The sequence below is a fragment of the Xylanibacillus composti genome (assembly GCF_018403685.1).
Classification (GTDB): Bacteria; Bacillota; Bacilli; order Paenibacillales; family K13; genus Xylanibacillus; species Xylanibacillus composti.
In genome coordinates, this window is the sequence record NZ_BOVK01000011.1 from 1 (window position 1) to 57,257 (window position 57,257).

The window sequence follows — 57,257 nt, forward strand, 5'->3', positions numbered from 1 at the left end:
CCACGGGGACTCAAAACCAATCCAAGCTTACCACAACAAAGCGTTCGTTCCAAGATGCAATGTACTCACAGCACAACGGCTATTTCGAGGCCTCTTTTTAGACGGCCTCGATCCACACTGAAAGTGACATTTTCTTAGAAAAGTTAAGGTGACATTTTCACAGACTATTGACAGATCGATTTTTTCCATGAACTCCACGCCTAAACTTCATAAGTAGGGAGCTGATATAGTGGAAGAAATATTGAAGCAAGTGGGAGCAAGGATTCGAAGCCTTCGCAAAGAAAAAGGAATGTCGCAGGAAGATTTAGCTGAATTGATTGACACATCGCATTCATACATAGGTTACGTGGAGCGGGGCGAGCAGAACATTACTCTGCTCACACTGGAGAAGATCGCCACTGCGCTTGGAGTGGAAGCGAAAGAACTACTGGCATATCAGGGTTTACCCTACGACCAGCGCGTATTGGAAGCGATTAAGTTACTTGATGGGAAAAGCGAAGAGGACTTGAAGCGGGCAGTCATTGTGCTTAAGCAGCTTTACAATTAGCATTGTCAGCATATCCAGTAAGTCTCTGAACTAGGGAATGTTTTCGCTCAACACGAAAAGCTGCTCTAAGCCGAATCTGACTTATTGAGCAGCTTTCTTCGCAATGCAGTCGATAGACGGATTCAGACCCGCGCATATCATCCCAAGCACTTCAGATACACCTACCATTAATTAATGGTAGAAAAGTAATAAATACTAGGCGAATACAACGCCAGCGGCCACATTTATTACCCACTTACCATTAATAGTGGAAGTCAGCTTCATAGATAATAGTAAAAGGGTAAATAATCGCGGACAATGGGACGAATTGGTTCAATTTGAATGAGGTTGATACTATTAATTAATAGTACAACTACCAATAATGCTCCTGAATGAGGCAATAAGTTGAAATCCGATTTATGGCCCACGGGCTGGACTCGCAGTCCCACGACTAGTCGATTACGACGCATTTATCGGCCGGTCCCGTCTGCGTGCCATTCACATCCGCACTTCGAGCTCTCTTCCAATCTTTATGCAAGTAGCCGGCAGGCCCGCCGCTCCCTCGCAGCTTCACTATCCGGCAGGCCACATTGACCCGCCGGGATGCGGGCAGGTCCGCGCCGCCAGCTTGGCGCGGACCTTCACGATGCAGCCGCAAAATCTGCATGTGTGCGATTCGATCAGATCGGGACAGTGCGAGCAGGCCTCCAACCGGGCCTTGTACTGCTCGTCGTCCACGCAGTCGAACCCGACCGCCATCTTATCCAGCATACGCTGGATTTGCTCCTCGCTCACCCGAATGTCCCGCTCGCAGCCCTTGCAGCCGTTCGTTGCTCTCCCCATACCGGGCACCGCCTTATGGCTGGAGCTCCAGCACAACGACCGACATCGCCGGCAGTTGGACGCGCAGCCGATCCCCGTCAATCTCCCACGCATCGAATTCCGCAGGACTCACGTTGTCAGGCTGTTCGAACGTATTGTGCGCCTGCATCTCCGAAGCAGTCAGCACGCGGCCCGTCATCGTTCCAAGCCCGGCAAGACCTCTGATCACCAGGTCCACAGAGGCACCGTCGCCCGGATCAATATTGCACAAGCTGACGTGCACGCGGCCCCCGGCTTGCTTGGAGGCAGAAGCGGAAACCTTCGGCAAGCGTTTGCCGCCGAATTGATAGCTGTCCGATTCGATCGAGACAGCCAGCGCCTCCGCATCCTGATGCACCTTGAACATCTCGAATACGTGATAGGTCGGAGTCAGGAGCATCTGTGATCCTTCAGTCAGAACCATCGCCTGCAGCACATTGACCATCTGGGCAATATTGGCCATATGCACTCTGTCGCAATGCTTGTGGAAAATATGGAAGTGCAGCGCGGCCACTAATGCGTCGCGCAGCGTGTTTTGCTGATACAGGAATCCCGGGTTGGTGCCTGGCTCAACGAGGAACCACGTGCCCCATTCATCAACGATCAGCCCTACCCGCTTCTCCGGATCGTATTGATCCATGATCGCCGTGTGGCGGGTAATCAGCGTATCCATGTAGAGCGACTTTTCCATCGTTTCGAACCAGTCGGACTCGTCAAAGGCTGTCGCTGATTTCTTCTGCGCGAAGCTTCCCGGCACCGTATAGTTGTGCAGACTGACGCCGTCCATCAGATGCGCGGCTTCCCGCATCAGCACCTCCATCCAATGGTAGTCGTCCACGTTCGGACCGCCGGCAATCTTGTACAGCTTGTTGTCTCCGTAATTGCGGACATACGTCTGGTAGCGGCGGTACTCGTCGGTATAGTACTCCGCACGCATATTGCCGCCGCAGCCCCAATTCTCATTGCCGACGCCGAAATATTTCAGCTTCCAAGGCTTCTCCCGGCCGTTCTCCCTGCGCCAATTGGCCATCGGCGATTCCCCGTCGAAGGTCATATACTCGACCCATTCCGACATTTCCTGGACGGTGCCGCTGCCCAAATTGCCGCATATGTAAGGCTCTGCTCCCAACAGCTCGCACAGGTCGAAAAACTCATGCGTGCCAAAGTGATTATTCTCGACCACGCCGCCCCAATGGGTGTTGACCATGCGCTTGCGGCTCTCCTTCGGCCCTACCCCATCCTTCCAGTGATACTCATCGGCGAAGCAGCCTCCTGGCCAGCGCAGCACCGGAATTTGAAGCTTCTTCAAAGCGGCAACAACATCGTTGCGAATGCCCTTCGTATTCGGGATCGGTGAATCCTCCCCTACCCACAGCCCTTCATAGATGCAGCGCCCCAAGTGCTCGGCGAACTGTCCGTAAATATGCTTGCTGATTTTCCCTTCCACGATATCCGTGTTGACAATAATGTTGTTGTGCATCGCTTTCCCTCCTGGTCATTATGTATGAGACGGTAGAATTACGTGAAAGTATATCTTGAAATCGCTTGCGCCGTCAACGCGTGCCGATCATCCAACTCAAAGAGAATACTCATCATGAACTGGCCTAACCAGAAAAACATTGCCCATCCCCGCCAATCCCGGTACTTTGGAGAGGAAATACACACCTGAGTGATGGTGGAATGAAATCAATCAATACGGATTGCTCAAGGTATTCAAAGTGAATGCCACCGGCAGCTATATTGACGGCCAGAGAATCTCCGATGTCAAGCTGGACGATCTGGATATCCGCCGCAAACAATGGCAGTTTCGGCTTGTCGTGCTGGAGGACGCCAAGCATGTCGGCGGCCTGACCTTGTTCGGTTCCGGATTTGGCAACTACAATCAGGATATTCATTTCAAGCTCTGCATCACTGCTACCTTGTATGGACCATTTCTCCGATACTGATACATCTTCCATGAATCAAGGGTAGGAAGGTAACAATTTTCTGCGAAAACGGCACATTTGATCTTACTTATTACCCTTTTACCATTAATTGAGGAAGTCAGCTTCATTATTAATAGTAAGAGGGTAAATAATCGTGGGAATTTCATACGCAAATAGAACATGTAATGAGGAAGCTACCAATAATTAATGATACTTGTACCATAATTTGCATTATTCATCCTTTTCCAATGCGCCGCACTGGCCCGCAAGTTACATAATCCCGCCAGGCCAGCCTGGCTCCGTTCTGCATCTTGCTCAAAGCAAACGTCAGGTTTCAATGGCGAAACCTGACGCCTCTCCTGCAGAAACTCGATTTATCTCGTTACTGGAGATCTTCCTCTCGCTGCGCGCTTACGCTTGGCCCGCTTCCTGCGGTGTCTGACAACCATGTATCCCCATAACTGTGATAGAATCAAGAGCTTGTTCCGGCGATACGGCTAATGCTGATTGAAATAATCCAGGAGCCTTCGAGCCAAGTCATCGTTCGCAAGCGGATTGCGGTGCGTATTCTCCAGATAAATGTATTTTTCCGTCCAGGGCATAAGATACTCCTTGTACCACAAGAACATGTCGGGATGGTCTTCCTGCATGCGGAGATATCGCCACAGCTCTCCACTGTTCCATCGTATTGCGAATATTCGTCAGTCAATCCGCCCGGTAAAAATACTTCGACTTGCCATACTCGGCCTCTGTTAACGCCTTCAACCCCTTTTCGTACTGCCACAGCGATTTCGGAAGACTGCGAAGCATACCGGACGATAAGGTCGGCGTCTTCATCGACACCGTAATGCATGCGAGGCCTGCGCCGAGAACGCTTTCATAATCGCGTACGACCATACGAAGAGCATGGCCGATAGCCGATGACGGTTCTGCGCAAACAGCTACCGTCGATAGCTTGGTAAAGGCAAGGGTGTCCGAATGCGCAGATTGCAAATTAGCCTCCGACTTTGACTTCGACTTCGGCATAGTTATACCCCCGAATAAGCCATAAAGCCTCCGTCAACCGGAACGGTAACACCCGTCACAAACCCCGACATGCTTTCGTCCGCGAGCCAGACCAGTGTTCCCAACAGGTCTCCCGGCTCGCCGAACCGCCTCATCGGCGTGTGTGCCATGATTTTTTCCGAGCGTGCTGTCAGAGAACCGTCCTCGTTCGTAAGCAGTGTCCGGTTCTGCTCGGTCAAGAAGAACCCCGGCGCAATGGCGTTGACCCGGATGCCTGCCGGAGCCATATGAACCGCCATCCACTGTGTAAAGTTGTTGATGGCTGCCTTGGCCGCACTGTAAGCCGGCACTTTCGTCATCGGACTATATGCGCTCATGGAAGAAATATTGATTACCGTCCCTCCCGGCTTGTTCACCATCTGTCTCGCGAACAATTGCGTAGGCACTAGTGTGCCGATAAAATTCACATCGAAGACAGAACCGAAATCTTCTTTGGCCATATCGAAAAAAGACAATGCATGCGGATCGCTGACATCTTCCGGACGAAACGTCTCCGCTGTTGTGCTTGCCTTCGGATGATTGCCCCCCGCCCCATTGACCAGTATGTCGCATGGACCGAAATGGGAGGCAATGTGCTCGCTTGCGCGTTGGACCTGCTCAACGTCCAGCACATCGCACGCCACAGCGACTGCCTCGCCCCCATTGTCGCGAATGGATTGGGCTACGGCTTCTCCCTTCTCGGCTGTGCGGTTGACTACCGCAACCTTGACGCCGTGTCGGCCAAGCTCGCGTGCCATCGCGCCGCACAAGATGCCCCCGCCTCCTGTGACCACCGCAACCTTCCCTCTAAGCTGTTCATGAATTGGTATCATTGCGACCCGCTCCCTCTGGTTTGTTCTAATGAATCCCAAATTCCCCACAAATACATAATCCCCATTGCCCGATCATAAAGTCCATACCCGGGTCGGCAGTGCTCATCCCAAATTTGTCTGCCATGATCGGGACGGGCATATCCCTTGAACTGAATGTCATGCAGCGCTTTGACAACGCCGCAGATGTCAACTGTGCCATCGCGCATGCGATGGGATGTCTCGATGAAATCGCCATTGTCATAGACCTTGATATTGCGGATATGCACGAATGGGATGCGATCGGCAAACTCATGAATCATCCCGACGATATCCTCGCCGCGGTTCGCCGAGAGCGAGCCGGTGCACAGTGTCAAGCCGTTGTACGGACTGTCTACCAGCTTCAGGATGCGCCGAATGCTGTCACGCGAATTGACAATGCGCGGCAGTCCGAACAGCGGCCACGGCGGATCGTCCGGATGAATGGCCATTCGAATATCGCATTCCTCCGCTACCGGAATGACCCGCTCGAGGAAATAGCGCAGGTTGTCCCGAAGCCGGTCAGCGGTCATGCCGCGGTACGCTTCGAACATCTGGGAAATATGGGCGAGCCGCTCCGGCTCCCAGCCTGGCATGGAAAACGCCGGATTCTCGTTAATGCGACGAATGAGCTCCTCTGGCTGTATGCCTTCCAATGCTTGTTTATCCAGGAACATCGCCGTCGATCCGTCCTCCATGCGCTTGTGCAGATCCGTACGCACCCAATCGAAGATCGGCATGAAATTGTAACAGATCGTCTTCACCCCGACAGCGGCCAATTTCCGAATCGTCCGGATATAACGATCGATATACAGATCTCTGGAAGGCAGACCAAGCTTAATATCATCGTGAATGTTTACGCTCTCTACTACATCCAGATGGAAGCCGAAGGCATCCGCTTGATTTTTGATTTTCTCGATCTCCTCCTGCGGCCATTCTTCCCCGGCCGGCAAGTGATGCAGCGCCCAAACGATCCCTTCCACGCCAGGAATTTGCCTGATCTGCGGCAGTGTTACTGTGTCATTGCCGGTACCGAACCAGCGAAACACCATTCTCATGCATCTTCTCTCCTAACCTACCTAATTTGTAGATCACTGGCGTCCGCCTATGCATGCCGACGCTCCAGTTGCACCGTTAGTTTTGGGCAAAGCCAGTCTCCCGCTTAGTCGCAGAAATAATGAGGATATTCGGCACGCAGCTGCGGGAGATGGATGTCCAGCTTGCGCAAGTGGTCGGCCAGCATAGATGCGGTTTTCGTTTCGTCCCTCGCCCGAATGCTGTCCAGAAGCTGTTCATGCTCATCAATGATCTGATCCATCTGATGAATCGCCGTCAATGACAGAAAACGGGCGCGATTCATATGCGCACGCATCTGGTGAATGATTTGCAGCAGCGTTTCGTTCCCTGTCATGCGCATAACCGTTTCGTGAAACGTCTCATCCAGGGTCAACAGGCCCGCTGCATCATGCTGCTCTGCCGCAGCCCGCTGCCTTTCGAGCAAATCGATCAGCTTAGGCTCATACGCGACTGCGGCTTGCTCGCTCCACTCCCGGGCAGCAAACTGGAACGCTCCCGATTCCAGATGCTCGCGAACGAATCTCGCTTCTGACACCTTCTGAACGGAGATCAGCGAGATTCTCGTTCCGCGCTGCGGCAAGACGTCAATGAGAGACTCGTTGGCCAGCAGCCGAAATGCTTCCCTGACTGGCGTACGGCTCACTTGCAGCGAATCGGCAACCTCGTTCTCATAGATCATCTGCCCCGGCTCCAGCTGCAGGTGAACAATTTGCTCCCGAAGCTGTTCGTAAATATGATCGCCAAGCGTCTTGCGCGGAGCGGGGAGCAGGACCGAAGCTTTGCGCTTGCCGGTCGTTGCTCCCGCGGACTTGACGGGATTCGGGCCGCCTTCAGGGGGCAACGGCTCATCCATCTGTCATCCCTGCCTTTCAGTAAATTCGGTTTGGCCCTGGTTCATCCTATTCTAGTATACTTGTATACATGTTAATCGATAAAGAAGGGGTTTGACAAGTATAAGAAATGCCCCTTACAGCGATTCGTTATTTACGCTTTGGCGTATACTGCAAACAGGGCTGTCCGGATGCGCGAAGGACAGCTGCGGTCGGCCACTCCCGGCTCTTGAAGCCGTAGGCTTTGCAGCCGCGCGGAAAGCGGGCGTCCCATGTTACATAATAATAAGCGCAATATGTACAGTTGGGCCTCTCAGCGCTCGCCTCAGCCATAAGTCCCGATCTCCTTTCCACAGCGGCAGCGCATTGCTTCCTAGCATAGTCAGCTTGGGCTGCAGCTCCGATTCCCCTGTTGCCTGTGTGCTCTATGGTTCTTGGAATAAAAGATTCTCATAGACCTTCATCCAGCGAAAAGCCGGCAGGCATAGGACCCGCCGGCTGAATCAAGCTCTTACAATCCGTACGTATCAGTTACGGATTCCTGAGTGGTGCTCCATTGATGAAGCACGCCAGCCGTTTCCGCAATTGCCGCTTCAAGCGCCTCTGTGCTGCCCTGGAACGGATGAACCGTGTTGAAGGTGTGGTTGCCGCCTGCTATTCGAATCCAGCGGATGCTCGGATTGCGCTCTACGAGTCGAGCGTTGCCCTCCTGCAAGCGCTTATGATCTTCCGTGCCTTGGATCAGAGCGATCGGTACTTGAGCAGTCGTAATGCGCTCGACAATCGCGAAGCGCTCGCGGTTCGCCTCCAAGTCCTCCAAAATGACGGGATCAAGCGGCAGCTGTTGGCCGGTGCGGGCATTCGTTACGTAGGCGCGTTTGCCTTCGCGCATCGCTGCCTTCTGCTCCTCTGTGAGCAGGTCGACATGGACCGTGCTGTTCCAGCCGATCACTCCGTCTACTTCATCCGGGCGGTCAAGCGCGAAGATAAGGCTGACAGCCCCGCCGCGGCTGTGCCCGAGCAAATATAAAGGCAATTCCGTATCCGGCCCCCGCCCATTAATCGGCAATGTGCCTGAACGGATCCGCGCCGTCACTTCTGCCAAATCCTCCAAATCCTTCGTATAAGTGTCCGAGGCAAATAAGTCCAGCTCCGTAAAGTTAACCAAATCCTCACCAATTCCGTTATGGGAAAAGTTGAAGCTTACCACATCGAAGTTCTCGGCCAATCGTTCTGCCGCATAGGGAAACATGCCCCAATCCTTGAAGCCCTTGTAGCCGTGGCAAATGACAATCGTTCCTTCCGCTTGGCGGCGGGACGGAAACAAGTCGCCCCGGATGACCCGGTTTTTCTCCCATACTAACTGAAACGCTTGTGCCATGCTTTTCCCTCCCGAAATCTCGGATTTCCGCACCTTCATCAGGCAACAGGAGCCTAAGTCTTATAAAAAAACTTGAAAGATTGAGGTACTTCTTTATTCTATCGGTAATTTCGTCATAAAAGCAACCTTTCAAACGCTTCGTCCGTCTATGAAATCGAGAACATGCGCATGAACACAGCAAAAAGAAAGGTGGAATGGAAAAGATGAAAACCGTCATTGTAAGAAGAACTGTCCTTGTTTTGCTTGCCTTCTCCTTGATGATGGGCGGCAGCGTATTTGCCTTTTCGGACCTGCCCCAAGGAGAGAGCCGACAAAAACTGGAGGAGCTGAAACGAATGGGCATTATCAGCGGAACGGGTGACGGCCGCTTCCAGCCTGATGGCGAGCTAACCAATGCGCAAGCCATTGCCATGCTGATCAAAGGCTTTGATCTGTCGTGGGCCCGCGTGCAATTCGAGCAAGGCAAAGAAGTTTCCTATGACAATGTTGCAGCGGATGCCTGGTATGCAGAAAGCTTCGAGCTTGCCGCTCATTATGGCTTCGAGCTGCCTAGCGACATCGATCCGAATGCAGTGATTAGCAAAGCCGCCTATGTCCACTACCTGCACCGGGCATTGGAGCTGCAAGGGCCATTCCCGGTTACAAAGATGTATTTCATGATTGAGGATGAGGACGATATCGAGGAAGCCTACAAGAACAGCATCCAGATCATGCTGAACGCACGCCTCATCTCACTCGACGAGAAGCAGCATTTTTATCCGACTCAGCCTATTACCCGTCTGGAAGCCGCAGTTCTGCTCTATGACAGCTTGTCGCTCGTGCGCGAACGCCAGGAGTTCGAAGACAGCCTGCAGCAGCCGGAAGAAGGAGAGGAGCCAACCCTCCCAATTGTCCAAGAGCCGGTGGAAGAGAAGCCGCTGAGCATTGAGGATGATGCAAGCCATACCATCGTGCCGGTCAATGAGGAAGTCAACAAAGTGATCGTCGATTGGGGAACGAAGCCTCATCCTGGCTATGGTATCGCCATTGCAGGCATTGTATTCGAGGGAGACAAGGCCATCATTCAGTATGACCGTCTCTATCCAGACCCGGACAGCATGTATCCGCAGGTTATCGCCTATCCGAAAGCAGAAACGTTTGTGTCCAGCGCCTATACAATTGAGCTTGAAGAAGTCAATACGGAAGATTAATCATTGGATACACCATTTGCCATCGGAACATCCGACAGGCAGCGTATAACAGAAGAACCCCTCCCGTACTTTTGCGGGGAGGGGTTCCTTCCGTTCATGCCGAAAGCAGCTTCTCCAGATGCTTTTCAATCTGCTGACGATGGTGACGGTCATGACCGGTGAAATCCTCCATCAAGAGCAGCAGCGTCTGCTCGCTTGTATTGATGAGGAAAGTTCGCTGAAATTCCTCTTCACTCTTGTTCTGCAAATACGAGATGATCTGGCTTCGAATTTCTATGGACTCTGCGATCAGCGTTTGGATAGAGGCTTCTTCACGCGCATATTGCGCCGCTATCCCGTTCACCATTTCGAAATCGCTGAATTCCGGGCATTCGATAGCAGCGCCTTCAGATACATTGGGGAATATATCGTGCAGCAGCACGCGGTCCCAATACAATAAGTGGCCGATAATCTCTGCGCACGTCCACTTGCCCGGTCCGACAGGCGTCCGAAAAGCTTGTTCGTCCAAGCTGCTCAATCCCTCCAGCCAAGGGATATATTGTTCGTATTGTTGGATAAGTTCTTGTTTAGTCACTTGCACCCCGATCACTCCAGCCTGCTTTTCGCAGCAATATTGTTCTGTGTCTGTCCCCCAGTAGCCAAGTGCCGGAAACCAAAACCGCCCCTTCACACGAAAAAAAGCTCCTAAACACGCCGGTCGCCGTTTCGGCAAGCGGCGCATTTCTATCTGTTATTTATTAGGGTAATACAGCCCGGCGCTATCCGTCAACGCCAAATTGCCGGGATTTTCGCAATGACACGCCATCGGCGGAAGCCTGTTCCAGAAAGGAACAATCCCCCGGTTAATCCGACAAAATATTGCAAATGACGATATGGTCAAACGGTAAGAGAACTAGTGCAAGCTCTGTTGCCTGGGATGTCATGAGAACGAAAAAACCCCACCGCAAGCTTAACGCCTGCAGTGGGGAGTTATGTTGAGACTTACCCATGCTTCCTCTCAAGGGTGATGGGTGATGGGCCCTGAGGGACTCGAACCCCCGACCAATCGGTTATGAGCCGACCGCTCTAACCAACTGAGCTAAAGGCCCCCGACGCACTTGTGAAGCAAGTATTGCGGGGGCAGGATTTGAACCTGCGACCTTCGGGTTATGAGCCCGACGAGCTACCGGACTGCTCCACCCCGCGTCGTATCAAAGCCGGCGAATGAGGTTTCCTTCGAATCAGAATCCCATTTCGGCGACAAAGATAACTATACACCATCAGGGCAGAGAAAGTCAAGTATTTTTTCTCCTAGTGGTCACAGGCTGTAGCGAACACCGAAACGACCGCGCTTGGACCGGAAAATTTCCACTTCCTCCGGACATTCGTAGCCGTAGATCCACCAATCCTCTTGCATGCGCTTGGCCAAGCAGCCAGCTTGAAATTTGCTGTCATACAGACGCATCCAATAGATCCATCTCATGTCTGTTCACCTCGAAGCGGAGTTCTATCCGTTAGCGTACCCCATTCCGCTTCGGATTAGACACACTTGCGAAGCTAACTGGCATTCTCCTCCGCTTTGCTCGCGGCGGCCTCGCGCTCTTCCAAGTCGCGCGTATGATGCGCTATGCGGCTTGAAGCAGATGCCGCGATGCTTGCGACCAGATCATCCAGGAAGGTATGAACCCCCTTGCCGATCTTCGTATCGAGCTTCTTGATAATGCCTACTTTGTGTTTGTCGAGATGACCGAACGTGGTGACCCCAATGCTGCCATAACCCAGAACGGAGCCGAGCGCCAATGTCTCGTCACAGCCGAACAGGCTTTCATCTGTCTCGATGATCGATTGCAGCGGCTCGGAGAGCATGCCTTTCTCCGCCAGGATATCCAGTTCTATGCCAACAAGCAGCGCATGCTGCATTTCTCTCTTCTCAAGCACTTTATTGACGGAATGCACACAAGTCTCTATTGTGAGATCGTCACTGTATGGAGATTGCATCTCATGCACAATATAAGCGATATCTTCGACTGTTACCCCTCTGGCTGCCAGTTTCTCCATGACAGCATTCTTCACTTCCGTACTGTGTACTCTGCGCTTCATCCTGATCGCTCCCTTCCTCATCTACCTGCAAGCTAATTATAACATGGAAAGACTATGAATACGGCATGTGGGGGAAAATAGCAATGCTCCCTTGCCATATTATGGAGCAAGGGAGCACCACTTCAGAGGAGAGCTTGCCTAGAACGGCATAACCTCTACCCCGCCTGAGTTATCCATACTTTCTCTCATGCGCTGCAGCGCTTGCTCACCTTCAACCGCCCATTCCTGCAGAGCCTGGCGAATGTCTTTGTCGCCATCTATTACTTCTTGGAATTTGCGGGAACCGAGATCCTGGATTTCCCAATAATTCGGAACCCTGCGCCAGATATCGTTGTTTACCGTGCTTGGCGCCGGCATCAGATGAAAGAAAGCTTCAATGTTGTAATTTTCGCCAGGATGCGGCTTGATGTACGATTTGCGCGAAACCATGTTATAGGAGCTGCGCGCCTTCAGCTCCGCCCATTCCGGACCGTTGATAAACTTGATAAAATCCCATGCATCCTCGGAGTTTTGCGCATTGGCGGTGATGCCCATAATCGGGTCCATATACATCGAACCGCCCACGTTGCCGACTTCCGGATGAATCGGGAGTGTCACGACATCCCAGTCAATGGCATTATAGCCTTCGATCGTATCGGCATTGCGATTTGCATCGATCAGTTCGTTCAAATTGCCATAGCTCATCGGAACCATCGCTACGCGGCCCATGAGGAAGTTGTTGCCTTCGAATGGAGACGGAGTCCGCGGTTGACTGTAATCCGGAGCGTCCGGCACAATTTTTTTCGTTTTCAAGTCCAGCATGGTTTGCCATACGCGCTCCCAACCATCCGAATCTACCATCAGCCGCTCGTAATTCTCATCGAACAAGCTGAGCTGAAGCGGATCGGTGTACAGGCTCATTTCATACATGAGACTATCCCCATACGAATAGGTGCTGAAGGAGAACCCGTATTTGCGCTCCTGCCCTTCTCCGTAAGACACCCGCTCTGCCAGCGCGAACACCTCATCCCAACTCATGCCGTCTGTCGGGAATTCCACACCGCGCTCTGTGAACAGCTGCTTGTTGTACACCAATGCCGAAGAGGAGAATGTCGGCGCCAGCGCATAGAGCTGGTTGTTGCCGAGACTCTTGAGACCGTCGATCACCGCCGGCACAAAATCGCTGGTATCGAACTGGTCGTTCTGGATGTAAGAGTCCAGCGGCGACAGCAGATTTTCGTCGATCAGCATGCCAAGCTCGTCGTAACTCACCATGACAATATCCGGAGGGTTAGGCCCTTCAATCAGCTTCTTCATTTCTTCCACGGGATCCGGCTCATTATCCGGATTGTAAGGATCGCTGGAATAGCGGCGAGAACTGTAGTCAATCGCATGAACAAATTCGATATCTATGTTGTCATGAGTAAATTCATACAAGTCCGTGTATTGCGTCTTTAAGTAGTCGGATTGACTGCTGTCCCCGTACATGACGGCTATGCGCAGTACACGTGTTTCGTTGCTCTCTGTGGCATTCCCGCCCGTACAAGCAGCCAGAATAGAAAGCAAGAGTGACAGCGCAATGGCAACCGTCGCAATCTTGCGGGCTCCTCTTCTATTAGTTGTCGTCATTCGTATTCCCCTCCAATAGTTTGGGAGAGCGGATCAAAATCTTCTCTCCGTCAAATTCCATTGATGCCTTGTTGTCAATCTGAAGCGCGGCCAGGAAATCCTTCGGTACTTGCAGTCGGCCTGCACGGTCGACGACCACATATTCCTCATGCACATCCTGCATTTTATGATTGCCCGGTGCGCTTAAATCCAGATTCGGGTTGCGCTTGACAAATTCGGTGCTGGTCAATCCGTCCCGGATGGCTACAACGCGATCCACCTTGCTGGCCAATGACAGGTCATGGGTAACGATTACGATCGTTACGCCCAGTTCCCGATTCATGCGTCGGAAAATATCCATGATCATGTCGCAGGTTTGCGTATCGACTGAGCCTGTGGGCTCGTCGGCCAGCAGCATCTGCGGGCGGTTCGCAAGCGAGATTGCAATGGCCACACGCTGCTGCTCTCCGCCGGAAAGCTGATGCAGCTTGTTGTGCATCCGATGGCCCAAGCCTACCCACTCCAGCAGCTGCCTGGCATATTGCTTGTCATAGTTGCCGCTTAACAGCATCGGCATCTCGACATTTTCAATCGCGGTCAAATACGGCAGCAAATTACGGGCATTGTTCTGCCAGATGAAGCCCACGGTCTTGCGCTTGTATTCAACCAATTGCTCGTCGGTGATCTTCAGCAAATTCCATTCGCCGACGCGCACCTGACCGGCAGAAGGGCGGTCCAGACCGCCCAAAATGTTCAGCAAGGTAGACTTGCCGCTGCCGCTGTTGCCAATGATGGCCATCATTTCGCCTTTTTTCACCTGAATATTCAAGCCTTGAAGGGCGACTACCTCGATGTTGTCGCTTTTGAAAATCTTCACTAATCCTTCGCATTCGATCATGGTCATCGCTCCTCTCCCATTTTAACCGCCTGATGCACACGCAGTCTGCGAATATGCATAAACAAGAGAGCGGCGCCGGTCAGCATCATGAAGGCTACGACAATATAGATGTTCATCGTATCCTGCGAATTGAACACGACCTGGAATGGCGGCACCTGCCTTCTGGCATCCTCGGTGGTCTGCAAGAATGGCAGATACAAATAACTGGCCGCTTTGCCAATCAGCACGCCGAGAATAATGGACAGCCCGGCGGTGAACACCTGCTCCAGCAAGAGCATGCCGGTCAGCTGACGCCGTGACAAGCCCATGGCGCGAAGCACCCCGAACTGAACCAAGCGGCTGGAAAGATTAAAGAACCAGTACAGCAAATAACCGATGAAGGATACGAGTACCGAAACCAGGAAGCCCAAGCTCAAAATCCCGAATACGCCTCCGCGCGACGGGAGCCGCTGCTGCTGGGCGAGCTCGATCCGAACATCCTTGATATTCGTCAGCTCAATGTCCTTCTCCACCAGTTCCTCCAGCATAGGCGTCAGAAGCGCGCCATCCTGCATCTTGATCCACACTTCGTAAGGAATCAAAGGAATTTGATCGTACACATAATCCAGATTCACTATGAAAAATGGCTCGTTCTGCGGGTAGAGAGAAGGCCAGTAGGGAATCGTTCCGACTACGACGAATTCAATCGCCTGCTGCTCCACCGCAATCGTCATAATATCGCCTGGCTCCAACAGGTGCCTCTCCGCGAAATTTTGCGGAATCAGCACAGCCTGCTCATACATGCCAAGCAGATTCAAGTATATGTTCTGATGATGGGGAAGCAGATTACTGTCCCGGAACCAGCCAACCTTCGCGAAATCGACGTTGTCTACTCCCATCAGCACACCTTGCCCGGCTGTCCGGCCGCTTACTACGGCATTGCCTTTCGTTTTGAGAACGCGGGCTGCGCTCTCCACGCCAACGGCTTCCTTGAAGATTTCAAACGGCGGTTCTGCGAAACGAATCGTAGGCGGCGGTCCGCTCGGTGCACCCGGACTTCCAGGCGGCTGCTGTCCGCCACCGCCACCGCCGCCGCTTCCTCCATCCTCACCGTTGCCCCCGGAAGGCGGCGGTTGCCGCGGCTGCACTTCGGCGAATCCTTCCCAGACAGGCTGCAGCACGACGTCCGTACCGTACTCGTAAAGCGTGCGTTCTGTCGAGTTCAAATCAATCGTCCGCGCCGACGAAGAGTTGTATACCCCGAGACCGAGTGTCAGAATCAACAACAGCATCAAGGGATAGTACGCTTTGGCCGAGCGCGACAGCTGCGTCAGGGTCAAGTAAGCCGGTAGCGGCAGGAACCAGCGCCCCAGCAAATTGACTAACCGCAGAAGCCATGGGAACAATCTTAAGAAGAACAGCCCCAATGAGAATATCGTCAATGCCGGGACGAAAAACAGCAAGGGCTGAACTTGCAGCTGGTCGCTGCTCAATCCGGCCTGCGATGTAAGGATCTGGCGTTCATTGAACAAATACCAGCCGTAACCGGACAAAGCGATCAGCAGAACGTCCAGATACCAGCGCATCCACAGCGGTTTGCGGTCCGAACGGGCCATTTGCTGGCGCAATCCGACTATGGAGCTGCGCGCATAAATAATTGCCGGAATCAGGCTTGCAGCCAGCGCGATGACAACTGCTGCCACACCGTACAAAATGATCGACATGTCCACATCGACAGGGATCGACTTGCGATCCACGAACGAGAGGAATCCGTTCGAGGAGCCAATGCTCTTAGCCATGAACCAGCCAAGCATCGGCCCGATGACAAGGGCGACTCCTCCAAGTATCAAGCCTTCCAGCGTATAAATCCAGATGATCTGTCTGGTGCTCGCACCGCGACTTCGCAAGACGGCGATATCGCTGCGCTGGCGCTCCAGTGTCTGACGGGAATTCATCGTTATGTAATAGAACACCATAGCGATCATCGGAACGGCTAGCGTGAACAGCAAAGTCTGCAGTTGAAGACTTAGCCGCTTGAAGTCTTGCAGCATGTCCTTGAAGGACAGATCCACCCGCGTGTTGCGGAGCAGCTGGTACACATCAATATTCATGCGATCAAGCGTCCGCGTCAGCGGAGTCAATTGACTTGTCTGGATATCTCTCAAATCAAAATTATAATACCAGAGTCCCGTATCCAGCGGAATGTTCATCTCTTGCATGAGCTGATCCTTCATCACCTTCTCGCTGATCAGGAACGCATTCATGTAGCCGTCCAAGCCCTGGAACCAGTACGCGTCATACGGCGATTCCGGATCCTTCGGCTCGAACGATCCGACAACCTTTACTTTTAATGGAGCCTGGCCCGGCGCATTGACGGGATAGTAGAATTCGTCTCCAACCCGGAAATAGTTCCGGTACATGGACTCATCCAGTACAATCGCCTCAATGACTCCATCCTCAATCTGGTCGCTGTACATGACACCGTTGTTCACTTCAATCCGGTCTTCGAGCCCGGTAAGCGACATCAGTGACATTTGTCTGCGAATGCTGGCATCCACCTGCTCGGTGTCTACTGGAGATATCCGGCTGTTGCGCAGCTGTGTCAAGCTGACATAGTTGTGAACCGGAAATCCGATGTCGGCACTCACTTTTTCTTCAATGTACTGGTCGACGGCCTCGTAGGACTCCATATCAGGCGAATCCGAACCGACGGTTTGATAACGGAATAGTAGAGAGCCCGCAGGCAATCCCGCATTGCGCTCCTGCAGCGACTCCGAGACGACCCGCTTCAACGAGCCGTTGGCATACATCGGGATGCTCGTGGTGAATGCTACCGCCAGCACTAGCGCGCCAAGGGTGCTTAGCGTCAGCCAGCGGTTGTTCCACATCTTGCGGAACAAAAAGCGTATCATCGGCAATTTCATTATTTGCCCACTACTTTCTGTCCCGGCTCCAGGCCTTTCACGATTTGGACCTGCGTAGATGTTTGCAGGCCAACTTCCACATCGACCTCGCGTTTCGTTCCATCCTCTTCCACTACTTGCACATACGTGCGTCCCCCGTAAGTGCGAAGCGTAGACGGCGGGATGACCACCGCATTCTCCCTGCGATCGGTTACAACCGACACGCTAAGCGGCGTTCCCCGCTGAATTTCTGAAGGCAAGCCCTCGACCGTCACAAGCAAATAATCGTCTATCGACTCCTGATTTTGCTGATTCGGCGGATTGTACGGGTTATACCGTCCGCCGCCGCTATTGTTGTTGTCCTGGTTTTGAACCGGCAAGCGCTGCACGGTGCCCGTGAATGTGCCGTTCGCATTGATGTCGACCGTTGCCGGCAGGCCCGGCGCTATCTTCTTCAGATCCTCTACGCTCAGCTTCGCCGCTACCGTCAACTGGGTCAAGTCGGCAATCAAGGCGACTTCATCATAGGCTTGAATGGTCTGACCTTTTTGAGCGGAGACCGAAACGATTGTGCCTGTGAATGGCGCGCGCAGCTTGGCTGCCTCAATATCCTCCCGCAGCTTGACGATATCTTGACGCTCAATCTCGAAATCTATGACAGCTTGCTCATACTCTTCCTCTGTCATTTCGTTGCGGTTGCGCAGCGTCTGCTTCATCTCCAGCTCCCGCCGCTTGAACTGCAGCTCCTTCTGTCTAAGCTGATCGGTCAGTTCCTTGACCTCCAGTTCGGCAATAAGGTCGCCTTCTGTGACTGTATCCCCTGTGCTGACGTATATTTCCTTGATGCGCAATTGTCCGGACAAGGCTGTTTCAGGGAAAAATACGGTCTCTTCTTTCATGGACATAATCTTGCCAATACCGCTGACTTTCTGCTCCAATGTGCTCGTTGTTACTTCATATTCCGGCTTTTGTGAGATTCTAGGCGCCGTGATGTTCGGAATTTCCTCCTCCACCGTCTCGTCGGGCAGCAAGGCACAGCCGCTGGCCAACACTGTTGCCGCAGTTAAAACAGCAGTCGCTCTGATGAGCCGGCCGCGCTTACCCCGAGATAAATTTCCCGTCCACCATTTCGTAAACATGATCAGCTACCTCCAATATTGTCGGATCGTGTGTCGTCATACAGATCGTCATTTGTTCGGTCTGGATGATATCCTGGAACACATTCATGACTTGCGCCCCCATCTGCGAATCCAGCTCTGCCGTGGGCTCATCCGCCAGAATGAGCGACGGACGGTGAGCAATCGCCTTCGCAATGGCTACGCGTTGCTGTTCGCCCCCGGACATTTCATACGGGCGATGATGCATGCGCTTGCCGAGACCGACCAGCTCCAGACAGTGCTTCACCCGCTCCTTCCATTGCGATCGGGGCACGCCTGCCATGCGCAAGGACAGCTCCACATTCTCCCATGCGGACAAAAGCGGCATCAAGGCAAAGCTTTGGAAGATGAAGCCAATTTCCTTCCGCCGAATCTGAGTGCGCCGATCGTCGCTCCATGTATGGATCGGACGATCGCGGAAGATGATCTCGCCCTTGGTCGGCAAATCCAGCCCGCCGATCAGATTCAACAGCGTCGTTTTGCCCGAACCCGATCGACCTTTCAGCATAACAAGCTGCCGCTCCCGCAGCTCCATATGTATTCCCTTAAGCACGTGCAGCTGTTGTCCGCCGACGGGAAAGCTTCGCTCCACGCCCTTCACGAGCAGGATCGGTTCGCTGCTGGCCGTTGTTGCAGGGGCCGCCGCTGCCTTGACGCTGCTTTCCGCGCTGTCTCCTTCCGCCTCAGCCGTTTCGCCTGCTGCTGCCTGGCCGCCAACTGCCTGTTCAGCCGGCTGCGCAGCCTTCCCTTTTTTCCAGAACCAGGCCATGGCCATTCCCCCCCCCTTGCTTCGTATGTTTAACTGATATATAGACGCATTCGAACCCGAAAAGGTTACAAGATTATGAGAAAAAATGAGAATTTCGTCATGCTTCTTGCTTAATCCGCCGTCAATTTCAATGGAATCCGCTTCAGAAACAAAAACAAAGCCGCCGAATGAAGAGCGGCAGCTTCACAGACTATTCTCTGAGAAAGATTCCGTTACTTTCCTGTTTCCTCGCGCCAGCGGCTCAGCATGTCCAGATCCTCCGATTGAATCTTCCCCGATGCGAGCGCCTCCTGACATAACACCGTATAATTGCTTAGCGTGTGAAGAGGAATGCCTGCATCCGCGAATCCTCGTTCCGCCTTCGCAAACTGATACGTAAAGATCGCCACGACTGCGAGCACATTGGCGCCGGCTTCCCGTGCCGCTTCAGCCGCTTTGATTGAGCTGCCCCCTGTTGAGATCAGATCCTCAATCACGATAGTCTTCTGTCCCGGCTTCAGCAAGCCCTCGATCTGATTTTGCCGACCGTGTCCCTTCGCTTTGTCGCGAATATAGATCATGGGCAGCCCGAGCTTGTCGGCCACCCACGCGGCATGCGGAATGCCGGCCGTAGCTGTCCCCGCAATGACTTCCGCATCCGGGTAATGATCGCGGATAACCTGACAGAAGCCGTCTGCGACAGCGCTGCGCACTTCCGGATAAGAAAGCGTCAGACGATTGTCGCAGTAGATGGGCGATTGGATTCCCGATGTCCAGGTGAACGGTTCGTTCGGACGAAGATGAACAGCCCCGATATCCAATAAAGAACGGGCAATGGAAGACGACAAAGCAGAAAGTTCTGTCATAAATGGTTCAACTCCTTCAATATTTGTGCCATCGCGGCCCGCGGGTCCGGCTGGGCCGTAATCGGCCGACCGATAACCATGTAGTCTGAGCCGCCGCCGAGCGCTTGGGCAGGGGTCATGATGCGCGCCTGATCATCCACGCTGGTTCCTGCCGGGCGAATGCCCGGAGTCACCGTAACGAAGGAAGCCCCGCAGGCCTCCTTGACCTTTGCCGCCTCCCATGGGGACGAAACGACGCCGTCCAGGCCCGCTTCCTTCGCCAATCTCGCGTAGCGGATAACGGCATCCTCTACCGAGCCGGGAATGCCGATCTCTTCGTTCATTGTAACGGCATCCGTGCTCGTCAACTGGGTGACGGCAATGACCAGCGGCCGCTCATGGCCTGCGGAATTCGCCGAAGCAGCCCCTTCCAGCGCCGCTTCCATCATTTTCTTCCCTCCGGCGGCATGCACGTTGATCATGTCCGCTCCGACGACAGCGAGGCTCCTGGCACCGCCTTTGACCGTATTGGGGATATCGTGCATCTTCAGATCGACAAAAACCCGATACCCGTCCCGCTTCAACCGTTCTACGAAGGAAGGGCCTTCGGCAAAGTACAGCTGCATGCCCACCTTCATGTAGCAGGGAATGCCCTTCAGGGCGGAAAGCAGGGCTTCCGCTTCCGATGCGCTTCCGTAGTCGAGCGCTACCATGATGCGGCTTGCGGCATCGTTTTCCGTCCCGGCGCCTGCTAGGCCCCGAGGTGTTCGGCTAGTATCCGTCATTCGTTCCCATCGACTCCTTCCATTCATCCGATTTCGCCAAGCCAACTCGCACTTATGTAAGGAGTGCCCTACTCCCGGGCCGCTTGCAGCCGACATGCGGCTTCGAGCGGCGCCGCGGAGACAGGGCACCCGCCACGCTTATTGGAATACCGGCATCGGCCGGGTAGAGAAATTGATCGTTTGCAATACGGTGAGCAGAGCATTGACCGTATCCAGCGAAGTCATGCAGACAATGCCGTTTTCCACCGCCTCCCGGCGAATCCGGAAGCCGTCACGCTGCGGCGTCTTGCCCTTGGTCAGCGTATTCACCACGATTTGCGCGCCGCCTGTGCGGATCATATCGAGAATGTTCGGCGAGCCTTCGCTCAGCTTGTTGACGCGCGTCACGAACATGCCCGCTTCCTCCAGCGCCTTCGCTGTGCCGCCTGTTGCGACCAGCTTGAAGCCCATATTGTAGAAGCCGCGCAAGATGCCGACAGCCTCCTCCTTGTCCTTGTCCGCAACCGTTGCAATTATCGTGCCCGAAGTTGGAATCTTCATGCCGGCGCCGATTAATCCTTTGTAAAGCGCCTTGGCGTAGCTGGTATCGCGTCCCATAACCTCGCCAGTGGACTTCATCTCCGGTCCGAGCGTTGTATCCACTCGACGCAGCTTGGCGAAGGAGAACACGGGAACCTTCACGGATACGTATGAATCCTCCCGCCACAGCCCTTCGCTGTAACCGAGATCCTTCAGCTTCTGGCCCAGAATCAAGCGGGTGGCGACATTCGCCATCGGCACATTCGTCACCTTGCTCAAGAACGGTACGGTACGGGACGAGCGCGGATTCACCTCGATCACGTATGCCTGTCCCTGGAATACAACGAATTGGATATTCACCAAACCGACCGTTTTCAGCTTCTTTGCAATATCGATCGTTATATTCACGATCTGTTCCTTGATTTCTGGCGAAATCGACTGCGGCGGATAGACCGCAATCGAGTCGCCGGAATGGACGCCTGCACGCTCTACGTGCTCCATGATGCCCGGAATCAGGACAGTCTCGCCGTCGCAGATGGCATCGACCTCCAGCTCCTTGCCGAGCATATAACGGTCGATCAGCACCGGATGCTCCGGGTTGATCTTGACCGCCTGCTCCATGTAGTTCAGCAGCTCTTCGTCAGAGTATACAATTTCCATCGCGCGCCCGCCAAGCACATAGGATGGGCGAACGAGCACCGGATAGCCCAGCTTGCTGGCAGTGCCTACTGCCTCGTCTACACTGGTCACGGTGCTTCCCGGCGGCTGGGCGATATTCAGGCTGCTCAGCAGCGCTTCAAATTTCTTGCGGTCCTCCGCCTGGTCAATGCTCTCCAGGCTGGTGCCAAGAATCGTAACGCCTGCGTTGGCAAGCGGGGCCGCCAGGTTGATCGCAGTTTGGCCGCCGAACTGGACAATGACGCCGATCGGCTGCTCCTGCTCGATAATGTTCATCACATCTTCAAAGAACAGCGGCTCGAAATACAGGCGGTCCGACGTATTGAAGTCGGTCGAAACCGTCTCCGGATTGTTGTTCACGATGATAGCTTCGTAGCCAGCATCCTGAATCGCCCACACCGCATGCACGGTGGAGTAATCGAACTCGATCCCCTGCCCGATGCGAATCGGTCCCGATCCTAGAACGAGCACCTTCTTCTTCTCGGTCTCCTGCACCTCATTCTCTGTTTCATAAGTCGAATAGTAGTACGGTGTCGACGCTTCGAACTCGGCCGCGCAGGTGTCAACCATCTTGTAAACCGGTTTGATGTCGTATCCCAGCCGCGTGCTGCGCACTGCAAGCTCTGTCGTAAGCGAAAGGTCCGCATTCGCGGCTTGGCGAATTTCGGCAATCGCTCTGTCCGTGAACCCTTTGCGCTTCGCCTCCAACAGCACCTCAGCAGCAAGCGTTGGCGCAAGCAGCTGCTCTTCGAAACGGATCATGCCTTCAAACTTGTGAAGGAACCACCAGTCAATTTTCGTGATTTCATACAGCTGAGGCACGCTGTAGCCGCGGCGGAACGCTTCCGCGAGCAGGAACAACCGCTCGTCATCCGCTTTCGCCAACCGGGCTTCCAACGTCTCCCGGTCCAATTCCTCCGTGCCTTTCAAATACAAGCGGTGCACGCCGATTTCCAATGAGCGAATCGCCTTGTGAATCGATTCTTCAAACGTGCGGCCGATCGCCATCACTTCCCCGGTCGCTTTCATCTGGGTACCCAGCTTGCGGTTGGCGGAAGTGAATTTATCGAATGGCCAGCGCGGAATTTTGCTGACAATATAGTCAAGTGTAGGCTCGAACATCGCATAGGTTTGGCCGGTTACCGGATTGATCAACTCATCGAGCGTATACCCGATTGCAATCTTCGCGGCCATCTTCGCGATCGGATAGCCGGTAGCCTTCGATGCCAATGCCGAGGAACGGCTGACCCGCGGGTTCACTTCGATGACATAATATTGGAAACTTTGCGGATCGAGCGCCAGCTGCACATTGCAGCCGCCCTCGATCTTGAGCGCGCTGATAATATCAAGCGAAGCGGTGCGCAGCATCTGGTACTCGCGATCTGACAACGTCTGGCTTGGAGCCACCACGATGCTGTCGCCGGTATGCACGCCGACCGGATCGATATTCTCCATGTTGCACACCACAATACAGTTGTCGTTCGCATCCCGCATAACTTCGTATTCAATCTCTTTCATGCCTGCAATGCTCTTCTCAACCAGACATTGGCCGATCGGGCTGTAGCGAATGCCGGAGGATACGAATTCAATCAATTCCTCCTCATTTTGCGCAATGCCGCCGCCTGTGCCGCCAAGCGTGTAAGCCGGGCGAATGATAATCGGATAGCCGATCTCGCGCGCGAATTCCACTGCCTCCGGTACGGTCGTTACAATCGTGCTTTCCGGTATCGGCTGGTTCAGCTCGTTCATCAAGTCGCGGAACAAATCGCGGTCTTCCGCTTTTTCAATCGCGTCGAGCTGTGTCCCGAGAAGCTTCACATTCTCGCGCTCCAGCACGCCGGCCTTCGCCAGCTCCACCGCCATGTTCAGTCCAGTTTGACCGCCAAGCGTAGGCAGCAAGCCGTCCGGACGCTCCTGGCGAATAACCTGAGTGACAAAATCGAGCGAGATCGGTTCAATGTATACTTTGTCCGCGATGTTCGTATCCGTCATAATGGTAGCCGGATTGCTGTTGATCAGGACGACCTCGATTCCTTCTTCCTTCAAGGCCTGGCACGCTTGGGTGCCCGCATAATCGAACTCGGCCGCCTGGCCGATGACAATCGGACCGGAGCCAATCACGAGAATTTTTTTCAGGCTGTTATTTTTGGGCATATTCAAGCTCTCCTTCCCTTGAACGTTTCGCTTGCGCCGCTTCGGCAAAAACCGCTTGGCGGGCTGTGGCCGGATGGTCGCGCTTGTGGGTGCGAATCATTTCCAGAAACTCATCGAACAAATAGCTCGAATCGAACGGTCCGGGAGCCGCTTCCGGATGGTATTGCACGGAGAAGGCTGGCAGCGTTTTATGCTTTAGCCCCTCGATTGTCTTGTCGTTGTTGTTGATATGCGTTATCTTCAGATCGGTCTTTTCTACGGAAGCCTCCAGCACCGTGTAGCCGTGGTTCTGGGAGGTGATGTAGCAGCGTCCGCTTTCCAGATCCAGAACTGGGTGGTTGCCGCCGCGATGGCCGAACTTCAGCTTTTCCGTATCGGCGCCGCAAGCCAGCGCGAACAGCTGGTGTCCGAGGCAGATGCCGAAGATCGGAAATTCGCCCAGCAGCTGGCGAATCATCTCGACAGCGTGCGGCACATCCTTCGGGTCGCCAGGGCCATTGGACAGCAGTATGCCATCCGGGCGAAGGCGTCGAATCTGGTCTGCATCTGTGTCGTGCGGCACAACCACGACGTCGCACCCGCGCTTCGTCAAGTCGCGAAGGATACCGCTCTTCGATCCGAAGTCGACGAGAACAATCCGCTCCTGTCTGCCGGAAACGGCGAATACCGATTTCGTCGAAACCCGGCTTACCTGGTCACGCAGCAAAGCAGAACCTGTCAGCCTTTCCTGCAGCGCTTCAATCGGATCGTTCGCGGTTGTCAAGATGCCCTTCATCGTTCCGTGATGGCGGATTTTGCGGGTCAGCATGCGCGTGTCCACGCCGCTGATTCCCGGAATGCCGTATTCCTTCAACAGCGCATCCAGCGTATATTCCGCACGCCAGTTGCTTGGCAGCTCTTCGTGCTCGCGGACAACAAAGCCGTGAATGTACGGGCGGATCGCTTCGAAATCATCGCGTGCGATCCCGTAGTTGCCGATCAAGGGATAGGTCATCGTCACGATTTGGCCGCAGTAGGAAGGATCGGACAATACTTCCTGATAGCCGGTAATTCCTGTATTAAAAACGACTTCACCAGTCGATTCCTGTTCACTGCCGAATGCTTTGCCCGTAAATAATGTTCCGTCTTCTAATAGCAGTCTTGCCTGCATGCTTCTCACTCCTATTCGTTGGATTCCCGCCATACTACTTTGCCGTCTACCATTGTCCAAACCGGCCAGCCGTTCAGCTTCCAGCCGGTGAAGGGGGTGTTTCTTCCCTTCGAGGCGAACAGCTCCGGATTCACTTCGCGCTCAACATCCAGATCAATGATTGTCACGTCAGCCGCTGCTCCCGGCTTCAGTCTGCCTGCGTGCAGGCCGAATGCATCCGCCGGCTTCACGGTCATGCGATCCAGCAAGAACCCTAGCGTCCAGCGTCCGCTCTTCACAAATTTCGTATACAGCAGCGGGAAGGCTGTTTCCAATCCGACGATGCCGAACGGGGCAAGATCCATGCCTTTTGCCTTCTCTTCCTCGCTGTGCGGAGCATGGTCGGTAACGATCATGTCGATCGTGCCGTCCTCCAGCGCTTCAATCATCGCTTTGACATCCCGCGGCGAGCGCAGCGGCGGATTCATCTTCCAGTTCGCATCCATGCCCGGTATGTCCTCATCAGACAGCAACAGATGGTGCGGACACACTTCTGCGGTCACTTTAACGCCCACTTGCTTCGCTTGACGGATCAGCCGCACCGATTGCTCGGTGCTGACATGGCACACATGGTAGTGAACGCCAGTTGCTTCCGCCAGCAGCACATCGCGTCCGACATGAATCGCTTCGGATTCGTTCGGAATGCCTTTCAGCCCGTGCTTCCGGGCGAAAGCCCCGTCTGTTACGGAGGCGCCCTCCACTAGCGTATCGTCCTCGCAGTGCGCAACGATCGGGAGCCCCAGGCTGGCTGCCAGCCTCATGGCGTCCTTCATCATTTGCGCATTTTGAACGCCAACGCCGTCATCCGTAAAGCCGATCGCTCCTGCCTGCTTCAGAGCGGAGAAATCGGTCAGCTCGCGACCGAGCTCATTTTTTGTAATGCATCCATAAGACAGCACCTTGGCCAATCCTGCCGCTTTCGCTTGGGAGTAGACGAACTCCAGCGTCTCCGGCTTGTCAATCACCGGTCTGGTATTCGGCATGCAGGCGATCGTCGTGAAGCCGCCTTTGACCGCCGACCTGGCTCCTGTTGCAATGGTTTCCTTATGCTCGAAGCCCGGCTCGCGCAAATGCACATGCATGTCGATCAGCCCCGCCGTCACAAGCTTGCCTGCCGCCTCTGTCACTTCATGGCCAGCCGTATCAGGCAGATCGCTTTCCGCCACAATGCGCGACACCTTGCCGTTATCGATGAAGACATGCTGTTTCGTTATTTGTTTGCTTTCAGGGTCGTACACGTTCCCGTTCAAAATCCAGTGCCCCATGCCGTACCTCCTGTACTTGGTATTAGTATGATAAACGCCCACCAAATGCGCTTGTTCCAGCCATGAGTTTCGTCAAGTTAAGGCTCTTTCGATAACAGCCATCCGAATGGGAACCCCGTTCGCGATCTGTTCGAAGATCCGCGATTGCGGATGCTCTACAACGGAATCGTCAATTTCTACTCCCCGATTCACTGGCGCGGGATGCATGATAAGCGCATGCGGCTGAAGTCGCCCGGCGCGCTCCTCTGTCAGACCATAGTGCTCGCGGTACGCTTCCGCCGAGGTAATCATGCCGGACTCGTGCCGCTCCAGCTGTACCCGCAGCATCATCACGACGTCCGCTCTGAGCGCTTCGTCTATGCTGACATACGGAGCGTATTCGGCCAGTTCCGGCGCCTGCATATTGTCCGGCGCGCAAAACTTCACGCTTGCACCGAGCGTCCGCAGCGCCCATAAGTTGGAGCGGGCGACTCTGCTGTGCTTGATATCGCCGATAATCGAAACGGTCAATCCCTGCAGATGGCCGAAGTGCTTGCGCATCGTATAGAGATCCAGCAGCGCCTGCGTCGGATGCTCGTTGTTGCCATCACCCGCATTAATAAGCGGCACCTTGATCTTGGCGGCCAGTTCCGGCAGGACCCCCGACGGCTTGAGCCGGATGATGCCTGCATCGATGCCCATCGATTCGAGCGTCTTGACGGTATCGTAGATCGATTCTCCCTTTTGCACGCTGGATACGGCGGCCGAGAAGTTCAGCACTTCCGCCCCCAGGCGCTTTTCGGCCACTTCGAAGGAAAAACGGGTTCTCGTGCTGTTCTCAAAGAACATATTGGCCACAAATCGGTCCCGGCACAGGTTCGATACCTTCACCGGATGTTCTTCCCAGTAAGCGGCCCTGTCCAGAATCGCGCTTATCTCTGCAGCGCTTAAGTTTCTCAGCCCCAGCAGGTGGCGATCGGACGCTGTTTTCATCATGGTCATGCTCCTTCCCCCCTGCTTTTGATTATCAGTACCTGATCTTGTTGATCGACTTCCGTCAAGTGCACCTCAATTTGCTCTTCGCTGGAGGTAGGAACGTTCTTGCCGATGAAATCCGGGCGAATCGGAAGCTCTCTGTGTCCCCGGTCGACCAATACAGCCAGCTGGATCATGCGCGGCCGTCCCGATCCCATCAGCGCATCCATAGCGGCTCTGACAGTCCGCCCCGTGTACAGCACATCATCGAAAACAATCACTTTCTTGTCATGAACCTGCAGCTGCTCCAGCTGCGGCATCTCGCGGCGGCTTGCTGCCACATCATCTCGGAAGGGAGTGATATCCAGCTCGCCTACCGCAATGTCCATGCCTTCGATCTCCTGAATCCGCTTGGCGATTCTTCTTGCCAAGTAGATGCCGCGCGTGCGAATCCCGACCAGAACGCAGCCGTCTACCCCCTTGTTCTTCTCCAGGATCTCGTGGGCTATTCGGGTGAGCGCTCTGCGAATTGCCGTCTCGTCCATGATCGTCACTTGCTCGTTCATGATAGGCCCCTCCTTTTTTACCCGCAAACGTGAATCCAAGCCTTCGAAGCGGATTCCTGATCCAGAGCATCGGCCCGGAAAATGCCACAAAAAAAACTCCTGCCCAAAGGACAAGGAGTCGGCGTGCCGAATGTGTGCAGAGATAACCCGTAACGCGATACCATCACGCCATCAGGTTCTTTGCATCCAATATTTCAGTTCGGTCACCTTTCCAGCCTCACGGGACTGTCATTAAAGGTTCAAGCTATTTAAGAGAATTATGCCACTTTCGACAAAAGAAGTCAACTTCTTTTTTCTGCGCAAAGATCGCGTGTCAGCCAGGCATTGGATATGGTAAGATGAACTTGGCCGACGGTCGCTATCATGCGCGAAAGCGATCCGCAACGGCCGCGCAACAAGCGCGGGAAGAGAACAAATGAGGTGTTTAAATATGAAAGCCAAACTGGAACAACACATACGTCAGGAAGTACGCGAAATCGAAATATCCGGTATCCGCAAAATGGCCAATCGCGTTGCCCAATACGATCAGGTGCTGTCATTGACGCTCGGCCAGCCTGACTTCCCGACGCCGGCCCATATCTTGGAGGCAGCCAAGCAGGCGATGGATGCCGGACATACTGTCTATACGCCGAATGCCGGCATGCCGGCATTGCGTCAGGCGGCTGCTTCGTTCCTTCAAGACAAGTACGGCCTTGCCTACGATCCCGACAGCGAGTGTATCGTCACAACAGGGGCCAGCGAGGCGCTTGACATCGCGCTGCGCACCATTCTGACGCCCGGCTCCGAAGTGGTGCTGCCAGCGCCGGTATACCCCGGATACGAGCCGATTATCCGAATGTGCGGCGCCGTGCCGGTCCATGCCGATATAACCGGCAGCGGCTTCAAGCTGACAGCAGAGGTGCTGGAGCCGCTGCTCACAGAACGGACACGCTGCGTGATCTTGGCTTCTCCGTCCAACCCTACCGGCTGTTTGCTAACCGAAGAGGAGTTGAAGGAGCTTGCCGGGCTATTGGACAATCGCGACATATTCGTGCTTTCAGACGAGATTTACAGCGAGCTGGTGTTCGACGGAACCCATGCGTCCATTGCGGCAATCCCTTCCATGCGCGAGCGGACAATCGTAATCAATGGCCTGTCCAAATCGCACTCCATGACAGGATGGCGTATCGGATTCACATTCGCGCCGGCCTATCTGACGAAGCATATGGTCAAGGTGCATCAATACAATGTCACCTGCGCCAGCTCAATTAGCCAGCATGCCGCGCTGGCGGCCGTAACGACCGGGCGCAATGATGCCGCTCCGATGCGGGAAGCATACCGGGAGCGAAGGGATTATGTGTATGAACGGTTAATCCAGATGGGTATCGATACGATCAAGCCGCAAGGAGCGTTCTACATCTTCCCGTCCATCGCGAAGTTCGGCCTGGATGCCGAGTCCTTCGCGTACAGACTGTTGGATGAACAGCATGTGGCGGTCGTCCCGGGTAACGCATTTAACCCGTTCGGCGACGGTTTCATACGCATCTCCTATGCGAGCGGACTGGAGACGCTTGAAACGGCACTCGATCGCCTTGCAGCTTTTATTCAGAAACTATAACCGTCCGCTTTACGTTTCGTGCCCCAATCGTTTCGAATGAGAAACAATTGGGGCACATGCATATAGGGGATTTGCCATCCCAAGCCTTCAATTGTGAATAGCGCCTGCCGATTGGCGATATTATGACTCTGCCTTTCCCCCGCTGGCGGACTTGGCGGACAAATACCGGGTTACGAGTGAAATCGCCACGTCAATCGCATCCTCGCTCGGCTCTATCTTGCTGTGATGCAGACCATATGGCGTATCGACACCCAGCCAGAACATGAAGCCGGGGATTTCCTTCAGAAAGTAGCCAAAGTCTTCGCCCGTCATTGCTTCCCTGCATGCAATCAATTCAGCCGATCCGCTCTCCCGCACCCAATTCATGAATTGGACCGTCTCCTCGCGGGAATTGTAGACTTGATGATAATTGGAGCCATAGTCCAGCTCCGTGCGAACGCCATAACCGGCTTCGAGCCCGCGCAGCATGGCTTCGACCCGCGCCTTCACTTCATCCATCGCCTGTTCGGAAAGCGTGCGAATGGTACCCTCCAGACGCACTCGCTCGGCGATGACATTTTGCCGGACGCCCCCCGTAATCTTGCCCAGCGTCACGACAGCCGAATCCAGCGGGTTCACATTGCGCGACACGATGGATTGGAGCTGCATAATCAAGCTGGCCGCCGCCACCATCGCATCGTTCGCCTGATGCGGGAATGCCGCATGGCCACCTGTGCCGATGACGTCTATAAAAAGCTCTGACGTGTTGGCGAACAAGATGCCCGGACGAGTCGCCACTGTGCCGACCGGATATTCCGGAGCAATATGCAGCGCCATAATGAAATCGGGGCGCCACGCGGCGAATTGTTCGCTCGCCATCATAGGCGCGGCCCCTCCTGGGCCTTCCTCCGCCGGCTGAAACACGACGAGCACATCGTCCTCCAGCGGGTGATTCGCGAAGTGCTCCGCCACACCGAGCGCGACCGTCGTGTGGATGTCATGGCCGCATGCATGCATAAATCCGGGATGCTGCGAGCGGAAGGAATACGAGGTCTCTTCTTCGATCGGCAGTCCGTCTATATCGGCGCGGTAGGCCAGGATTTGCCTGTCGCCGCTTCGGGTTCCGCGAATTCGTGCCAGCACGCCCGTTCGCCATGTTTGCACCTCGAGATGCTCTTGGGGCAATTTGCCGAGAAAATCCAGCACGAACGCTTGTGTCTTGAATTCTTCAAAGCCAGGCTCCGGAATTTGATGCAGCTTTCTGCGTATGTCAATATAGGCGCTTCCCATGCTATGTCCTCCCCATCGTAAATTGCATAACTCTATCCCCCTGAATAATAGCGCCGGATCGCCTCGCGAAAGCTTACAAGAAGCTTACATGAGAAAGGGCCGCTTTCTTCTGATAAGAGAGCGGCCCGCGTATAGGATTCCACAATATATAACCTTGTGCACAGGGTCAGCCATGGATGCCCTGTCCATTGCGCAATCCATACCAGCACATTACTTCAAGTTGCGCAGGCCTTCGATGAGCATCGTCTTGGACTTTGTCTTGTCATCAACGGTCTTAATCACCTTCGCCGGTATGCCTGCAACAACCGAATTCTCAGGCACATCCTCGATCACCACAGCGCCGGCTGCAACAACAGAGCCCTTGCCAATGCGCACGCCTTCCAGCACTACGGCGTTGGCGCCAATGACAACATCATCTTCAACCGTGACAGGCTGCGCGGAAGGCGGTTCAATGACACCCGCCAACACAGCGCCGGCGCCGATGTGACACATCTTGCCGACCTGCACTCGGCCGCCTAGCGTGGCGTTCATATCGATCATGGTGCCTTCGCCGATATTGCAGCCGATATTGATGACCGCCCCCATCATGATGACCGCATTGTCACCGATTTCCACCTTGTCGCGAATGATGGCACCCGGCTCGATACGCGCGTTAATGCCCTTCATGTCAAGCAACGGGATAGCCGAGTTGCGGCGGTCCGATTCAATTTCCACCTGTTGTACGGAGGAGCCTGCGGCTTCCAGCAGCGCCTGTACTTCAGCCCAATCGCCCATCAGCACGCCGCCGCCGCCGAAGTCGAATACCTTGACTTTATCCGATTGCGGTACGGTCCCTGTGTAGTATACCTTGACCGGTGTTGTTTTTTTGCTGTTCTTGATTAAATTAATGACTTCCATCGTTTGGTCCATTGTGTGATCCATTGCTATGTACTCCTCCTCATCAAACATGATACCTGCATTATACCTTACCCGTCACCCGGTTCTCAATATGTGAAGCAATTGCTCCATGTCCCCAGGCATGTCCGCCTGAAATTCCAAATACTCTCCGCTGACAGGATGCTTGAAGCCCAGGACGGCTGCATGCAGCGCCTGACCGTCCATTTTCAGCCCTTTGCTGCGCCCGTATACCGGATCGCCGACAAGCGGATGACCGATAAACTTCATATGTACGCGAATCTGATGGGTTCTCCCTGTCTCCAGCTGAAGCTCCAGCAGCGCGTATTCGGCGAACTGCTCGGCAACGACGAAATGTGTCACGGCATGCTTCGCGTTTTTTTCCGTTACCCGATACAGCTTGCGGTCTTCACTGGATCGGCCGATCGGCGCGTCTATGGTCCCTTCCTTGTGCGGCAATACGCCGTGCACGATCGCATAATATTTGCGGACGACCGAGTGCTCCTTCAATTGAGCGGACAGCGAGGCATGCGCCTGATCATTCTTGGCCACCATAATCAAGCCGGAGGTGTCCTTGTCAATCCGGTGAACGATGCCGGGCCGCATTACGCCTCCAATGCCGGACAAATCCTTGCAATGATGAAGCAAGGCATTGACCAGTGTGCCGCGAGGATGTCCGTACGACGGATGAACCACCATGCCGCGCGGCTTGTTCACAACGATCACATCGCTGTCTTCATAGGCGATTTGCAGCGGAATGTTCTCCGGCTCCGCTTCTATTCCCTCAGGCTCCGGCACGACGACCTCAATCACGTCACCCGGCGCAAGCTTGTAGTTGCTCTTGACCGGCTGACCATGAACGGTAACGGCCCCTTCTTTAATCCATTGCTGTACCTGTGAACGCGAAGTGCGATCATCGAGTCTCGAAGCGATGATCTTGTCGATGCGCTCGCCCGCTTCTTCCTCTGCTGCATCCCAGGCATAGCTTTCCAGTTCTTGCTCATCCATCGTGCTTCAGTTCCTTTCCTTCATTGCGCCATTCCAATATCGCGTCAACGAAAATAAGGGCAACGCCCACCACAATCGCTGCATCCGCGACGTTGAATATCGGATACGTATAATCCACAGCTTTCCCAAGCAGATCAAACATAAATCGGAATTGGAAAAAGTCAACGACTTCCCCTGCCAGCAGCCGATCAATAAAGTTGCCCAGCGCGCCGCCCAATACAAGCGACAAGGCAATCGGCAGAAGCCGCTTTCCTTGCGAAACGCTCTTCAGCATATACCAGATCACGCCAGCTACAATGATGACCGTCGCGATCAGAAAAAACCATCGCTGATCCTGTAATATGCCGAACGCAGCGCCTCTGTTGCGGTGAGAAGTTAGAGAAAAGAAATCGCCAATGACCGAAATCCGCTCCCCAATCACCATCGTCTCCTTGATGATCCATTTCGTCAGCTGATCTATGGCAAATATGAACGCTGCGATTATCCATACCCATTTTTTCACTACCGGTCGCCTCCTGTTCCATCGCCCATTGTATCACAGCCTGTTCAGCTTCGTCCACGTCCCTCGCCATAGAAGGCTTGCGATGGCTTGCATACAAGGAATTACCGCTGTAAAAAATCCGTCCGGCGAGAAAGCTATCCATGAGGATCGAAAGGAGCTGAGCTTACAATGCCCCACTTGACGAGACAACAGATCGAGCATTTGCGCAGCGAGCTGAACAGGGAATTGCGCGAGGCCGAGAATCTGCTGACCAGCAGCGACCATTTCGGGATGGGACATGCTCAGAACATTTCCCAAGAGCTGTCTGCTTACGATAATCATCCCGGCGATATGGCAAGCGAACTGTACGAACGGGAAAAAGATCTTGCCCTGAACGAGCATGCAGAACTGCATCGGATCGCCGTCTTGGAGTCGCTGGAACGCATGGATGCCGGCACATACGGAACTTGCGTTGCATGCGGAAAGAAGATCCCTTATGAACGTTTGCAGGCAGTGCCGTCAACGCGGTTCTGCGTGCAGCACGCCGAAGATGAAGCCTCGCTGCGAAGACCGGTAGAAGAAACTTTCCTGCAGCCGCCGTTCGGCCGTACCAGCCTCGATGAGCGCGAAGACCAAACCCAATTCGACGGCGAGGACGCCTGGCAAATCGTATCGGAATGGGGTACCTCGACAAGCCCCGCCCTGGCGGAAAATCGCAATATGGGCGATTACGATGAAGCCGAATTTGAAGAAACGGACCATGACGGCTATGTGGAAGCGATTGAAAGCTTCCTGGCTACGGATATTACAGGCCGCCATATCACGGTTGTACGCAATGCCGAGTATCGGTCCTATATGGAGAATCAAGAGGGCGACCACGATTTGGAGGCCGATATGCAGGCGGATGAGTTGTCCTAATAATACCCTCTTCGCCCTTCGAGCTGATGCTGAACAATTTCAATGATGTCTGCAATATAATCGCCGACGATCGGAATGTTCAGCGCACCCAGCGCGCGCAAAAAATAAAGAAGTGAAATCATAAAAACCGTAAAGCCGATGGCTACGCCAACGCCTCTGGCGATTCCTGCGAGCAGGTTGCGAAACAGCAGCCTGCCGGGGCGATTCATCAGCTCCACATAATCGGCAATTTCGGTCTTTTCCAATTGAATCGCCATTTTTTCGACACGCGCCTCTATGGCGGCTAATGTTGCTGTCCAAGGCTTTTCGGAATCCGAGTGATTCATCATACTCCCCCCAAGAAGCAGAGAACGAGCTTGAAGGCTCAAGCTCGTTTTCGTTCTTGTATGCTAATATATCCCGGAAAGGCCTTGTTCATTAGCACCATCCGTACCTTTTCTTACAGCTGGTCCACGACAGACGCGCAGCGGCTGCACAAGGTTGGGTGATTGGCGTTGGTGCCGACCTCCTTGGTTACGATCCAGCAGCGCTCGCACTTCTCGCCCTTGGCCGTCAAGACGTGGACAGCCAGACCGTCCAGCTTCATCGCCTCTGCCGGGGCTTCCTCGTTCGCTTCGTGCAGATGGACCCGGGAAACAATGAACAACGTATCGAGCCGCTCGAACGAGCCAAGCAGTTCTGCCGTCTCCTTGGAAGATGGGTATATACAGAGCGAGGCGCCGAGCGAATTCCCGATAGTCTTGTCCTTGCGCGCCTGCTCCAGTGCTTTCAGCACTTCATCGCGTATATCGATGAACGACGACCAACGGGCTTCCAGCTGTTCGTCGCGCCATGCGCTATGCACTTCCGGCAGGCTTGCCAGCTGTACGCTGATTTCCTCCGCACCGGGAACGACCCGCCACACTTCATCGGCTGTATGAGGCAGAATCGGAGCAATCAGCTTCGTGATCGCAAGCAGTGCTTCGTAGAGTACAGTCTGCACTTCCTTGCGTTCCGCAGCATTCGGCGCGCTTGCGTACAGGCAATCCTTCTGAATATCCAGATAGAACGCGCTCATCTCTACCGCGCAGAAATGATGAACCGCCTGGTACACCATGTGAAACTCGTACCGCTCATATGCCTGGATGACCCGTTCAATCATGCTTGCCAGACGCGCTAGTGCATAGCGGTTCAGCTCGCTCATATCCCGGTAATCGACCTGATCCTTCGCCGGATCAAATCCGGTCAGATTGCCTAGCAAAAAGCGGAGCGTGTTGCGGATTTTCCGATACACTTCAGAAGTCTGGGACAAGATATTGTCCGAGATGCGCTGGTCCGCCTGATAATCCGTAGAAGCGACCCACAGACGCAAAATATCCGCTCCCAGCTGATTGCACACCTTGTTCGGATCAATCGTATTGCCGAGCGACTTGGACATTTTGCGGCCTTCTCCATCCAGAGTGAAGCCGTGGCTGAGAATGCCTTTGTACGGTGCCTGGCCCGTAATGGCCACGCTTGTGATCAAGGAAGAGTTGTACCAGCCCCGATATTGGTCGGAACCTTCCAGATATAGGTCCGCAGGCCACTGCAGCTCCTCGCGAGTTTCCAGCACCGCCTTGTGGCTGGAACCGGAGTCAAACCAGACGTCCATGATATCCGTTTCCTTGCGGAATTCGTTGTGTCCGCAGGAAGCGCACACCGTGCCAGTCGGCAGCAGCTCATGCTCCTCCCGAATGAACCAGGCTCCCGAACCCTCCTGCTCGAACAGCTTCGCCACATGCTCAATGGTCTCGTCATTGACGAGCGGCTCCTGGCAGCTTCTGCAGTACATAATCGGAATCGGCACACCCCATGCGCGCTGGCGGGATATGCACCAATCGCCGCGGTCCGCGATCATATTGTGGAGACGCACTTCGCCCCAATGCGGTGTCCACTTGATCTTCTTGATCTCGTCGAGCATTTGCTGGCGGAACGCCTCCACACTGGCAAACCACTGCTCGGTGGCCCGGTAGATGACCGGCTTCTTCGTACGCCAGTCATGCGCGTATTGGTGGTCGATAAAGCCGAGCTTCAGCAAATGACCGCTTTCCTCTAGCATCTCCGTAATTTGCTTGTTCGCCTTGTCATAGAAGATGCCCTCGAAGCCCGGCGCTTCCGCTGTGAACTTGCCCTGATCGTCAACCGGGCACAGAACGCCAAGCTTGTACTTTGCACCGATCTCAAAGTCTTCCTCCCCGTGTCCGGGCGCCGTGTGCACGCAGCCAGTACCGGCATCCAGCGTCACATGCTCGCCGACCATTACCAAGGAATCGCGGTCATAGAACGGATGACGGCAAAGAACGCCCTCCAGCTCGGCCCCTTTCACCTTGCCAACCACTTCCGGTTGCTCCCAGCCGATCTCTTTTGCCGCTGTTTCCAGCAAGCCTTCAGCCAACACATATGTCTTGCCGTCTTTCTTGACGAGCACATACTCGTAATCCGGATGAACGGAGATGCCCAGGTTCGCCGGCAGCGTCCAAGGAGTTGTCGTCCAGATTACCAGTGCCGCATCGGCAGGCAGCTTGCCCTTGCCGTCCCGCACGTCAAACGCCACGTAGATCGAAGGAGAGCGCTTCTCCTTATATTCAATTTCCGCTTCTGCCAGTGCGCTTTCCGATGACGGAGACCAATACACTGGCTTTAGGCCCTTGTAGATATATCCCTTCTTCACCATCTCGCCAAAGACGCGAATTTGCTGCGCCTCATACTTCGGTTCCAGTGTGATGTAAGGGTTATCGAAGTCCCCCCGAATACTGAGTCTCTTGAATTGCTCCTTCTGTCTGGCTACCCAATCCAGCGCATACTGCTTGCAGGCTTCGCGAAATTCGGCAACGGACATCTTCTTGCGGTCTGCCTTGCCGCTGTTGGCAATCGCTTGTTCAATCGGCAAGCCGTGCGTATCCCAGCCTGGCACATAAGGCGCATCGTATCCCTGCATCGTCTTGAAGCGGATAATCATGTCTTTCAAAATTTTGTTCAAGGCGTGCCCGATATGAATGTCGCCATTCGCATACGGCGGTCCATCATGCAAAATAAACTTGGGCTTGCCTTTCTGATTCTCCTGCACCTTCTCATAAATGTTGATTTCTTCCCACCATGCCTGCATGTCCGGCTCCGCTTTCGGCAAATTTCCGCGCATAGGGAAATCCGTTTGCGGCAGGTTAAGCGTCTTGCTGTAGTCCATCTTCTCCATCTTCCTCTTCCTTTCCTGTCGGAGTTCCTGTCTTGAAACAACAAAAAAAAACCCTCATCCCATAGGGACGAGAGGCTGCTCGCGGTACCACCCTATTGATCGAGGCTCTGGCGTCTTGTGCGCCTTGCCTGCTGCAAGCCACAACGCTAACGCTGCTGCGAAGCCTTCAATCACTCTGACATGGATAACGGCATGACCCGGCTGCCCTTACTCCGTGACGGGCACGTTTCAAGGCGACACTCCTGGGTGATCTTCCATGACCCGCTTCTCATCAGGCTTCCACCAATCCCTGACTCGCTGTGGCGGCTGCAGCCATGTACTCGTCCCAGTCATCGCTTTCCTTCGAAATCCCAGACGCTGCAATTTTGCAAACATCTTTCTATTAGTGCAGTATACCTTATGCCAACTGACAGAGTCAATGCTGGATAAAAGCGCGATAAGCCCCTGGCTTCTACAAGGAACGGACGCTCCCTCCGTCCGTTGCCGTCATTACATCAGAGTCAATGCATCAGAGCCAATGCATCAGGGCAAATGAACAGCTGAGCAACGGCGCGCGAAATTACAGCTGCGCTTTTAGATCGGTGATGCATGGGGACGCATCTCTTCCGCAGACGGATTCAATCCGGCCTGAAGCGGTCGAATGAAAACAAGCCAAAGCCTGCCTGGTCGTTCACACTCTCATGGAACTCACAGACGTCCTTACGTCGCCTGCTTCCGTTAGACGATCCTCGAATGTGAAGAGAACTCCCGATGCTTTCCCGGAGCCGGAGCGCAACCGATGCCAAATCGGCTCTCGCCTTCAAAAGTATCCCGGAAAACAAAAAAAAAAAGAAACCGTCTCGCCCGGTCAAGCCAGGAACAGACAGTTTCCCTCCTTATTCATTCACTGCATGCGGCTTGTCAAGCGGCGGCTTCTCCAGCGTGTCCCAGCCGTCTTCCTTAAGCATCTCGATCTGTGCTTCCAGGAGCGAACGGAAGCGAGTCCGGTAAATCGAAGCCTGCTTCTTCAGCTCTTCCATGTCCATCGCAATTTTTCGAGATTTCGCCAGCGCATCGTTAATGATGCGGTCTGCGTTCTTCTCCGCTTCTTTAATGATCAGCTGCGCTTCTTTCTTCGCGTTGTTCTTCACTTCGTCTGCCGTTTCCTGGGCGACAATGATCGTCTTGCTCAGCGTATCTTCAATTGTGGAGAAATGGTCCAGCTTCTCTTGAAGCGTTGCCACTTTCTCCTTCAGATCGTTGTTGTCGCGAATCAGCACCTCGAAATCCTTGATTACCTGATCCAGAAACTCGTTGACCTCGTCTTCATCGTAACCACGGAATCCGCGCGCGAATTCTTTATTGTGAATGTCCAATGGCGTAAGCGGCATTGGGGCACCTCCTGATCAAACTTGTTTTGGCTATGTTCTACCATTCGACAGGGTTAACTAAATTCCTGCAACCTTATACATATTTTCCGATTTTCACACGCATTCTGCCGCTTTTGGTCACGCCGTCAATCGACAGCACCTGGAACCGCCCGAAGCCCTTCAGCGAAACCACGTCCCCTTCTCGAAGCTGCACAGAAGGATTCTCCTCCACCTTCCAATTGACCTTGCAGCGACCTGCCTTAATCGGCTGCAGCACCTTTGCCCGGCTGACGCGAACGACATCACTTACAATGCCGTCCAGCCGCAGGGAAGCGACGGACAGGCTAAGCTCCTCGAGCTTCGTATCCACAGGCGCCAGCTGCTCGAGCGGAATTCGGTCCGCGGTAACGCTCAGCCGATGAACCTGATTCAGGTGAATGCGGATATAATCCGCCATCTCTTCCGCACAGAGCAGATGACAGCGGTCCGCGTGAAGATGAATGTCGCCAAGCTTGTCCCGCTTGATACCGAGTCCAAGCACTGCCCCGAGCACATCGCCATGATCAAGCTGGTCAAATTGCGGCTCAGGCGAAGCAATCGCCATGAGCGCAATGCCGAAATCGTCCTGCGTCGGCTGACGATAATCCTGCGCGATCCATGCACGCTTGCGCTCCGCCCGCTCCGCTCCGCCGAAAAAATCGACCGCAACATCGACGTTGCGGTTCGCCAGCGCAAGCACAATTTGAATTTGCCGAGGGTCCAAAAAGTCCGTCCGGACCGTTTCATGCCGATCTCCGGCACGCTCCACCCACTCCTGTACACGATCTACAAAGTGGCGCTCGTCCGGGTGGAAGTGCTCGTAAATCGCATCGTTCGACTTGCTGCTCATAGGAACATGCTCAAAATAGCAAATACACCGTATTGGATAAAGAACAGGGCAAACAGCGCCACAATCGGGGAAATGTCAATCATGCCGCCGATCGGAGGAATAACCTTGCGAAAAGGCGCAAGGTAGGGCTCGACAAATCTGCCCAACAATTCGCCAATAAAGCTTTCTCTCGCACTTGGTATCCAGGACAGCAAGATATAGCCGATGATCATATAGCGGTATATCTGAAACAATGTGTCAACTAAACCATATATGGAACCCAAACTGCTATCACCTCGTATTTGTATGTTCTGTCTGGTCTGCCAGCATTTCTGTTATGGCACCGTGGATTTCAACGTTGTCCGGCGTACACAAGAAAATATTTGATCCCACCTTGGAAATAGAACCGCTCAAAGCATAAACCGTCCCGCTTAAAAAATCGACAATTCTCAGAGCGATATCCGGCCGAACGCGCTGCAAATTAACCACACAGGGCCGACGCGAACGCAAGTGATCCGCGATCTCCTGCGTTTCCTCGTAGGAACGGGGCTCGCTCAGGACCAGACGAATGTTTTTTTGTGAATGTATGCTTACCACATTCCCTTTATTCTTCCTCTGTTCCTGCGGATACTCGTCTATCTCCTCTTCCTCCACAATTCGTTCACGGCGTACAACCTCTTCCTCCTCAGCCAGCCCTAAAAAATTCATGAATTTGTTCATGACGCCCATCCTTTCCCCTCCTTTGCATCTGCGCGCCGATTCGCTAATCCCTCGGTCGCTCTCGTCGGCTATTCTCTGCCTACCAGTATGCTGCCCAACCGAATCCAAGTAGCCCCTTCCTCAATGGCTATCTCGAAATCATTGGACATGCCCATGGACAATTCAGTCAATGGCTCGCGGGTCGCCGCTCGTCCGTTCAGCTCGTCGCGCAGCTCCCGCAATCCGCGAAAGACCGGACGCGTCTCTTCCGGATTCGCTTCATAGGGAGCCATCGTCATCAATCCCACTACATCCAGGTTGCGAAGCGAAGCAATTTCCCGCATAAAGGGCTCAACCTCCTCCGGCTGCAGCCCGTACTTGCTCTCTTCTCCGGATACATTCACTTGAACAAAACATCGCACGGTCATGTCCCCGGCTTCCGCCCGCTTGTCCAATTCCTTGGCCAGCGAGAGGCGGTCCAATGAATGGATGTATGTAAATCGTCCGATGACTTCCTTCACTTTGTTCGTCTGCAGATGTCCGATAAAATGCCAGGTCCCTCTGTCGCCCAGCGCCTCCCACTTGTCTCTCGCATCCTGCCAGCGGTTTTCGCCAATATGTGCGAGACCGCAGTCCAACACTTGTCTGGCAGTTTCCAGCGACACATACTTCGTCACAGCGATGAGGTTCACATCCGCGCTACTGCGGCCGGATCTGGCACATGCCTGTTCGACAAGCCCGGAAACGTGTTCGACTCGATTTTGCAAATTCAACGCTAGTCTGCCACCTCTTCCTTCAAGCCGATCCAGCTCACCATGCGGCCAGTTTTGCCTTTTTCCTTGCGATGGGAGTAAAACAAGTCTGTGCGACAGCTGGTGCAGTATCGGCTTATTTCGATACTTGTCGGCTGAATTCCTGCTTTTATCATAATCTGTCGGTTGATTTCTTTCAAGTCGGCGACATAACGGCCGTCATTCCCGGCCTTTAATCCGACGCCAGGATTCTCCCATTCCATCTTGCTATCCGCCACAGCTGCCTCCCCTGCCAAGGCTGCAGCCAGCCGGGACGCCACTTCGCCGTCAATCTCGTAGCAACAGCCGCCGATGGACGGCCCAATCGCTGCATATAGCGACTCCGGCGCGCAGTCGAATTGATCCTGCAGGACGCGAATGGTTTCTTCTGCGATACGCAGCGCTGTGCCCTTCCAGCCCGCATGTGCCAGCGCTACTGTCCTGCTGGCAGGGTGAACGAAATAAAGGGGCACGCAGTCCGCATAAAAAGAAGCCAGCATGACGCCCGGCACATTGGTTACCAGCGCATCGGCATCCGGGATTGCGTCGGACCGGTCATTCCTGCCCTTGCCTCTGTCCCCGGCACGAACCAGATAAACGTTCGAGCCGTGAACCTGTTCCGCACATGTCCAGTCCTCGAATGCAAAGCCCGCTAGGGAAGCGATAATCCGGCGGTTGGTTCGGACATGTCCGGCATCGTCACCCACATGCAAGCCTCCATTCAAGCTGTCATAAGGGGCTTCGCTGACGCCTCCGATTCTCGTAGTAAATCCTGCGCGGATCTCCGGAAACTGTCTGCGCCAAGACTCTATCGTAAGCATGGCAGCAGCTTGTCCGTTCTCCATCCGGATAAAAGGCTCCATCTCCATCATTCGACTCCCTTCTTTCCCAGTGTATCATAGAAAGGGGCGTGGGGCACGGATCATAACGCAGGTCACTATTCCCTAGTTATGATCGCGTGGACACGGATCATCATATTGGTTCATGCTCCCTAGTTATGATCGCTTGGACTCGGATCATCATATTGGTCCGTGCTCCCTTATTATGATCACTTGGACTCGGATCATCATATTGGTCCGTGCTCCCTTATTATGATCGCGCCTCGTCCCCTCACTTATTGGTTCGTTTTGTAAGCCCGGTATACGTCCGTCCCTGTCTCATGCTCCTCCGGGTTTCTGTACATGCGCGAATCGTCGAGCTTGACGAGCACGACATCCATTCCGATTTTGACAATGCTGCGCCACGGAATCACAACCTCGCTCGCACTGCCAAAAAGCCCGAAAAATTTGCCGGTGCTCGGCACCACTATCGATTCGATCCGCCCTTGCCTCAAGTCGAGCTCCAAGTCGGATATTTGCCCCAGTTTTTTTCCGTCCACGATATTGATGACGTCCTTCGTCTGAAAATCAGATATTTTCATGCCGAATCACCACACGGTTAAAGTAAGTGCTACTCTTACTATATGTGCCCGCCCAGCAAAAGTGTCATGAAAATATCCTGCCTCAAGTATTCAAGCTCCGCAGTTAATCCCCGCACCTTGCCAGAGCCTAAGGAGCTGCCCCGTACAACTGAGCTTACTGGCGAATTTTGCCCCTGTTACGTTGCCATGTTCCCTCTGTAAGGATATGCGGTCAGTGAGAGTCGGTAACAGGCGATTAATGATACTCCTTCGCTAAATTAATAGTAGTTCTTTACCTTCTTTAGCGCGATCATCTCCGTTTTTCAGCGATTTATTACCCATTTACCAATAAGTATGAAGCACACTTCCACTAAGTATGGCAGTTAAGTAATAAATAAGCGGAATCCGTCCGAGAACAAGAGAAACTATGAGTTTCCTACCACAAATAAATGATATTGGGTAATAACCAGGCTCGCTCATTCCGGCAACGCGGGGAAATACGAATTCGAACGCCCCCTAAATAAAAAAACAACCAGACTTAGCCGCCTAAGTCTGGTTCGCTGTTCTTTCCCTGCATCAAGTTGTCGTTTTTACATGCTTCTGCATCTGATTGATTGCGGATTTTTCAAGTCTCGATACCTGCGCTTGCGAGATGCCGATCTCATCCGCTACCTCCATCTGCGTCTTGCCTTCAAAGAAGCGCATGGATAAAATCATCTTCTCCCGATTGCCCAGCTTGGTCATCGCTTCGCGCAGCGCTATCTCTTCAATCCAGCTAATATCCTTGTTTTTGTCGTCGCTAATCTGATCCATCACGTAGATCGGGTCGCCGCCGTCATGATAGATCGGCTCAAACAAGGAAACCGGGTCTTGAATGGCGTCCAATGCAAATACGACGTCCTCCTTAGGCACATTCAGCGCTTCGGATATTTCCAGAATCGTTGGTTCCCTGGAATGCTTGTTCGTCAAGTTGTCTCTTACCTGCAGCGCTTTATAAGCAATGTCGCGCAGCGAGCGCGATACGCGGATGGGGTTGTTGTCCCGCAGGTAACGGCGGATTTCACCGATAATCATCGGTACTGCATATGTAGAGAACCGCACGTTTTGGCTTAAATCAAAGTTGTCAATGGCTTTCATTAACCCAATGCACCCAACCTGGAACAGGTCGTCTACATATTCGCCCCTGTTGTTAAATCGCTGGATGACACTGAGGACGAGGCGCAGGTTGCCATTTACAAGTTTTTCTCGCGCTGCCGACTCATTGTGGGTCTGCAGGTCCACGAATAATTCACGCATCTCCGCATTCGTTAGCACCGGCAGCTTGGAAGTATCCACTCCGCAGATTTCGACTTTGTTTCGGGTCATTATGTGATTACCTCCCATGGAGAAACATTACTGTACAGTATCTCCTTGGGATGGTGTTTTATTCTTGCCGCATGGTCCCGGCCCAAGCTTGCAAAACCGCGTAGCCGCGGGCTTTTTTCACTTCTGCCTCGCTGCGGATGAAAACGCTGTCTGCCAAGCCGCACGCGGCCTGCAAGCACCTTCAGACCATTTTGTTAAATTCTTTTCGCAACCGCTTAATTATTCTTTTCTCCAACCGCGAAATATAGGATTGGGAAATGCCAAGCATATCAGCCACATCCTTCTGCGTCTTTTCCTCTCCGTCCTGCAAGCCGAAGCGCAGCTCCATAATCGTGCGTTCGCGCTCTGAAAGCTTATCCAGCGCCTTCAGCAGCAGCTTGCGGTCAACCTGCTCTTCAATATTGCGATAGATGATGTCATTTTCCGTCCCCAGTACGTCGGACAATAGAAGCTCATTGCCGTCCCAATCGATGTTCAGCGGCTCGTCAAACGAAACCTCTGTACGAATTTTGTTGTTGCGGCGCAAATACATGAGGATCTCATTCTCAATGCAGCGCGATGCGTAAGTAGCCAGCTTGATTTTCTTTTGCGGGTCGAATGTATTGACAGCCTTGATCAGACCGATAGCCCCGATGGATACCAAATCTTCGATATTGATGCCCGTGTTTTCAAATTTGCGTGCGATGTATACGACCAGCCGTAAATTTCGCTCGATCAACATGGCGCGAATGGCAGCGTCCCCAGATGGGAGCTTCTCCAGCAAATATTCTTCTTCTTCGCGACTGAGTGGAGGCGGAAGCGCTTCACTGCCGCCGATATAATAAATTTCTTCACTTTTCAGACCGAGCAAAAACAGCAGCCGGTAGTAAAAAAGTTGCATGACCAGTTTCCATTTCACATACATCGCTTCGAATAACCTCCTGCTATGATTTGCTTTGTCCGGCGCCTTGCATCGCAACTACGCCTGCTCGCCCTGAGGCCGGCTGATCCGCCTGCCGGGCCATATCCGGATGGATAATGGCATGGTAAGTGCCGTCGGAGCTGATTGCTTCTCCCTTCAGCCCAACCAGTGCCTTCGTTGTCGTCATCGGCACTGCGTCTTCAAGCACGACTGTCACGTGATCCGGCTTGATAGCCAGCATAAAACGGGTGCCCGCCTGAATCCCCCGGTAAGGAACAAAACGGATCCGAGACTGCAGCATCTGGCGGAACGCTTCATCCTCTTGGTTCTGGCACGGGCTCCCTGCATTCCCGGGCGGCGGCTCTTCTTCATCCAAGATGCTATCCGCCTTGCCGTTCCTTACGGCTTCGAGCCACGATGAGGGCAAAAGCCCCTGCCATAAATCGGCCTGCATGACCATGACCGGCGTTCTCGTCAACGGTTCGTACAGGCGATTTCCGGTGTCGATCAGACCTCTGCAGCGGATCGTCCTTCCCCCGACACGCACTTCCACATCCGCTTGAAATTGCGAGATTCGTTCACTCTGACTCGCTGTTGCGACTACAGTGCGAAACAGCCAAATGCTAGCCGGAATGCCGAAAATAATGAGTGCGAGGCCAACCTGCAAAGTAAATTGCAAGCCGCCTGATTGGGCAAATGCCAAGCTGCGGAGTACCTCTACGGAATCCAGCAGCATATAGTGCACAGCAAATAAAGTGCCGGCTGCCGCAAAATGCACCACATAAAAAGCGGCCAAATTGCGTACATAATGCTGTAGGCTTCCAAATCCGAAGGCGATCCACACCATCATTAACGACACACAGGTTTTCACCAGAAAAGTGAACAGCACTTGAGCGCCCGGCATAAACAGCACCAAGACATAAGCCGCGCCTAGCGCTGATGCTGCCGCCATGCGCCACAGTTTCAGATGAACGCGGCGGGTCCATGCGGTCGCCTGAATCAGCGCCGCATCGATGACGAAGTTGCTCAGGAAAACGAGATCGATATAAACGGTCACGATCTCTTCCCCTTTCCTTGCTGCGGCGGCCGCGCCTCCACAGAGCACGCAAAAGCTCTCGGCAAGCATGGCCCGCAGCGGATTGAGGAGCTTGCCTTACATTGCTCCTGCTGTGATTCCCAGTATAGTTAATCCATATTCCAAAGTCTGTCTAAACTTGACTGTCGATCCGTTCTTTTTTTGTCGAGAAGCCATCCACAAAATTTGAAATCCTTCCGAAACCCGACCACTTGTCCACGCAAAAAAGAGGAGCCGTCGCGATAGTCGAACGCTTCGACAATCGGGACAGCTCCCCTTCTATTCTGGTTTATTGTTATGTTTTATTTTTATTCCGGGTTTTTCTTGCGATTGCGCAGGAACGTTGGGATATCCAACTGATCGTTCTGAAATTGCGTGCCAAAAGGCTTCAGATTACCGAGCTTCGATTCCGCATTTCCCGCGGAGGATGCCGGCCTGCGGGCAGGCTGGGACTCATCTCCCTTGCGATGCTCGAAACCAGTAGCGATCACGGTTACCTTGATCGCATCCTTCAGATCATCGTCGATAATCGCGCCGAAGATCATGTTTACTTCCGGATCAGCGGCAGCCGTTACCAGCTCAACCGCTTCGTTCACTTCGAACAGGCTCAGGTTGGAGCCGCCTGTAATATTCATGATGACCCCGCGTGCGCCGTCGATTGATGTTTCCAACAGCGGACTCATAATCGCTTTCTTCGCAGCCTCCGCAGCGCGATTCTCGCCCGTGCTTTCGCCAATGCCCATCAGGGCGGAGCCCCGTTCGGACATGATCGTCTTCACATCAGCGAAGTCGAGGTTGATCAGTCCTGGAACGGCGATCAGGTCAGAAATGCCCTGTACGGCCTGACGCAGTACGTTATCCGCTTCGCGGAACGCCTCCAGCATCGGTGTCTTCTTGTCGACGATTTCCAGCAAGCGGTCGTTCGGGATAATGATCAGCGTATCGACCTTCTCGCGCAGCGACTCAATGCCCTGCTCTGCCTGCGTCGCACGCTTGCGTCCCTCGAAGGAGAATGGACGGGTCACAACTCCGACCGTCAAAGCGCCAACCTCTCTCGCAACTTCGGCGATGACTGCCGCCGCACCTGTTCCAGTGCCGCCGCCCATGCCAGCAGTGACAAACACCATGTCCGAGCCCTGCAGCGCTTCAGCAATCAATTCTCTAGACTCTTCTGCCGCTTTCTTGCCAATCTCCGGATTGGCGCCAGCGCCCAAACCTCTTGTCAGCTTTTCGCCCAGCTGCAGCTTTGTACCCGCTTTGGCCATATTTAGCGCTTGCGCATCTGTGTTGACCGTTATAAATTCTACGCCCTTCAAACCAAAGTCGATCATCCGGTTAACTGCGTTACTGCCGCCGCCGCCGACGCCTATGACTTTTATTTGGGCAAGTTGGTTCGATTCTACGTCAAATTCTAACATAATAACCTGCTTCCCCCTTAGATAAACTCTTTAAACCAGTTCTTGAGTTTTTGGAAAAACCCTTGCTTTTCTGAGCTAGACGTCCCAATCTTATTGGCGACCGATTTTTTGCTGTACCTTGGCGAGGAACCCTTCGTGTACTTCGTTACATATTGAATTATGCCTACTCCGTTAATATAGGCCGGGTCTCTAACCCCGATAAAATCAGGCACAGCCACTCTCACAGGCGCTTGCAGCTCCTCTTGTCCTATCGTGACAACTCCGGGCATGGATACAGTACCGCCCGTCAGCACGTAGCCGCCGGCTAGATCTTTAACCCCGAGACGTTGAACTTCGTTATGAATCAAATGGAATATTTCTTGTACGCGGGGTTCGATGATATTCGCCAGATCGACCTGGGTGTACTCCTTGTCCGAATTGCTGCCGATTCGGCTCACTTTGAAGGTCTGTTCCGGATCAGCATCCGCCACAATCGCGCATCCGTATTTCAGCTTGATCTTCTCGGCAACGTCTGTCTGCGTGCGCAAGCCGATCGAAATATCGTTGGTGATAAATTCTCCGCCGATTGGCAGCGTAGAAGTTGCGGTCAAGTTACCTTGATCAAAAATGGAGATGGTTGTAGCACCGGCTCCGATATCGACAAGCACTGTACCCATAGTCCGCTCATCCTTGGAGAGTGCCAGCTGACTGGAAGCAAGCGAGTTCAGAATCAAGCCGGAAACGCCCAATCCGGCCTTCTCCACACAGCGTACCAGATTATGTACCGCAGTTTTTGCTCCCGTTACAATCGTGGCTTCTACTTCCAGGCGGACCCCTATCATGCCTCGCGGATCATGAATTTCTTCCAAACCGTCCACCACATACTGTTTCGGTACGACTCCAATGATTTCACGCTCAGGCGGCAAGGCAATGACTCTGGCTGCTTGCAGCACCCGCTCAATGTCCTCCTGGCCAATCTCCCGATTCTCATTAGAAACCGCCACGACACCGTGGCTGGATTGCAGCGCAATGTGGTTGCCGCTTATCCCCACATGCACTTCCGATATGGAAACGCCAACCATCCTTTCCGCGTGGTCGACTGCGCTACGTATGGACTGGACGGTCTGGTCTATGTCGACAATCGCGCCTTTGCGAATGCCTTCAGAATCAGCGGATCCAACTCCGATAATGTTCATCGCCCCGTTGTTGATCTCGCCGATAATTACTCTTACTTTGGACGAACCAATATCCAAACTGACTAAGATGTCGTTGCCGTTCAACCTGTGGCACCTCCCGTTTCAAACATCGATCAGGAACACATATATCAAATCTTCTAAAACATATTCCACACGCTTAATAGTTTCCCTCTTTTTTCTACAATCTTTTTCGATTATTGACAATTTACGCACGTTTGCAAGAGCATGAGAGAACCATGAACGTACGGGCTCATGCCATAAACACAATTCTATCAAAAAAACGGACGATTTAGTAGTCTCTTTTCAAAATGGATTGCATTTTGGTTCCAAAGATGCACATTCTCTATGGCTGCCCGCTTTCCTCGCCAGCTTCCAGCCCTGTTTCCAAAGCTTCCGAAGTGATCGCCTCCAGCATCGTGATTCTTGCTCTCTCCGTCCCCTTCGCCCTGAGCTCATGGACAACACCGGTCAAGAATGGGAGCTTCTCTTCCAGCTTTTCAATCGTCGTGATCACCTCATGGCCGCTCCGCGTATAGAGCAAAATCCGGTCAGGATATGAGTTGCTCGGGCTCGGCAATATTTCGGACACATCCAGCAGCGTCTCCACAGGAAGTGCCGCCAGAGCAGCAGTCAACTCTTTTTTGAGTTCCGGCTCCCCTTGCCAGCCGCTTAATACTGGCTTGTCCAAGTGAGCGGGACTGCTTTGAACCGTCAAATGCTCGATCGCATAGCCATTCGCCAGAATAGCCGCCCATTGTCCGTCTGAAAGCCGTTCATTGGCCACATGCGGATGCTCCTCGACAATGATTTCGATTTTGCCCGGGAATGTTTTTCTCACTTCTGCATCCGCTACAGCGTCCAGTTTTTTGATTCGCTGTGACATGTTGGCCGCGCTGACCGCGAGAAACTGGTCTCCCTCGGCCACTTCCGCCGCTTGGACAATGTCCGTTTCCGTCGTGAAGGACGTGCCGGAAATTTCAATGATGGTGATTTTGCTAAGGGAGGAATGAAAAAATAGCACAATGAATAAAATAATAAAAAAGAGAAATAGAACGACCAGCAATCGCTTGGATCCTTTGCTTCGCGACTTCTTCTCTCTCAGAATTGGGATATTCCTTTCCATTATATTCCCCCTTGCTCACCGGCATTGTCCGGCTCAGAATGGTCAGATCGAAAAGCGCCAGGCCGATGCTACCGGCACACGGCTTGTCTTTCGTTCGCGAGATCCGCAGCAGAAGCGACCGTTGTCATTAGGCCCATATAACGCCCGGACAACCCCTTCCGGAGAAACGCGAGCATTTCCCGGAAGGAGATAGGCGTCGAATGATTAAGAGGAATGCTTGACCGCGGGTGCCTCCACAAAGCGCTCGATGCTGGCGCCAAGATGCTGGAAGATGCGTTCTATTCTATCATAACCTCGGTCAATATGATGAATCTGCTCCACGACAGTCGTTCCTGTTGCTGCCAGTCCGGCAATGACCAATGCTGCGCCTGCGCGCAAATCGGTCGCCTCAACCGTTGCCCCATACAGCCTCCGTACGCCGCGGATGAACGCGGTATTCATGTCCACACGTATATCAGCACCCATACGCACCAATTCATCTACATGCTTGAATCTGCCTTCAAACACCGTTTCCTTCATCATGCTGAAACCGTCCGCTAAGGATAACAATACCATAATTTGCGCCTGCATATCGGTGGGAAAGGATGGATATGGCGCCGTGACAATTCGTTCAATCGCTTTCGGCCTTGCTGCATTGTTCACGGAAATGCTGCTTCCCTCCACCTGCAGACTCACGCCAGCTCTTCGCAATACATGGATGACCGCGTGAAGATGAGCAGGGTTCACATTTTCCAGTGTGACGCTGCCCTTGGTTGCTGCTGCGGCAACCAGCAAGGTGCCAGCTACAATCCGATCCGGGATGATGGGATAACGGCATGGCTTCAATGACTCAACGCCTTTGATTGTAATCGTGTCTGTTCCCGAGCCAAGCACATTTGCGCCCATCGCATTCAAATAATGCTGAAGATCCACAATTTCCGGTTCTCTGGCTGCATTGCGCAAGGTAGTGATCCCTTCCGCTGTTGCCGCAGCCATCATAATATTCTCCGTCGCTCCGACACTGGGAATATCCAGCATGATGTCCGCGCCTCTCAGACGATCCGCCTTGCAGACAATCGTATCGCCGTCCTCCGATATTTCCGCCCCCAGCGCTTCCAGCCCGCGCAGATGCAAATCGATCTTGCGCAATCCGATTGCACAGCCTCCCGGCTCATACACGCGAACCTGCCCAAATCGGGCGAGCAGCGGCCCCATCAAAAAAATAGACGAACGCATCTTGCTCATCAGATGCTCCGGGATGTGGAATTCCCTGGCGCCGTCCGTATTCAGCACCACTTTATCCTCGCGGAAGTCCGCATCGCAGCCCAGCGCCTCCAAGATTTGCAGCATGACTCGGATATCCAGGAGATTCGGAACATTCTCGATGACATGAATGCCTTTTGCCAAAATACTTGCAGCCAGAATGGGTAAAGCGGCGTTTTTCGCTCCGTCGATTCGAACGGTTCCCTCTAAAGGTTTCCCGCCTTCGATCACCAGTTTTTCCAATGTCTCACCTCCGAGTTAACGCTCACCCACGAACAACACCTCTGGAATCAATTCAACCTGCGCCTTTTCCTTCACGATGTGTTGAATGTTGCGGATCAGGGTGATCACGTCCTCTGCAGTGGCGTTCCCTGTATTTACGATGAAATTGGCGTGCTGAACCGAAACTTCCGCTCCCCCGACGCGCGTGCCTTTCAACCCTGCCTCCTCGATAAGCTTGGCGGCAAAGTGCTGTTCCGGATTGCGAAACACACTGCCGGCGCAAGCCATTTGGAGCGGCTGCGTTCGCAGTCGGCGGTCCTTGAAGGAAGCCATCGCGGCTGCGATTTCCTTGCGGTCTCCAGGCGCAAGCTTGAATACGGCCTCTGTCACGATGCCGGGGTGATCATGCAGTCGCGAATATCTGTACGCGAACTGAAAGTCTTCATTGTCCATCCTGACCAATTCCCCTTTTTCGGTTACCACTTCAGCGGACTGCAAAATGCGCGACACATCCGAACCGTGAGCTCCTGCGTTCATGTAAACGGCTCCTCCCACCGTTCCCGGAATACCGCCCGCGTATTCCAGCCCGGTCAGTCCCTGCTTGCCGGTCATCACCGATAGCTTGATAAATGAGTAGGCGCCTCCGACATAAACAAGATCCCCCTCATAACGCAGCTGTTCAAATGCCGGCCCGAGCTTGATCACGGCCCCTCTAATTCCTTTGTCGGATACGAGCAGATTGGAGCCGCGTCCCAGCAGCATCCAGGGCATCTTGTGCCTGTATAGAATGCGCATCGCCTCCATTAGCTCGGCTTTTCCGTCCGGCACGATCAGCACATCCGCGGGGCCGCCGATCTTCCAGGTCGTATAATCGGCCATCGGCTCATTTGCGAGCACTCGGCCGATGTGCGCCTCTTTAAGCTCGGTGATGCAAGCGTTCATGAAGGAACCTCCTTTGTAGAACCAAGGTTCTTACGGTTTTAATGGTCGCTGTTAATGAAGAACTCCCCGCAGGGAGTGCCTTCGGGTGACGAATGTTCGCCCTCCACTTCAGGCGTTCATTCGCACCGGGGCGACGAGTGATTGCTCATTTCACCCGTGGAAGAACGGATTGCCTGCGTTCGGCTCAGCCGTTCTATACGATCAGACTTTCCCGTACAGTCCCATTTCCTCTAACGGAAATATCGGTCGTTATTTGCCGATTTTCATCACTCATTTTATTCTAACGGAACTGGTAGCCGTTATTTTAGTGAAATGATGCTTGCTCACAAGCATTCTCGTCAAATTAGAGCGCCTAGTTCCGTTAGAATGCAAAATGGCTCCAAAACAGCTAATTAACGTCTCTTATTTCCGTTAAAGTACGGCCTGTTGGGAGTCTTCAACGATTAGTGGCTGAAAAGAGACTATGTCTCTACTTTCAACCGTTGGTGACGATTGTGCTGCCCTACACTCGGGCGCTCATTCGCACCGGGGTGACGAATGTTCGCCCTCCACTTCGGACGCTCATTCGCTCCGGGGCGACGAATGTGCCGCCCTACACTCGAGCGCTCATTCGCACCGGGGTGACGAATGTGCCGCCCTCCACTTCGAGCGCTCATTCGCACCGGGGCGACGAATGTTCGCCAGCAACCTTGGGCGCTCATTCGCACCGGATACACACAGTTTATGAACAAGAGGCGAGCGATGTGACAAAGGCCCAATGTTCCAAGGAGGACTTCCTCCCAAGGAACTCCGTAAAGTCGCCTTTATCGGGCGGGCTTTGCAGTGATCGCCAGCAAATGCTGATAAATCCGCTCCGCAGCGTCGGGCTGCCCGAATTTCTTCGCTTGGCCGGCCATATATTCACGCCGAATGGGATCTTCTATCAGCTTGCGGATTTGGTCGAATAAGCGCTCTCCAGTCAGCTCGCTTTCCAGGATCACTTCCGCTGCATCGCCCTGCTGCAAGCTTCGGGCATTCGCTTCCTGATGATTGTTGGTCACATAGGGCGACGGGATTTGGACCGACGGGATTCCCAGTGCGGTAATTTCCGCCATAAAGGAAGCGCCGGAGCGGGTAACGATCAGCGATGTCGCGGCCAAAATATCCGGCATGCGGTCCACATACGGCACAACTGTCAAGTTGTTCGGCTGCTCGCCAAGCTCCGCAATTCGCGCCGCGGTATTGTCATAATAGGCCTTGCCGGTTATAAACAAGAAATGAGTGCCCGGCAGCTCGCGTACGCGATCCGCCATTTCCGCCATGCAAGTGTTAATGGATCGGGCGCCTCCGCTGCCGCCAACGACTACAACCAATGGCGTGTCGCTATCCAGTCCGAGACTGCTTCTCCCCGCTGCAGGATCGGCGCCTGTGACCTCCGTGGCGCGAGGATTTCCGGTGTAAACGGCCTTCTTCGCCTTCGGAAACGCGCTTTCATTGCCGGGGAAGCTGACCGCCACCACTGTAGCCCTGGCGCTAAGAAAGCGATTCGTCAGGCCAGGCACGGCGTTTTGCTCGTGCAGCAGGGTCGGTATGCCGAGCTTGGCGGCGGCGTAGATTACCGGTCCGCACACGTAACCGCCGGTGCCGACCACCACATCTGGCTGAAACTCCCGAAGCAGCTTCTTGCTCCGGCCGACTGCTTGCCAAAACCGGATCACGGTCTTCAGGTTATCGAGGGACAGCTTCCGGCGAAAGCCCGAAATCTCCACCGATTCGAAGCGAAATCCTGCCTGCGGGACAATATCCTTCTCCAAGCCCCGATTTGAGCCTATGTATAAAAACTCGCAGGACGGCTTGCGCTGCAGGCAATGCCTGGCTATGGCCAGCGCGGGGTATATATGTCCGCCGGTGCCGCCGCCTGTCAAGACGATCCGCATGCTCGTATCACCTCGCGTATCGAGATATATTCAGAAGTAGACCCAAGGCAGTCAGCATTAATGTAAGCGAGGAGCCGCCCGCGCTGATTAGCGGCAGCGTGATGCCCGTAACCGGCATCATGCCGATAACGACGCCAATATTGATGACGACCTGCACGGCGACGATGGAGGTAATCCCTGCTGCCAGAAAGCTGCCGAATGTATCCGGTGCTGTCAGCGCCGTCCTGTACCCTCTCCATATCAGCAAAGTGAACAAGAGCAAGACCGTTGCACCGCCAAGAAAGCCTAATTCTTCTGCTATGATCGAAAAGATAAAATCCGTTTGCGGTTCAGGCAAGTAATTGTACTTCTGACGACTCATGCCGAGCCCGAGTCCAACAAGCTGGCCGGGTCCAATCGCATACAGGGATTGGATCGCCTGATAGCCCGCGCCGAGCGGGTCCTGCCAAGGATCGAGAAAAGCGGTAATCCGCTTCAGCCGATACGGGGCGGCTGCAATAAGAGCAACCATCCCGGCTAACCCGACAGCGCCCAGCCAGGCAATATGCGACAGGCGAGCCCCCGCAACGAAAATCACAAGCATGGAAGCACCGACCAGCACAGCTCCTGTTCCCAGATCAGGCTGGAGCATAATCAGGCCGAAAGCCGCTCCTACCAACGCCAAGGGAGGCAGAAGTCCCTGGGTAAATTGCGTAATCTTCCCCTGCTGCTCTGACAGCAGCTTCGCCAAAAACAAGATCATGGCTAGCTTCATAAATTCGGAAGGCTGAATGCCGAGCGAGCCAATGCCCAGCCAGCTGCGCGCGCCGCCGCGCACTACGCCGACTCCGGGCACCAGCACGATTACCAGCAAGGCAAAGCACGCAATCAGTCCGGCTTTGGAGAATTTCTTCCAAACCCAGTAATCTGTATTCATCGTAAAGTACATCGCAACCAAACCGAGTAAAGCGAAGATTAATTGGCGCTTCAAATAGTAAAACGAATCCCCGTAGTCATGAAACGCCGTTACCGCACTTGCGCTGTAAACCATCACTATGCCAATAGCCAGCAGCGCCAGCGTGGATAAGATCATGAGGAAATCTGGCGCGGTGCGACCTTTGCCCATGCTTGCGACACCCCTTCATCTTCAATTCGGGGCAGCCGCGCCTAAATTCGGAAAAGCAAGGCTTGGTTACCCCTCATTAAAGGGTATGCACCGCTTCCTTAAAAATGCGTCCACGCTCTTCATACGAGGGGAACATGTCCCAGCTCGCGCACGCCGGAGAAAGCAGCACGATATCTCCCTCTGAAGCCATACGATAAGCTTCCGCTACAGCCTGCTGCAGCGCTCCGGGAGCATCTTCCTTACCAGTATCGACGATTTTGATCTGGCGCAGTCCCGCTTTTTCCGCCACGCGCTTGATTTTATATCTTGTCTCGCCTAAGGCTACCACACCTTTGACCTTGCCGGCAAAGTAGGGCAGCAGCTCCATATAATCAGACCCCCTGTCCAGCCCCCCGGCAATCAGGACGACCGGCCGATCGAAAGCATCCAAGCCCTTGCCGGTGGCTGTCGGGTTGGTAGCCTTGGAATCATTGATGAATAGGATTTTATCCTTCTCCGCAACGACTTCGGTTCGATGCTCTACCCCGCGAAAATCCGACAGCCCTTCCGCGATGGTTGCCACGTCCACACCTGCGGCCAAACATACGGCCGTTGCCGCCAGCGCATTCTCCACATTGTGCGATCCCGGAATTCCCAGTGCGCTGACAGGCACTATTCGCTCCACAGCGCCTGAAGGATGGCGATGCACAATCACTGGACCGTCTTCCTCATCCTTCTGCACATAAACGCCTTGCTCCAAGGATTGCCGGCTGGAGAAAAGGAGCTTCCGGGCGCGGGTCTTGCCCGCCAGCAAACGGCAGAACGAATCGTCTGCATTCAGTACCGCGCAGTCGGTCTCTTCCATATTGACGATCAGCTTTGCCTTCGAGCCGCCATAATCCTCCATCGTGCCATGATAGTCCAGATGTGTCTCGTACAGATTCAGCACACAGGCAATGCGCGGCCGGAAGGCCGAGGTGCCCTTCAACTGAAAACTGCTCAGCTCCACGACAAGCCAACCGGCCTTCTTCGCCTCATCGCTGATTACGGCCTCGCATAGAGGCGTGCCGATATTGCCGGCAACCACAGGCGACAGCCCCGCCTTGCGGAGCACATGTCCGATCCAGGATGTCGTCGTGGTCTTGCCATTCGAGCCGGTAATGCCGATAATGGGCACCTCGCTCAGCTCATAGGCGACTTCCACTTCAGTCACAACAGGCACACCCAGCGTCATAGCCTGCCTGACAGGCTCCGCATGGTAAGGAATGCCCGGATTTTTAATGAGCAGCGCAGTGCTCGCCTTCACCAGGTTATCAGGATGCCCCCCGCAGATGACGCGGATGCCGAGCGCTTCCAGCGAGGCTGCTTCCGGGCTTTCCTCACGCGGCTTGCGGTCATTGACCACAACTTGAGCGCCCGCCTCGTGGAACAGCTTGGCAACAGCCTGTCCACTTCTCGCCAGACCGAGGATAATCACTTCCTTTCCCCGGTATTTGCTTGGATGTACGGTCATATCTTACAACCCCTCATGAAGAAATAGTCCTAAGCCGGCGAAGATCAAACCGACAATCCACAGCGTCAGGACGACGCGCCATTCCGTCCAGCCGCTTAATTCGAAATGATGGTGAATCGGACTCATTTTGAAAATGCGCTTGCCTCTCGTTTTGAAAGAAATCACCTGCAGGATGACAGACAGCATTTCGAGCACGAACACGCCGCCTATAACAATCAGCAAGATTTCTGTCTTCGTCAGTATCGCGACAGCAGCCAGCCCGCCGCCAATGCCCAGCGAGCCCGTATCGCCCATAAACACCTTGGCGGGATGCGCGTTAAATACCAGAAATCCCAACACGGCCCCAATCATCGCCGCACTGAAAAATCCGGCCTCATGCTCCGTGCCCACAAGCGCAATAACGGCGAAAGCGCCAAATGCGATCGCGCTCGTACCTGCCAACAGGCCGTCGAGACCGTCTGTGATGTTGACTGCATTCGTCGTAGCCAGAAACATCAGGATGACGAGCACATAATAGAACCACGATAGCGGGATAGATACATTCGTTCCGGGAATCGGCAAATCGGTCGAGTGGCCCATCTGATACAGCAGCACACATATGATAACCGATACGAGCAGCTGACCGAACAGCTTCTGTCTGGCGGTCAGTCCCAGGTTCCGCTTGAACACAATTTTTATATAATCATCCAAAAAACCAACGAGCCCGAACCCAAGCACGGCAATCATCAATACGTAAAATTTCAGGGAATAGTCGTCGGCAAACCGCAAGAAAGCCAGCGAAAGCGCCAGCAAAATAATCGTTCCGCCCA

At 53.8% G+C, this 57,257-nt stretch carries 54 protein-coding genes, 2 tRNA genes and 1 other annotated feature (1 of these 57 running past the window's edge); of the genes, 6 read left to right on the plus strand and 50 right to left on the minus strand.

All coding sequences use genetic code 11. The annotated features are described in order from the left end of the window. Positions 1 to 229: 229 nt before the first annotated feature. On the plus strand, positions 230 to 547 hold the full coding sequence (locus XYCOK13_RS03675; protein ID WP_213410537.1) for a helix-turn-helix domain-containing protein: 318 nt from the start codon (positions 230 to 232) through the stop codon (positions 545 to 547). A gap of 552 nt (positions 548 to 1,099) precedes the next feature. Here the strand turns inward: XYCOK13_RS03675 and XYCOK13_RS03680 are convergent. Both XYCOK13_RS03680 and XYCOK13_RS03685 read right to left on the minus strand, forming a co-directional pair. Further along, positions 1,100 to 1,369, minus strand: a complete 270-nt coding sequence (locus XYCOK13_RS03680) for a hypothetical protein (protein WP_213410538.1) — start codon at positions 1,367 to 1,369, stop codon at positions 1,100 to 1,102. A gap of 13 nt (positions 1,370 to 1,382) precedes the next feature. Continuing rightward, positions 1,383 to 2,867, minus strand: a complete 1,485-nt coding sequence (locus XYCOK13_RS03685) for an alpha-N-arabinofuranosidase (protein WP_213410539.1) — start codon at positions 2,865 to 2,867, stop codon at positions 1,383 to 1,385. Positions 2,868 to 3,105: 238 nt separating this feature from the next. On the opposite strand from XYCOK13_RS03685, the gene XYCOK13_RS03690 reads away from it, so the two are divergent. Next, positions 3,106 to 3,333, plus strand: a complete 228-nt coding sequence (locus XYCOK13_RS03690) for a hypothetical protein (protein ID WP_213410540.1) — start codon at positions 3,106 to 3,108, stop codon at positions 3,331 to 3,333. A gap of 684 nt (positions 3,334 to 4,017) precedes the next feature. On the opposite strand, the gene XYCOK13_RS03695 is transcribed toward XYCOK13_RS03690, so the two are convergent. The 6 genes from XYCOK13_RS03695 to XYCOK13_RS03720 form a co-directional block, all read right to left on the minus strand. Next, positions 4,018 to 4,338: a hypothetical protein gene (locus tag XYCOK13_RS03695; RefSeq protein WP_213410541.1), complete on the minus strand. Its 321-nt coding sequence runs from the start codon at positions 4,336 to 4,338 to the stop codon at positions 4,018 to 4,020. Positions 4,339 to 4,340: 2 nt separating this feature from the next. Next, positions 4,341 to 5,189, minus strand: a complete 849-nt coding sequence (locus XYCOK13_RS03700; RefSeq protein WP_213410542.1) for an SDR family oxidoreductase — start codon at positions 5,187 to 5,189, stop codon at positions 4,341 to 4,343. Continuing rightward, positions 5,186 to 6,262, minus strand: a complete 1,077-nt coding sequence (gene uxuA, locus XYCOK13_RS03705) for a mannonate dehydratase (RefSeq protein WP_213410543.1) — start codon at positions 6,260 to 6,262, stop codon at positions 5,186 to 5,188. Before uxuA ends, XYCOK13_RS03700 begins: the two co-directional genes overlap by 4 nt. Before the next feature lie 104 nt (positions 6,263 to 6,366). Then, the gene (locus XYCOK13_RS03710; protein WP_213410544.1) at positions 6,367 to 7,134 is read right to left on the minus strand and encodes a GntR family transcriptional regulator; all 768 of its coding nucleotides are present in this window, start codon (positions 7,132 to 7,134) and stop codon (positions 6,367 to 6,369) included. 127 nt (positions 7,135 to 7,261) lie between these two features. Beyond that, positions 7,262 to 7,444, minus strand: coding sequence for a uracil-DNA glycosylase (locus tag XYCOK13_RS03715; RefSeq protein WP_213410545.1), 183 nt, complete (start codon positions 7,442 to 7,444; stop codon positions 7,262 to 7,264). Positions 7,445 to 7,622: 178 nt separating this feature from the next. After that, entirely contained in the window at positions 7,623 to 8,492 is an 870-nt protein-coding gene (locus tag XYCOK13_RS03720) for an alpha/beta fold hydrolase (protein WP_213410546.1), read from the minus strand. 203 nt (positions 8,493 to 8,695) lie between these two features. Between XYCOK13_RS03720 and XYCOK13_RS03725 the strand changes: the two genes are divergently transcribed. Next, the gene (locus XYCOK13_RS03725; RefSeq protein WP_213410547.1) at positions 8,696 to 9,682 is read left to right on the plus strand and encodes an S-layer homology domain-containing protein; all 987 of its coding nucleotides are present in this window, start codon (positions 8,696 to 8,698) and stop codon (positions 9,680 to 9,682) included. A gap of 94 nt (positions 9,683 to 9,776) precedes the next feature. On the opposite strand, the gene XYCOK13_RS03730 is transcribed toward XYCOK13_RS03725, so the two are convergent. From XYCOK13_RS03730 to pyrR, 17 genes are all read right to left on the minus strand, one after another. After that, positions 9,777 to 10,352, minus strand: a complete 576-nt coding sequence (locus XYCOK13_RS03730) for a DinB family protein (RefSeq protein WP_213410548.1) — start codon at positions 10,350 to 10,352, stop codon at positions 9,777 to 9,779. A 344-nt stretch (positions 10,353 to 10,696) separates the two neighbouring features. Next, positions 10,697 to 10,770: transfer RNA gene (locus XYCOK13_RS03735), tRNA-Ile, on the minus strand. Positions 10,771 to 10,793: 23 nt separating this feature from the next. Continuing rightward, positions 10,794 to 10,867: transfer RNA gene (locus tag XYCOK13_RS03740), tRNA-Met, on the minus strand. A gap of 112 nt (positions 10,868 to 10,979) precedes the next feature. Further along, positions 10,980 to 11,144, minus strand: a complete 165-nt coding sequence (locus XYCOK13_RS03745) for a hypothetical protein (protein WP_213410549.1) — start codon at positions 11,142 to 11,144, stop codon at positions 10,980 to 10,982. 74 nt (positions 11,145 to 11,218) lie between these two features. Continuing rightward, positions 11,219 to 11,761, minus strand: coding sequence for a phosphatidylglycerophosphatase A family protein (locus tag XYCOK13_RS03750; RefSeq protein WP_213410550.1), 543 nt, complete (start codon positions 11,759 to 11,761; stop codon positions 11,219 to 11,221). Positions 11,762 to 11,899: 138 nt separating this feature from the next. After that, positions 11,900 to 13,369 carry an ABC transporter substrate-binding protein gene (locus tag XYCOK13_RS03755; RefSeq protein WP_213410551.1) on the minus strand — a complete coding sequence of 490 codons (1,470 nt, stop codon included), beginning with the start codon at positions 13,367 to 13,369 and terminating at the stop codon, positions 11,900 to 11,902. Beyond that, on the minus strand, positions 13,356 to 14,246 hold the full coding sequence (locus XYCOK13_RS03760; protein ID WP_213410647.1) for an ABC transporter ATP-binding protein: 891 nt from the start codon (positions 14,244 to 14,246) through the stop codon (positions 13,356 to 13,358). The genes XYCOK13_RS03755 and XYCOK13_RS03760 overlap by 14 nt, the downstream gene beginning before the upstream one ends. A gap of 2 nt (positions 14,247 to 14,248) precedes the next feature. Beyond that, on the minus strand, positions 14,249 to 17,149 hold the full coding sequence (locus tag XYCOK13_RS03765; RefSeq protein ID WP_213410552.1) for an ABC transporter permease: 2,901 nt from the start codon (positions 17,147 to 17,149) through the stop codon (positions 14,249 to 14,251). After that, positions 17,149 to 18,267, minus strand: coding sequence for an efflux RND transporter periplasmic adaptor subunit (locus XYCOK13_RS03770; protein ID WP_213410553.1), 1,119 nt, complete (start codon positions 18,265 to 18,267; stop codon positions 17,149 to 17,151). Before XYCOK13_RS03770 ends, XYCOK13_RS03765 begins: the two co-directional genes overlap by 1 nt. Next, positions 18,227 to 19,054 carry an ABC transporter ATP-binding protein gene (locus XYCOK13_RS03775; RefSeq protein WP_213410554.1) on the minus strand — a complete coding sequence of 276 codons (828 nt, stop codon included), beginning with the start codon at positions 19,052 to 19,054 and terminating at the stop codon, positions 18,227 to 18,229. The genes XYCOK13_RS03770 and XYCOK13_RS03775 overlap by 41 nt, the downstream gene beginning before the upstream one ends. A gap of 212 nt (positions 19,055 to 19,266) precedes the next feature. Further along, positions 19,267 to 19,899 (minus strand): orotate phosphoribosyltransferase, encoded by a 633-nt coding sequence (gene pyrE / locus XYCOK13_RS03780; protein WP_280520871.1) that lies wholly within the window; start codon positions 19,897 to 19,899, stop codon positions 19,267 to 19,269. Beyond that, positions 19,896 to 20,663: an orotidine-5'-phosphate decarboxylase gene (pyrF, locus tag XYCOK13_RS03785; RefSeq protein WP_213410555.1), complete on the minus strand. Its 768-nt coding sequence runs from the start codon at positions 20,661 to 20,663 to the stop codon at positions 19,896 to 19,898. Before pyrF ends, pyrE begins: the two co-directional genes overlap by 4 nt. Positions 20,664 to 20,801: 138 nt before the next feature. Continuing rightward, the gene (gene carB, locus XYCOK13_RS03790) at positions 20,802 to 24,014 is read right to left on the minus strand and encodes a carbamoyl-phosphate synthase large subunit (RefSeq protein ID WP_213410556.1); all 3,213 of its coding nucleotides are present in this window, start codon (positions 24,012 to 24,014) and stop codon (positions 20,802 to 20,804) included. After that, positions 24,001 to 25,164, minus strand: coding sequence for a carbamoyl phosphate synthase small subunit (locus XYCOK13_RS03795; RefSeq protein ID WP_213410557.1), 1,164 nt, complete (start codon positions 25,162 to 25,164; stop codon positions 24,001 to 24,003). Before XYCOK13_RS03795 ends, carB begins: the two co-directional genes overlap by 14 nt. An 11-nt stretch (positions 25,165 to 25,175) precedes the next feature. Then, positions 25,176 to 26,468, minus strand: a complete 1,293-nt coding sequence (pyrC, locus tag XYCOK13_RS03800) for a dihydroorotase (RefSeq protein WP_213410558.1) — start codon at positions 26,466 to 26,468, stop codon at positions 25,176 to 25,178. 72 nt (positions 26,469 to 26,540) lie between these two features. Further along, on the minus strand, positions 26,541 to 27,449 hold the full coding sequence (locus tag XYCOK13_RS03805; protein ID WP_213410559.1) for an aspartate carbamoyltransferase catalytic subunit: 909 nt from the start codon (positions 27,447 to 27,449) through the stop codon (positions 26,541 to 26,543). Beyond that, entirely contained in the window at positions 27,446 to 27,988 is a 543-nt protein-coding gene (gene pyrR / locus XYCOK13_RS03810) for a bifunctional pyr operon transcriptional regulator/uracil phosphoribosyltransferase PyrR (protein ID WP_213410560.1), read from the minus strand. The genes XYCOK13_RS03805 and pyrR overlap by 4 nt, the downstream gene beginning before the upstream one ends. Before the next feature lie 430 nt (positions 27,989 to 28,418). Between pyrR and XYCOK13_RS03815 the strand changes: the two genes are divergently transcribed. Then, positions 28,419 to 29,585 carry an aminotransferase A gene (locus XYCOK13_RS03815; protein ID WP_213410561.1) on the plus strand — a complete coding sequence of 389 codons (1,167 nt, stop codon included), beginning with the start codon at positions 28,419 to 28,421 and terminating at the stop codon, positions 29,583 to 29,585. Positions 29,586 to 29,705: 120 nt separating this feature from the next. Here the strand turns inward: XYCOK13_RS03815 and XYCOK13_RS03820 are convergent, their stop codons facing one another. The 4 genes from XYCOK13_RS03820 to lspA all read right to left on the minus strand — a co-directional run bounded on the left by XYCOK13_RS03820 (position 29,706) and on the right by lspA (position 33,258). Next, positions 29,706 to 30,854 (minus strand): N-acetyldiaminopimelate deacetylase, encoded by a 1,149-nt coding sequence (locus tag XYCOK13_RS03820; protein WP_213410562.1) that lies wholly within the window; start codon positions 30,852 to 30,854, stop codon positions 29,706 to 29,708. A 210-nt stretch (positions 30,855 to 31,064) separates the two neighbouring features. Next, positions 31,065 to 31,775 (minus strand): 2,3,4,5-tetrahydropyridine-2,6-dicarboxylate N-acetyltransferase, encoded by a 711-nt coding sequence (gene dapD, locus XYCOK13_RS03825; RefSeq protein ID WP_213410563.1) that lies wholly within the window; start codon positions 31,773 to 31,775, stop codon positions 31,065 to 31,067. Between the two features lie 51 nt (positions 31,776 to 31,826). Further along, a complete protein-coding gene (locus XYCOK13_RS03830) occupies positions 31,827 to 32,756 on the minus strand; it encodes an RluA family pseudouridine synthase (protein WP_213410564.1) in 930 nt (309 codons plus the stop codon). Then, complete coding sequence (gene lspA / locus XYCOK13_RS03835) at positions 32,749 to 33,258, minus strand: signal peptidase II (protein WP_213410565.1); 510 nt, start codon at positions 33,256 to 33,258, stop codon at positions 32,749 to 32,751. Before lspA ends, XYCOK13_RS03830 begins: the two co-directional genes overlap by 8 nt. 168 nt (positions 33,259 to 33,426) lie before the next feature. Here lspA and XYCOK13_RS03840 point away from each other — a divergent pair, with 168 nt between their 5' ends. Then, positions 33,427 to 34,155: a TraR/DksA C4-type zinc finger protein gene (locus tag XYCOK13_RS03840; RefSeq protein ID WP_213410566.1), complete on the plus strand. Its 729-nt coding sequence runs from the start codon at positions 33,427 to 33,429 to the stop codon at positions 34,153 to 34,155. Here the strand turns inward: XYCOK13_RS03840 and XYCOK13_RS03845 are convergent. The 17 genes from XYCOK13_RS03845 to murB form a co-directional block, all read right to left on the minus strand. Continuing rightward, entirely contained in the window at positions 34,152 to 34,481 is a 330-nt protein-coding gene (locus tag XYCOK13_RS03845; protein ID WP_213410567.1) for a DUF5665 domain-containing protein, read from the minus strand. The two genes, XYCOK13_RS03840 and XYCOK13_RS03845, sit on opposite strands and share 4 nt — an antisense overlap. 113 nt (positions 34,482 to 34,594) lie before the next feature. After that, positions 34,595 to 37,357, minus strand: a complete 2,763-nt coding sequence (gene ileS, locus XYCOK13_RS03850) for an isoleucine--tRNA ligase (RefSeq protein WP_213410649.1) — start codon at positions 37,355 to 37,357, stop codon at positions 34,595 to 34,597. 69 nt (positions 37,358 to 37,426) lie between these two features. Then, positions 37,427 to 37,708, minus strand: a binding site (T-box leader). Positions 37,709 to 38,241: 533 nt separating this feature from the next. Then, a complete protein-coding gene (locus XYCOK13_RS03855; RefSeq protein ID WP_213410568.1) occupies positions 38,242 to 38,736 on the minus strand; it encodes a DivIVA domain-containing protein in 495 nt (164 codons plus the stop codon). Between the two features lie 73 nt (positions 38,737 to 38,809). After that, positions 38,810 to 39,604, minus strand: a complete 795-nt coding sequence (locus tag XYCOK13_RS03860; RefSeq protein ID WP_213410569.1) for a YlmH family RNA-binding protein — start codon at positions 39,602 to 39,604, stop codon at positions 38,810 to 38,812. Then, positions 39,601 to 39,867: a YggT family protein gene (locus XYCOK13_RS03865; RefSeq protein WP_280520872.1), complete on the minus strand. Its 267-nt coding sequence runs from the start codon at positions 39,865 to 39,867 to the stop codon at positions 39,601 to 39,603. The genes XYCOK13_RS03860 and XYCOK13_RS03865 overlap by 4 nt, the downstream gene beginning before the upstream one ends. Before the next feature lie 7 nt (positions 39,868 to 39,874). Next, a complete protein-coding gene (locus XYCOK13_RS03870) occupies positions 39,875 to 40,312 on the minus strand; it encodes a cell division protein SepF (protein ID WP_213410570.1) in 438 nt (145 codons plus the stop codon). A 59-nt stretch (positions 40,313 to 40,371) separates the two neighbouring features. Next, positions 40,372 to 41,055, minus strand: coding sequence for a YggS family pyridoxal phosphate-dependent enzyme (locus tag XYCOK13_RS03875; protein WP_213410571.1), 684 nt, complete (start codon positions 41,053 to 41,055; stop codon positions 40,372 to 40,374). A gap of 2 nt (positions 41,056 to 41,057) precedes the next feature. Further along, the gene (gene pgeF / locus XYCOK13_RS03880; protein WP_308443006.1) at positions 41,058 to 41,945 is read right to left on the minus strand and encodes a peptidoglycan editing factor PgeF; all 888 of its coding nucleotides are present in this window, start codon (positions 41,943 to 41,945) and stop codon (positions 41,058 to 41,060) included. Positions 41,946 to 42,187: 242 nt separating this feature from the next. Then, entirely contained in the window at positions 42,188 to 42,493 is a 306-nt protein-coding gene (locus tag XYCOK13_RS03885) for a YlmC/YmxH family sporulation protein (RefSeq protein WP_213410572.1), read from the minus strand. Positions 42,494 to 43,048: 555 nt separating this feature from the next. Then, the gene (sigG, locus tag XYCOK13_RS03890) at positions 43,049 to 43,837 is read right to left on the minus strand and encodes an RNA polymerase sporulation sigma factor SigG (RefSeq protein ID WP_213410573.1); all 789 of its coding nucleotides are present in this window, start codon (positions 43,835 to 43,837) and stop codon (positions 43,049 to 43,051) included. A gap of 181 nt (positions 43,838 to 44,018) precedes the next feature. After that, positions 44,019 to 44,741, minus strand: a complete 723-nt coding sequence (sigE, locus tag XYCOK13_RS03895; protein WP_213410574.1) for an RNA polymerase sporulation sigma factor SigE — start codon at positions 44,739 to 44,741, stop codon at positions 44,019 to 44,021. Positions 44,742 to 44,760: 19 nt separating this feature from the next. Then, entirely contained in the window at positions 44,761 to 45,795 is a 1,035-nt protein-coding gene (gene spoIIGA / locus XYCOK13_RS03900) for a sigma-E processing peptidase SpoIIGA (RefSeq protein WP_213410575.1), read from the minus strand. A 326-nt stretch (positions 45,796 to 46,121) separates the two neighbouring features. Continuing rightward, a complete protein-coding gene (ftsZ, locus tag XYCOK13_RS03905; RefSeq protein WP_213410576.1) occupies positions 46,122 to 47,231 on the minus strand; it encodes a cell division protein FtsZ in 1,110 nt (369 codons plus the stop codon). Between the two features lie 17 nt (positions 47,232 to 47,248). After that, positions 47,249 to 48,490 (minus strand): cell division protein FtsA, encoded by a 1,242-nt coding sequence (gene ftsA / locus XYCOK13_RS03910; protein WP_213410577.1) that lies wholly within the window; start codon positions 48,488 to 48,490, stop codon positions 47,249 to 47,251. A gap of 259 nt (positions 48,491 to 48,749) precedes the next feature. Beyond that, the gene (locus tag XYCOK13_RS03915; protein WP_213410578.1) at positions 48,750 to 49,529 is read right to left on the minus strand and encodes a cell division protein FtsQ/DivIB; all 780 of its coding nucleotides are present in this window, start codon (positions 49,527 to 49,529) and stop codon (positions 48,750 to 48,752) included. 204 nt (positions 49,530 to 49,733) lie between these two features. Further along, positions 49,734 to 51,014: a UDP-N-acetylglucosamine 1-carboxyvinyltransferase gene (gene murA / locus XYCOK13_RS03920; protein ID WP_213410579.1), complete on the minus strand. Its 1,281-nt coding sequence runs from the start codon at positions 51,012 to 51,014 to the stop codon at positions 49,734 to 49,736. 15 nt (positions 51,015 to 51,029) lie between these two features. Continuing rightward, positions 51,030 to 51,935 (minus strand): UDP-N-acetylmuramate dehydrogenase, encoded by a 906-nt coding sequence (murB, locus tag XYCOK13_RS03925; protein WP_213410580.1) that lies wholly within the window; start codon positions 51,933 to 51,935, stop codon positions 51,030 to 51,032. Positions 51,936 to 52,020: 85 nt separating this feature from the next. Here murB and XYCOK13_RS03930 point away from each other — a divergent pair, with 85 nt between their 5' ends. Beyond that, positions 52,021 to 52,251 carry a hypothetical protein gene (locus XYCOK13_RS03930; protein ID WP_213410581.1) on the plus strand — a complete coding sequence of 77 codons (231 nt, stop codon included), beginning with the start codon at positions 52,021 to 52,023 and terminating at the stop codon, positions 52,249 to 52,251. Between the two features lie 487 nt (positions 52,252 to 52,738). On the opposite strand, the gene murG is transcribed toward XYCOK13_RS03930, so the two are convergent. The 4 genes from murG to mraY all read right to left on the minus strand — a co-directional run. Further along, positions 52,739 to 53,851 (minus strand): undecaprenyldiphospho-muramoylpentapeptide beta-N-acetylglucosaminyltransferase, encoded by a 1,113-nt coding sequence (gene murG / locus XYCOK13_RS03935; protein WP_213410582.1) that lies wholly within the window; start codon positions 53,849 to 53,851, stop codon positions 52,739 to 52,741. A 7-nt stretch (positions 53,852 to 53,858) separates the two neighbouring features. Then, complete coding sequence (gene spoVE, locus XYCOK13_RS03940; protein ID WP_213410583.1) at positions 53,859 to 54,956, minus strand: stage V sporulation protein E; 1,098 nt, start codon at positions 54,954 to 54,956, stop codon at positions 53,859 to 53,861. 76 nt (positions 54,957 to 55,032) lie between these two features. Continuing rightward, the gene (gene murD / locus XYCOK13_RS03945) at positions 55,033 to 56,448 is read right to left on the minus strand and encodes a UDP-N-acetylmuramoyl-L-alanine--D-glutamate ligase (protein WP_213410584.1); all 1,416 of its coding nucleotides are present in this window, start codon (positions 56,446 to 56,448) and stop codon (positions 55,033 to 55,035) included. A 3-nt stretch (positions 56,449 to 56,451) separates the two neighbouring features. After that, on the minus strand, positions 56,452 to 57,257 hold the 3' portion of the coding sequence (gene mraY / locus XYCOK13_RS03950) for a phospho-N-acetylmuramoyl-pentapeptide-transferase (RefSeq protein ID WP_213410585.1). It continues 160 nt past the right edge of the window; 806 of the gene's 966 nt are visible here — the last part of the coding sequence; its start codon lies beyond the right edge, outside the window — the gene reads right to left on this strand; the stop codon is at positions 56,452 to 56,454.

Excerpts from the sequence above, each read along its gene's own strand:
- sigG (WP_213410573.1), bottom strand. The coding sequence starts at position 43,837 with ATGACCCGAAACAAAGTCGAAATCTGCGGAGTGGATACTTCCAAGCTG.
- XYCOK13_RS03775 (WP_213410554.1), bottom strand. The coding sequence starts at position 19,054 with ATGGCCTGGTTCTGGAAAAAAGGGAAGGCTGCGCAGCCGGCTGAACAG.
- XYCOK13_RS03855 (WP_213410568.1), bottom strand. The coding sequence starts at position 38,736 with ATGCCGCTTACGCCATTGGACATTCACAATAAAGAATTCGCGCGCGGA.
- pyrC (WP_213410558.1), bottom strand. The coding sequence starts at position 26,468 with ATGGGGCACTGGATTTTGAACGGGAACGTGTACGACCCTGAAAGCAAA.
- XYCOK13_RS03830 (WP_213410564.1), bottom strand. The coding sequence starts at position 32,756 with ATGGATGAGCAAGAACTGGAAAGCTATGCCTGGGATGCAGCAGAGGAA.
- XYCOK13_RS03710 (WP_213410544.1), bottom strand. The coding sequence starts at position 7,134 with ATGGATGAGCCGTTGCCCCCTGAAGGCGGCCCGAATCCCGTCAAGTCC.
- XYCOK13_RS03795 (WP_213410557.1), bottom strand. The coding sequence starts at position 25,164 with ATGCAGGCAAGACTGCTATTAGAAGACGGAACATTATTTACGGGCAAA.
- XYCOK13_RS03680 (WP_213410538.1), bottom strand. The coding sequence starts at position 1,369 with ATGGGGAGAGCAACGAACGGCTGCAAGGGCTGCGAGCGGGACATTCGG.
- pgeF (WP_308443006.1), bottom strand. The coding sequence starts at position 41,945 with ATGATGGAGATGGAGCCTTTTATCCGGATGGAGAACGGACAAGCTGCT.
- uxuA (WP_213410543.1), bottom strand. The coding sequence starts at position 6,262 with ATGAGAATGGTGTTTCGCTGGTTCGGTACCGGCAATGACACAGTAACA.
- ileS (WP_213410649.1), bottom strand. The coding sequence starts at position 37,357 with ATGGACTACAGCAAGACGCTTAACCTGCCGCAAACGGATTTCCCTATG.
- murD (WP_213410584.1), bottom strand. The coding sequence starts at position 56,448 with ATGACCGTACATCCAAGCAAATACCGGGGAAAGGAAGTGATTATCCTC.
- XYCOK13_RS03840 (WP_213410566.1), top strand. The coding sequence starts at position 33,427 with ATGCCCCACTTGACGAGACAACAGATCGAGCATTTGCGCAGCGAGCTG.
- pyrR (WP_213410560.1), bottom strand. The coding sequence starts at position 27,988 with ATGAACGAGCAAGTGACGATCATGGACGAGACGGCAATTCGCAGAGCG.
- XYCOK13_RS03700 (WP_213410542.1), bottom strand. The coding sequence starts at position 5,189 with ATGATACCAATTCATGAACAGCTTAGAGGGAAGGTTGCGGTGGTCACA.
- ftsZ (WP_213410576.1), bottom strand. The coding sequence starts at position 47,231 with ATGTTAGAATTTGACGTAGAATCGAACCAACTTGCCCAAATAAAAGTC.
- dapD (WP_213410563.1), bottom strand. The coding sequence starts at position 31,775 with ATGGATCACACAATGGACCAAACGATGGAAGTCATTAATTTAATCAAG.
- XYCOK13_RS03720 (WP_213410546.1), bottom strand. The coding sequence starts at position 8,492 with ATGGCACAAGCGTTTCAGTTAGTATGGGAGAAAAACCGGGTCATCCGG.
- pyrE (WP_280520871.1), bottom strand. The coding sequence starts at position 19,899 with ATGACAGAACTTTCTGCTTTGTCGTCTTCCATTGCCCGTTCTTTATTG.
- spoVE (WP_213410583.1), bottom strand. The coding sequence starts at position 54,956 with ATGGGCAAAGGTCGCACCGCGCCAGATTTCCTCATGATCTTATCCACG.
- XYCOK13_RS03760 (WP_213410647.1), bottom strand. The coding sequence starts at position 14,246 with ATGATCGAATGCGAAGGATTAGTGAAGATTTTCAAAAGCGACAACATC.
- XYCOK13_RS03715 (WP_213410545.1), bottom strand. The coding sequence starts at position 7,444 with ATGGCTGAGGCGAGCGCTGAGAGGCCCAACTGTACATATTGCGCTTAT.
- murG (WP_213410582.1), bottom strand. The coding sequence starts at position 53,851 with ATGCGGATCGTCTTGACAGGCGGCGGCACCGGCGGACATATATACCCC.
- pyrF (WP_213410555.1), bottom strand. The coding sequence starts at position 20,663 with ATGACGGATACTAGCCGAACACCTCGGGGCCTAGCAGGCGCCGGGACG.
- XYCOK13_RS03750 (WP_213410550.1), bottom strand. The coding sequence starts at position 11,761 with ATGAAGCGCAGAGTACACAGTACGGAAGTGAAGAATGCTGTCATGGAG.
- XYCOK13_RS03805 (WP_213410559.1), bottom strand. The coding sequence starts at position 27,449 with ATGACCATGATGAAAACAGCGTCCGATCGCCACCTGCTGGGGCTGAGA.
- XYCOK13_RS03820 (WP_213410562.1), bottom strand. The coding sequence starts at position 30,854 with ATGGGAAGCGCCTATATTGACATACGCAGAAAGCTGCATCAAATTCCG.
- XYCOK13_RS03860 (WP_213410569.1), bottom strand. The coding sequence starts at position 39,604 with ATGAGCAGCAAGTCGAACGATGCGATTTACGAGCACTTCCACCCGGAC.
- XYCOK13_RS03725 (WP_213410547.1), top strand. The coding sequence starts at position 8,696 with ATGAAAACCGTCATTGTAAGAAGAACTGTCCTTGTTTTGCTTGCCTTC.
- XYCOK13_RS03870 (WP_213410570.1), bottom strand. The coding sequence starts at position 40,312 with ATGGGCGTCATGAACAAATTCATGAATTTTTTAGGGCTGGCTGAGGAG.
- carB (WP_213410556.1), bottom strand. The coding sequence starts at position 24,014 with ATGCCCAAAAATAACAGCCTGAAAAAAATTCTCGTGATTGGCTCCGGT.
- sigE (WP_213410574.1), bottom strand. The coding sequence starts at position 44,741 with ATGTATGTGAAATGGAAACTGGTCATGCAACTTTTTTACTACCGGCTG.
- XYCOK13_RS03745 (WP_213410549.1), bottom strand. The coding sequence starts at position 11,144 with ATGAGATGGATCTATTGGATGCGTCTGTATGACAGCAAATTTCAAGCT.
- XYCOK13_RS03770 (WP_213410553.1), bottom strand. The coding sequence starts at position 18,267 with ATGTTTACGAAATGGTGGACGGGAAATTTATCTCGGGGTAAGCGCGGC.
- XYCOK13_RS03885 (WP_213410572.1), bottom strand. The coding sequence starts at position 42,493 with ATGAAAATATCTGATTTTCAGACGAAGGACGTCATCAATATCGTGGAC.
- XYCOK13_RS03845 (WP_213410567.1), bottom strand. The coding sequence starts at position 34,481 with ATGAATCACTCGGATTCCGAAAAGCCTTGGACAGCAACATTAGCCGCC.
- murB (WP_213410580.1), bottom strand. The coding sequence starts at position 51,935 with ATGAACGCTTGCATCACCGAGCTTAAAGAGGCGCACATCGGCCGAGTG.
- XYCOK13_RS03765 (WP_213410552.1), bottom strand. The coding sequence starts at position 17,149 with ATGAAATTGCCGATGATACGCTTTTTGTTCCGCAAGATGTGGAACAAC.
- XYCOK13_RS03915 (WP_213410578.1), bottom strand. The coding sequence starts at position 49,529 with ATGGAAAGGAATATCCCAATTCTGAGAGAGAAGAAGTCGCGAAGCAAA.
- XYCOK13_RS03755 (WP_213410551.1), bottom strand. The coding sequence starts at position 13,369 with ATGACGACAACTAATAGAAGAGGAGCCCGCAAGATTGCGACGGTTGCC.
- XYCOK13_RS03695 (WP_213410541.1), bottom strand. The coding sequence starts at position 4,338 with ATGCCGAAGTCGAAGTCAAAGTCGGAGGCTAATTTGCAATCTGCGCAT.
- XYCOK13_RS03685 (WP_213410539.1), bottom strand. The coding sequence starts at position 2,867 with ATGCACAACAACATTATTGTCAACACGGATATCGTGGAAGGGAAAATC.
- XYCOK13_RS03815 (WP_213410561.1), top strand. The coding sequence starts at position 28,419 with ATGAAAGCCAAACTGGAACAACACATACGTCAGGAAGTACGCGAAATC.